The 56,584-nt window shown below is 70.0% G+C and carries 52 protein-coding genes (2 of these 52 only partly in view); 25 read left to right on the top strand and 27 right to left on the bottom strand.

All coding sequences use genetic code 11. The features are described 5' to 3' along the window. The 4 genes in view from HDC34_RS13265 to HDC34_RS13250 are tightly spaced (each overlapping or abutting the next) and all read right to left on the bottom strand, a layout consistent with a single transcriptional unit that may run on beyond the window. Window positions 1–846, bottom strand: partial view of a CaiB/BaiF CoA-transferase family protein gene (locus tag HDC34_RS13265; protein ID WP_179557347.1) — the 5' portion only. 369 nt of this gene lie to the left of the window's left edge; only the first 846 of its 1,215 coding nucleotides appear in the window; the start codon lies at window positions 844–846; its stop codon lies off the left edge, out of view. After that, window positions 843–2,360, bottom strand: a complete 1,518-nt coding sequence (locus HDC34_RS13260) for a tripartite tricarboxylate transporter permease (RefSeq protein WP_104311223.1) — start codon at window positions 2,358–2,360, stop codon at window positions 843–845. Before HDC34_RS13260 ends, HDC34_RS13265 begins: the two co-directional genes overlap by 4 nt. Then, window positions 2,360–3,010, bottom strand: coding sequence for a tripartite tricarboxylate transporter TctB family protein (locus HDC34_RS13255; RefSeq protein ID WP_179557346.1), 651 nt, complete (start codon window positions 3,008–3,010; stop codon window positions 2,360–2,362). The genes HDC34_RS13260 and HDC34_RS13255 overlap by 1 nt, the downstream gene beginning before the upstream one ends. Next, window positions 3,007–3,993 (bottom strand): tripartite tricarboxylate transporter substrate binding protein, encoded by a 987-nt coding sequence (locus tag HDC34_RS13250; protein ID WP_258068013.1) that lies wholly within the window; start codon window positions 3,991–3,993, stop codon window positions 3,007–3,009. Before HDC34_RS13250 ends, HDC34_RS13255 begins: the two co-directional genes overlap by 4 nt. Before the next feature lie 104 nt (window positions 3,994–4,097). Here HDC34_RS13250 and HDC34_RS13245 point away from each other — a divergent pair, with 104 nt between their 5' ends. From HDC34_RS13245 to HDC34_RS13230, 4 genes are all read left to right on the top strand, one after another. Then, entirely contained in the window at window positions 4,098–4,898 is an 801-nt protein-coding gene (locus HDC34_RS13245) for an IclR family transcriptional regulator (RefSeq protein ID WP_179557345.1), read from the top strand. Window positions 4,899–4,971: 73 nt separating this feature from the next. Beyond that, window positions 4,972–5,961, top strand: coding sequence for a hydroxyacid dehydrogenase (locus HDC34_RS13240; protein WP_179557344.1), 990 nt, complete (start codon window positions 4,972–4,974; stop codon window positions 5,959–5,961). Next, window positions 5,958–6,659: an RraA family protein gene (locus HDC34_RS13235; protein WP_179557343.1), complete on the top strand. Its 702-nt coding sequence runs from the start codon at window positions 5,958–5,960 to the stop codon at window positions 6,657–6,659. Before HDC34_RS13240 ends, HDC34_RS13235 begins: the two co-directional genes overlap by 4 nt. A 129-nt stretch (window positions 6,660–6,788) precedes the next feature. After that, window positions 6,789–7,784, top strand: coding sequence for a putative zinc-binding metallopeptidase (locus HDC34_RS13230; protein WP_179557342.1), 996 nt, complete (start codon window positions 6,789–6,791; stop codon window positions 7,782–7,784). Between the two features lie 12 nt (window positions 7,785–7,796). On the opposite strand, the gene HDC34_RS13225 is transcribed toward HDC34_RS13230, so the two are convergent. Beyond that, a complete protein-coding gene (locus tag HDC34_RS13225) occupies window positions 7,797–8,405 on the bottom strand; it encodes a class I SAM-dependent methyltransferase (RefSeq protein WP_179557341.1) in 609 nt (202 codons plus the stop codon). 61 nt (window positions 8,406–8,466) lie between these two features. Continuing rightward, a complete protein-coding gene (locus tag HDC34_RS13220; protein ID WP_104311206.1) occupies window positions 8,467–9,129 on the bottom strand; it encodes a carbonic anhydrase in 663 nt (220 codons plus the stop codon). A 202-nt stretch (window positions 9,130–9,331) separates the two neighbouring features. Between HDC34_RS13220 and HDC34_RS13215 the strand changes: the two genes are divergently transcribed. The 6 genes from HDC34_RS13215 (at window position 9,332) to HDC34_RS13190 (ending at window position 17,639) form a co-directional block, all read left to right on the top strand. Further along, the gene (locus HDC34_RS13215) at window positions 9,332–10,567 is read left to right on the top strand and encodes an ROK family transcriptional regulator (RefSeq protein ID WP_104311205.1); all 1,236 of its coding nucleotides are present in this window, start codon (window positions 9,332–9,334) and stop codon (window positions 10,565–10,567) included. A gap of 183 nt (window positions 10,568–10,750) precedes the next feature. Then, window positions 10,751–12,112, top strand: a complete 1,362-nt coding sequence (locus HDC34_RS13210; RefSeq protein ID WP_179557340.1) for an extracellular solute-binding protein — start codon at window positions 10,751–10,753, stop codon at window positions 12,110–12,112. Continuing rightward, the gene (locus HDC34_RS13205; protein WP_179557339.1) at window positions 12,112–13,053 is read left to right on the top strand and encodes a carbohydrate ABC transporter permease; all 942 of its coding nucleotides are present in this window, start codon (window positions 12,112–12,114) and stop codon (window positions 13,051–13,053) included. The genes HDC34_RS13210 and HDC34_RS13205 overlap by 1 nt, the downstream gene beginning before the upstream one ends. 113 nt (window positions 13,054–13,166) lie before the next feature. Then, entirely contained in the window at window positions 13,167–13,973 is an 807-nt protein-coding gene (locus tag HDC34_RS13200) for a carbohydrate ABC transporter permease (RefSeq protein ID WP_249312579.1), read from the top strand. A gap of 40 nt (window positions 13,974–14,013) precedes the next feature. Then, the gene (locus tag HDC34_RS13195) at window positions 14,014–17,058 is read left to right on the top strand and encodes a glycoside hydrolase family 38 C-terminal domain-containing protein (RefSeq protein WP_179557338.1); all 3,045 of its coding nucleotides are present in this window, start codon (window positions 14,014–14,016) and stop codon (window positions 17,056–17,058) included. 185 nt (window positions 17,059–17,243) lie between these two features. Continuing rightward, the gene (locus HDC34_RS13190; protein WP_218855250.1) at window positions 17,244–17,639 is read left to right on the top strand and encodes a VOC family protein; all 396 of its coding nucleotides are present in this window, start codon (window positions 17,244–17,246) and stop codon (window positions 17,637–17,639) included. A gap of 110 nt (window positions 17,640–17,749) precedes the next feature. On the opposite strand, the gene HDC34_RS13185 is transcribed toward HDC34_RS13190, so the two are convergent. Then, window positions 17,750–19,360 (bottom strand): L-lactate permease, encoded by a 1,611-nt coding sequence (locus tag HDC34_RS13185; protein ID WP_179557593.1) that lies wholly within the window; start codon window positions 19,358–19,360, stop codon window positions 17,750–17,752. 200 nt (window positions 19,361–19,560) lie between these two features. Between HDC34_RS13185 and HDC34_RS13180 the strand changes: the two genes are divergently transcribed. Both HDC34_RS13180 and HDC34_RS13175 read left to right on the top strand, forming a co-directional pair. Next, a complete protein-coding gene (locus HDC34_RS13180; protein WP_306455519.1) occupies window positions 19,561–20,358 on the top strand; it encodes a Fic family protein in 798 nt (265 codons plus the stop codon). A gap of 53 nt (window positions 20,359–20,411) precedes the next feature. Beyond that, entirely contained in the window at window positions 20,412–20,927 is a 516-nt protein-coding gene (locus HDC34_RS13175; protein WP_179557336.1) for an O-acetyl-ADP-ribose deacetylase, read from the top strand. Window positions 20,928–20,946: 19 nt separating this feature from the next. Here HDC34_RS13175 and HDC34_RS13170 read toward each other — a convergent pair whose 3' ends face one another. Next, a complete protein-coding gene (locus HDC34_RS13170; RefSeq protein ID WP_179557335.1) occupies window positions 20,947–22,098 on the bottom strand; it encodes a glycerate kinase in 1,152 nt (383 codons plus the stop codon). Window positions 22,099–22,193: 95 nt separating this feature from the next. Here HDC34_RS13170 and HDC34_RS13165 point away from each other — a divergent pair, with 95 nt between their 5' ends. Together HDC34_RS13165 and HDC34_RS13160 are read left to right on the top strand one after the other, a co-directional pair. Then, window positions 22,194–23,522 carry an NAD(P)/FAD-dependent oxidoreductase gene (locus HDC34_RS13165; protein WP_179557334.1) on the top strand — a complete coding sequence of 443 codons (1,329 nt, stop codon included), beginning with the start codon at window positions 22,194–22,196 and terminating at the stop codon, window positions 23,520–23,522. A gap of 190 nt (window positions 23,523–23,712) precedes the next feature. Further along, entirely contained in the window at window positions 23,713–28,305 is a 4,593-nt protein-coding gene (locus tag HDC34_RS13160) for a metallophosphoesterase (protein ID WP_179557333.1), read from the top strand. A gap of 125 nt (window positions 28,306–28,430) precedes the next feature. Here HDC34_RS13160 and HDC34_RS13155 read toward each other — a convergent pair whose 3' ends face one another. The 5 genes from HDC34_RS13155 to HDC34_RS13135 form a co-directional block, all read right to left on the bottom strand. Further along, window positions 28,431–28,823, bottom strand: coding sequence for a hypothetical protein (locus HDC34_RS13155; protein WP_179557332.1), 393 nt, complete (start codon window positions 28,821–28,823; stop codon window positions 28,431–28,433). A gap of 62 nt (window positions 28,824–28,885) precedes the next feature. Continuing rightward, window positions 28,886–29,413, bottom strand: coding sequence for a hypothetical protein (locus HDC34_RS13150; RefSeq protein ID WP_104311189.1), 528 nt, complete (start codon window positions 29,411–29,413; stop codon window positions 28,886–28,888). A gap of 216 nt (window positions 29,414–29,629) precedes the next feature. Then, on the bottom strand, window positions 29,630–29,812 hold the full coding sequence (locus HDC34_RS13145) for an antitoxin (protein WP_104251373.1): 183 nt from the start codon (window positions 29,810–29,812) through the stop codon (window positions 29,630–29,632). Between the two features lie 96 nt (window positions 29,813–29,908). Continuing rightward, a complete protein-coding gene (locus HDC34_RS13140) occupies window positions 29,909–30,679 on the bottom strand; it encodes an NADPH-dependent F420 reductase (RefSeq protein WP_179557331.1) in 771 nt (256 codons plus the stop codon). Beyond that, window positions 30,672–31,760, bottom strand: a complete 1,089-nt coding sequence (locus HDC34_RS13135) for an LLM class flavin-dependent oxidoreductase (protein WP_218855249.1) — start codon at window positions 31,758–31,760, stop codon at window positions 30,672–30,674. Before HDC34_RS13135 ends, HDC34_RS13140 begins: the two co-directional genes overlap by 8 nt. A gap of 95 nt (window positions 31,761–31,855) precedes the next feature. Here HDC34_RS13135 and HDC34_RS13130 point away from each other — a divergent pair, with 95 nt between their 5' ends. The 4 genes from HDC34_RS13130 to HDC34_RS13115 are packed head-to-tail and all read left to right on the top strand — an operon-like array spanning window position 31,856 to window position 34,066. Then, on the top strand, window positions 31,856–32,347 hold the full coding sequence (locus HDC34_RS13130) for a MarR family winged helix-turn-helix transcriptional regulator (RefSeq protein WP_179557330.1): 492 nt from the start codon (window positions 31,856–31,858) through the stop codon (window positions 32,345–32,347). After that, window positions 32,340–33,482, top strand: coding sequence for an NAD(P)-binding domain-containing protein (locus HDC34_RS13125; RefSeq protein WP_179557329.1), 1,143 nt, complete (start codon window positions 32,340–32,342; stop codon window positions 33,480–33,482). Before HDC34_RS13130 ends, HDC34_RS13125 begins: the two co-directional genes overlap by 8 nt. A gap of 37 nt (window positions 33,483–33,519) precedes the next feature. Beyond that, the gene (locus HDC34_RS13120; RefSeq protein WP_179557328.1) at window positions 33,520–33,720 is read left to right on the top strand and encodes a hypothetical protein; all 201 of its coding nucleotides are present in this window, start codon (window positions 33,520–33,522) and stop codon (window positions 33,718–33,720) included. A 43-nt stretch (window positions 33,721–33,763) separates the two neighbouring features. Continuing rightward, window positions 33,764–34,066 carry a cupin gene (locus HDC34_RS13115; protein ID WP_179557327.1) on the top strand — a complete coding sequence of 101 codons (303 nt, stop codon included), beginning with the start codon at window positions 33,764–33,766 and terminating at the stop codon, window positions 34,064–34,066. A gap of 66 nt (window positions 34,067–34,132) precedes the next feature. Here HDC34_RS13115 and HDC34_RS13110 read toward each other — a convergent pair whose 3' ends face one another. Beyond that, on the bottom strand, window positions 34,133–34,513 hold the full coding sequence (locus tag HDC34_RS13110; RefSeq protein ID WP_179557326.1) for an SdpI family protein: 381 nt from the start codon (window positions 34,511–34,513) through the stop codon (window positions 34,133–34,135). Window positions 34,514–34,648: 135 nt separating this feature from the next. On the opposite strand from HDC34_RS13110, the gene HDC34_RS13105 reads away from it, so the two are divergent. After that, a complete protein-coding gene (locus tag HDC34_RS13105; RefSeq protein WP_179557325.1) occupies window positions 34,649–35,011 on the top strand; it encodes a zinc ribbon domain-containing protein YjdM in 363 nt (120 codons plus the stop codon). Window positions 35,012–35,075: 64 nt separating this feature from the next. On the opposite strand, the gene HDC34_RS13100 is transcribed toward HDC34_RS13105, so the two are convergent. From HDC34_RS13100 to HDC34_RS13045, 12 genes are all read right to left on the bottom strand, one after another. Beyond that, window positions 35,076–35,861, bottom strand: a complete 786-nt coding sequence (locus tag HDC34_RS13100; protein ID WP_179557324.1) for an SDR family oxidoreductase — start codon at window positions 35,859–35,861, stop codon at window positions 35,076–35,078. Beyond that, window positions 35,858–36,451: a TetR/AcrR family transcriptional regulator gene (locus HDC34_RS13095; protein WP_179557323.1), complete on the bottom strand. Its 594-nt coding sequence runs from the start codon at window positions 36,449–36,451 to the stop codon at window positions 35,858–35,860. Before HDC34_RS13095 ends, HDC34_RS13100 begins: the two co-directional genes overlap by 4 nt. A 73-nt stretch (window positions 36,452–36,524) precedes the next feature. Beyond that, complete coding sequence (locus HDC34_RS13090; RefSeq protein ID WP_179557591.1) at window positions 36,525–37,574, bottom strand: PLP-dependent cysteine synthase family protein; 1,050 nt, start codon at window positions 37,572–37,574, stop codon at window positions 36,525–36,527. Window positions 37,575–37,676: 102 nt separating this feature from the next. Next, window positions 37,677–38,261, bottom strand: coding sequence for a hypothetical protein (locus HDC34_RS13085; protein WP_179557322.1), 585 nt, complete (start codon window positions 38,259–38,261; stop codon window positions 37,677–37,679). 82 nt (window positions 38,262–38,343) lie between these two features. After that, window positions 38,344–40,014, bottom strand: coding sequence for a thiamine pyrophosphate-binding protein (locus HDC34_RS13080; RefSeq protein WP_179557321.1), 1,671 nt, complete (start codon window positions 40,012–40,014; stop codon window positions 38,344–38,346). Next, entirely contained in the window at window positions 40,011–41,285 is a 1,275-nt protein-coding gene (locus tag HDC34_RS13075; protein WP_179557320.1) for an alpha-hydroxy acid oxidase, read from the bottom strand. The genes HDC34_RS13080 and HDC34_RS13075 overlap by 4 nt, the downstream gene beginning before the upstream one ends. A gap of 28 nt (window positions 41,286–41,313) precedes the next feature. After that, a complete protein-coding gene (gene hisD / locus HDC34_RS13070; RefSeq protein ID WP_179557319.1) occupies window positions 41,314–42,666 on the bottom strand; it encodes a histidinol dehydrogenase in 1,353 nt (450 codons plus the stop codon). Window positions 42,667–42,747: 81 nt separating this feature from the next. Next, window positions 42,748–43,479: an SDR family NAD(P)-dependent oxidoreductase gene (locus HDC34_RS13065; protein WP_179557318.1), complete on the bottom strand. Its 732-nt coding sequence runs from the start codon at window positions 43,477–43,479 to the stop codon at window positions 42,748–42,750. After that, entirely contained in the window at window positions 43,479–46,040 is a 2,562-nt protein-coding gene (locus tag HDC34_RS13060) for an FAD-dependent oxidoreductase (RefSeq protein WP_179557317.1), read from the bottom strand. Before HDC34_RS13060 ends, HDC34_RS13065 begins: the two co-directional genes overlap by 1 nt. Window positions 46,041–46,053: 13 nt before the next feature. After that, window positions 46,054–46,824 (bottom strand): ABC transporter ATP-binding protein, encoded by a 771-nt coding sequence (locus tag HDC34_RS13055; protein ID WP_179557316.1) that lies wholly within the window; start codon window positions 46,822–46,824, stop codon window positions 46,054–46,056. Further along, window positions 46,824–47,663 carry an ABC transporter permease gene (locus HDC34_RS13050; protein ID WP_179557315.1) on the bottom strand — a complete coding sequence of 280 codons (840 nt, stop codon included), beginning with the start codon at window positions 47,661–47,663 and terminating at the stop codon, window positions 46,824–46,826. The genes HDC34_RS13055 and HDC34_RS13050 overlap by 1 nt, the downstream gene beginning before the upstream one ends. A 20-nt stretch (window positions 47,664–47,683) precedes the next feature. Further along, a complete protein-coding gene (locus tag HDC34_RS13045) occupies window positions 47,684–48,685 on the bottom strand; it encodes an ABC transporter substrate-binding protein (protein ID WP_179557314.1) in 1,002 nt (333 codons plus the stop codon). A 208-nt stretch (window positions 48,686–48,893) separates the two neighbouring features. Between HDC34_RS13045 and HDC34_RS13040 the strand changes: the two genes are divergently transcribed. Then, a complete protein-coding gene (locus HDC34_RS13040) occupies window positions 48,894–50,522 on the top strand; it encodes an amidohydrolase (RefSeq protein ID WP_179557313.1) in 1,629 nt (542 codons plus the stop codon). Here the strand turns inward: HDC34_RS13040 and HDC34_RS13035 are convergent. Beyond that, window positions 50,507–51,448, bottom strand: coding sequence for a LysR family transcriptional regulator (locus tag HDC34_RS13035; protein ID WP_179557312.1), 942 nt, complete (start codon window positions 51,446–51,448; stop codon window positions 50,507–50,509). The genes HDC34_RS13040 and HDC34_RS13035 overlap by 16 nt on opposite strands. A 153-nt stretch (window positions 51,449–51,601) precedes the next feature. Here HDC34_RS13035 and HDC34_RS13030 point away from each other — a divergent pair, with 153 nt between their 5' ends. The 5 genes in view from HDC34_RS13030 to HDC34_RS13010 are tightly spaced (at most 1 nt apart) and all read left to right on the top strand, a layout consistent with a single transcriptional unit that may run on beyond the window. Then, a complete protein-coding gene (locus HDC34_RS13030) occupies window positions 51,602–52,966 on the top strand; it encodes an NAD(P)/FAD-dependent oxidoreductase (protein ID WP_179557311.1) in 1,365 nt (454 codons plus the stop codon). 1 nt (window position 52,967) lies between these two features. Then, on the top strand, window positions 52,968–53,414 hold the full coding sequence (locus HDC34_RS13025; protein ID WP_179557310.1) for a RidA family protein: 447 nt from the start codon (window positions 52,968–52,970) through the stop codon (window positions 53,412–53,414). After that, window positions 53,411–54,088 (top strand): DUF1028 domain-containing protein, encoded by a 678-nt coding sequence (locus tag HDC34_RS13020; RefSeq protein ID WP_179557309.1) that lies wholly within the window; start codon window positions 53,411–53,413, stop codon window positions 54,086–54,088. The genes HDC34_RS13025 and HDC34_RS13020 overlap by 4 nt, the downstream gene beginning before the upstream one ends. Continuing rightward, on the top strand, window positions 54,085–55,335 hold the full coding sequence (locus HDC34_RS13015; RefSeq protein ID WP_308807347.1) for an amidohydrolase: 1,251 nt from the start codon (window positions 54,085–54,087) through the stop codon (window positions 55,333–55,335). Before HDC34_RS13020 ends, HDC34_RS13015 begins: the two co-directional genes overlap by 4 nt. After that, on the top strand, window positions 55,332–56,584 hold the 5' portion of the coding sequence (locus tag HDC34_RS13010) for an aldehyde dehydrogenase family protein (RefSeq protein ID WP_179557308.1). It continues 235 nt past the right edge of the window; only the first 1,253 of its 1,488 coding nucleotides appear in the window; the start codon lies at window positions 55,332–55,334; its stop codon lies off the right edge, out of view. The genes HDC34_RS13015 and HDC34_RS13010 overlap by 4 nt, the downstream gene beginning before the upstream one ends.

The raw sequence follows: 56,584 nt of genomic DNA, 5'->3' as shown, positions 1-56,584 counted from the left end.
GTCGTGGAAGCGCGGGTCGTCGGCCAGCTCCGGGCGGCCGATCGCCTCGGTGAGCGCGACGAACTGCTCCTGCTTGTTGGCCGCGATGTTGAGCGCCCCGGTCGCCGTCTGGAAGGTCCCGGACGGCGCCGCCGTGCCGTTGTCGTTGCCGAGGGCGCGCGGCACCTGGTCGGCGACCAGGTGGTTCGACACGACCCAGCCCATCGCGGTGACGGCGGTCTCGAGCATCGACACGTCGATGCACGAGCCCGCACCGGTGCGCTCGCGTCCGTGGAGCGCGGAGGAGATCGCGAACGCGGCCGCGAGCCCGCCGAGCGTGTCGGCGATCGGGTAGCCGGCCCGGAGGGGGGAGGTCTCCGGCGTGCCGGTGACGCTCATCATCCCGGACCCACCTTGGATGATCTGGTCGTAGGCCGGCTTCGAGCGCAGCGGCCCCGTCTGGCCGAAGCCCGAGATGGCGCAGTACACGAGCCTGCTGTTGATGGCGCGCAGCGCCTCCCAGCCGAAGCCGAGCCGCTCGAGCACGCCTGGCCGGAAGTTCTCGCAGAGCACGTCGGCCTCGGCGACCAGGCGCTGCATGACCTCCCGGCCGCCGTCCGACTTCAGATCGAGCGTGATCGAGCGCTTCTGGGCGTTCTGCGCCAGGAAGGAGACCCCCATCAGGCTGCCGTTGAGCTCGGAGTCGGCCCCGAGCCTGCGGGCGAGGTCTCCGCCGTCCGGCACTTCGACCTTGATGACCTCCGCCCCCATGAGGGCGAGCTGGTAGCAGGCGTACGGCCCCGCCAGCACGTTGGTCATGTCGAGCACGCGGACTCCCGCGAGTGGGCCTGATGGGGTCTCGGTCATACCGTGACTTCCTTTCTCGCGGCGAGCTTCGTGCGGATGACCCGCACGATGACGAACGCCACGGTGAGTGCGAGGACGGAGTAGAGGGTGATGGTGATGGGGCTGTCGATGAGCACGCCTGGGTCGCCCTCGCTGACGGCCATCGCCCGGCGGAACTCGGTCTCGGCGAGCGGCCCGAGGATGATCGCGATGAGCATCGGGGCGACGGGCAGCCCGTAGCGCCGCATCGTGAATCCGATGAGCCCGATCACCACGACGAGCACGAGGTCGAGGATCTTGCCGCTCGTGGCGTAGACGCCGAGCATCGCGAAGAGCGTGATGCTCGCGTAGAGGTAGTGGCGCGGGATCTTCAGCAGCTTCGCCCAGAGCGGCGCGAACGGGAGGTTGAGGATGAGGAGCACGACCATGCCGATGAAGAAGCTCGCGAGCAGCGCCCAGACGAGTTCGCTCGAGCGCTCGAACAGGAGCGGCCCTGGCTGCAGACCGTACTGCCGGAAGGCGGCGAGGAGGATCGCAGCGGTGGCCGAGGTGGGCAGGCCGAGCGCGAGCAGAGCGCCCATGGCGGTTCCCGCGGTGGCGTTTCCCGCAGCTTCCGGGCCGGCGACACCCTGGATGGCGCCGAAGCCGAACATCGGCTTCTTGCGGCGCTTGTCGAGTCGACGCTCGGCGCCGTAGGAGAGGAACGTCGGCACCTCGGCGCCGCCGACGGGGATGATGCCGAAGGGAACGCCGATCGCGGTCCCCCGCAGCCAGGCCGGCATCGCCTGGCGGAGCTCGCTGAGCGAGAGCCAGAGGCGCCCCTTTGACTGGATGAGACCGGTGTCGTCGGAGTAGCCGCGGCGCCCTGCGACGGCGAAGACCTCGCCGAGCGCAAGCAGACCGACCGTGATGACGACGATGTCGATGCCGTCGAAGAGCTCGGGGATGCCGGCCGTGAAGCGCGATGTGCCCGAGATCGAGTCGATGCCGACGACGGAGATGGCCAGGCCGAGGACGAGCGCGGCGAGACCGCGGATGATGGACTGCGTCACGACCGCAGAGATCGCGATGAACGCGAAGATGGCGAGCGCCAGGTACTCGGCGGGGCCGAACAGGGTCGCGAGTTCAGCGAGACGGGGCGCGAAGAAGACGACGAGGATCGACGCGAGGATGCCGCCGATGAAGGCGCCGATGGCCGAGGTGGCGAGGGCCTGAGCCGCTCGTCCGCTCTTGGCCATGGCATGGCCTTCGATCGATCCGGCGATCGCCGTGCTGTTGCCCGGCGTGTTCATGAGGATGCCGGCGATCGAATCGCCGAAGAGCCCACCGAAGAGCACGCCAGCGAACATGATGAAGGCGCCGATGGGGTCGAGCGAGAACGTGACGGGGAGGAGCAGGGCGACGGCCATCGCTGAGCCGAGACCGGGGAGGACCCCGACGGCCGTGCCGAGCACGGCGCCGATGAGCACCCAGAGCATGTTGATGGGGGTCAGGACCGTGAGGAACCCTTCCCCGAGGTTTGCGAGCGTATCCATCAGAGGACTCCTACGAAGATGCCGGGAGGAAGGTTGAGGCCGAGCCCGATCGAGAACGCGATCTGCACGATGGACGACATCGCGAGCGCGAGGAAGATGTCGAACACGGGTCGGCGGCTGCCGAGGGCCCTGGAGATACCCCAGAAGAGGAAGGCGCCGGAGAGCAGCCAGCCGAGCGGGGTGAGCGCGGCGATGAAGACGATCGTCGTGCCGAGGGCGCCAAGCAGGGAGCGGATGTTGGTGCGCGGCCTGATGTGCTCGGCCGCGAGCTCCTTGTCCTGCACGACCGCGAGCTCGTCGCGGTCGAAGTCGGAGAGCTCATCGACCTCTTGGTCGACGACCCTCTTCTCGCCTCGGAGCTCAGCCAGGTCCGGCTCTGCCACTCGCGTCGGTTCCGGGTTGCGGATGACGTCGACGGCGAGGAAGGCCGCCACGATGAAGATCGCGACCGAGATGATCGCCGGGAACACCTGCGGGCCCGGCTGCGAGACGTTGCTCGGCACGGCCATCGTGACGGTGCCGATGACGAGGCCGATCCCCACGAGGGTAAGGATCCCCGGCACGATGAGTCCGGTGCGGCGGCGCCACCAGCCAGGGCTCGCGGTGGTGTCGTGCTGCGTCCACGCTGAGGTGGGGATGACGCCGGTCATAGTCCGAGCTCCTCGATGATCTGGTCGACTCTCGCCTGGTCTTCTTCGATGAAGGCGGCGAATTCGTCGCCGGTGAGCACTGCTGGCTCCCAGTTGTTGCGTTCGAGCGTGTCCTGCCATTCGGGAGTGGCGACCATGTCCTCGAAGATCCCGACGAGCTGGTCGCGTTCTGCGTCCGTGATGCCGGGAGGGGCGACGATGCCTCGCCAGTTGGGGAGGTGGACGTCGACGCCCTGGTCCATGAGGGAGGGGATGTCGATGCCGTCGACGGGCTCTTCCGCTGACACGGCGAGCGCGCGGAGGTTGCCCGCCTCGATCTGGTCGCTGAACTCGTTGTAGCCGCTGACCCCGACGGCGACGGTGTTCGAGAGCAGCGCGGTGAGCACCTCGCCACCGCCCGCGTACGAGACGTAGTTGAGCTCGGCCGGGTCGATGCCGACATCCTCCGCGACGAGGCCGGCGAGGAGATGGTCGGTGCCGCCGACACCGCCACCGCCGACGGCGAGCGCGTGCGGGTCCGTCTTCCAGTCGGCGATGAAGTCATCCAGGGTCTGGTACGGCGAGTCCGCCGGCACGATGAAGACCTCGTAGTCCTCGGCGAGCCGCACGATCGGTGTCGTGTCGGAGAGGTCGACGGCGGAGTCGTTGACGTTGATCGCGCCCATCATGACCGTCCCCGTCATCATGAGGTTGGTCGGGTCAGCGCCCAGGCCCACGAACTGCGACAGTCCGATGGTGCCTCCGGCGCCGGGCACGTTGACGACCTGGACGTTGTTGACGATCCCGTCTGCACGCAGCGCCTGCTGTGCCTCCCGTGCCACTCCGTCCCATCCACCGCCTGGCGCCGCTGGCGCCATGAACGTGAGCTTCGTGCTCGGGTCGGTCCCGGTCGTCGAGTCGCTGGCGTCGAACGCCGCGATCCCGACGAGCACGGCGGTCGCGGCGATGCCGAGTCCGCCCATGAGCTTCCGTCTTGCTGTCACGATCACTCCCTTGTGATTGACTTGTCCACACAGCGGACACTTCTGTCCACCAGATGGTACGCTAGTGTGACCGGGCAAGCAAACGATCCGAAGCCGGAGACCCCATGACAAGCGCCGACGACGCCCCCGCCCAGCGGTCAGAGCCGGGTGGCATCCGCGCCGTGAGCCGCGCCCTCGATGTCCTCGACTGCTTCGAGAACGAAGGCCAGTCGCTGGCCGTCTCCGACATCGTCCGCCGCTGCGAGCTCCCTCGCACGACCGTGCTCCGCCTCGTCGACACCCTCGTGGGCGAGCGGATGCTGCAGCTCCTGCCCGATGGCCGCGTGAGCGTCGGCCCCCGCATGATCCGCTGGGGAGCCTTCGCGAAGGCGGCCTGGTCCGCTCCGGCAGCCACGCTCGATCGACTCCGGGAGCTTGCCGAGCAGACCGGTGAGACCGTGAGCCTCTACGTCCGCCGCGACCTCAAGCGCGTCGCCATCGCGCAGGCACCCGGGCGGCACACCATCCGCCACGTCGTCCAGGTCGGCGACGAGCTGCCCATCTGGCTCGGCGCCGCATCCACGACCCTCCTCAGCGGAGAGCGGCCCGAAGCCCTCGACGCGGTGCTCGCCCAGCTCGACGCCGACGAGAGCATCGACATCGACACCGCCGCGCTGCGCCGTCGTGTGGATGAGATCCGCGAGCAGGGCTGGGGCCTCAGCCACGGCGAGCGGGAGTCCGGCAACAGCGGCCTGGCGATGCTCGTGCCCGAGAACCCGGACCGACCCCACCTGCAGCCCGTCGTCGTCGTGCTCGGCGGACCGACGGCCAGATTCGTCGACGCCCGCATCCCCGAGTTCGTCGACGCGCTCCGCGCCTGCGTGCGCGACGTGCCGCGAACCGGGCTGCCGCCCGCACTCGAATGACCTCGCGGTGCGGTTCGAGACCGCCGCGCCCGCAATCCAAGCAGGACCCTGAACCGACGAAGGAGACGGTGCGATGAGCGCAACGGTGTTCGTGACGGCCCCACGACTCGGTCACGCCGGGGTTCAAGCCCTGGAAGGGGCCGGAAGCAGGATCATCTACCTGCCTGACGGCGGGGGGCGCGCCGAGGTCGAGGAGATCATGGCCAGCGAGGCCGTCGACGCGGTCATCTCCCGCACCGTCGAGCTGTCGGCCGCAGCCATCGAGGCCTGTCCAACGCTCCGGGTCATCTCGAAGCACGGCGTCGGCGTCGGCAACATCGACGTCGACGCGGCGACCGCCCACGGCATCCCGGTGTTCACCACGCCGGGCGCCAACGCCCAGTCGGTCGCCGAGCTCACGATCGCGCTCATGTTCAACGCCGCACGTCGGGTGTCCTGGATGGACGCGGAGATCCGGCAGGGACGCTGGAGCAGGGCGCAGGACGGGCGGCAGCTCGCTGGCGCCACGCTCGCCCTCGTCGGTGCCGGCCAGATCGGTCAGCGGGTCGCGCGCACTGCGGCGGCGACGGGGATGCGCGTGCTGGCCTTCGACCCGGGATTCGGACTGGACTCCCCCATCCCGGAGCTGACCATGGTCGGCAGCCTCGAAGAGCTGCTCGCGCAGGCCGAGGTGCTGAGCATCCACGTGCCGCTCAGCGAACGGACACGCGGCCTCATCGGGGCCGAACAGCTCGCCCTGCTGCCGGCGGATGCCATCGTGCTGAACACGGCCCGCGGCGAGGTCATCGACGAACCCGCCCTCGTCGAGGCGCTTCGCAGCGGCCAGCTCTTCGCTGCGGGCCTCGACACCACCTGGTCGGAGCCCATGGAGCCCGGCAACCCGCTGCTGGACTGCCCGAACGTCGTCGTCACACCCCACGTCGGGGGCTCCACCCCAGCGGCCCTGGAGGCCATGGCACTGGCCGCCGCCCGGAACATCCTCGGCTTCCTCGAGGGCACGCCCCCGGACGCACGGTCCTGCGTGAACCCCACCACTCTCTCGATCGAACGGAGCAACGCATGACCGAGCAGGACCCCACCGCGGCACCCGCCTGGCCGACCGGCTACTTCATCGGCGAGCGTGCACCCGACCTCCCCGCATCCCTGATCGACGCGTTCCGTGAGATCCCCGTCGCCGTCGCCGGCGACTGCCTCGGGCGCTCCGTCGGCGCGCTCGGCCTCCACGCCTATCACGGCGACGCGCCGCTCTCGGGGCAGGCCGTCACCGTGAAGATCCGGCCTGGCGACAACCTCATGGTGCACAAGGCCATGATGGATGCCCACCCGGGCGACGTCATCGTGATCGAAGGCGGCGGTGACCTCAGCCAGGCGGTAATCGGAGGGCTCATCCGCACGAGCGCCATCACCAAGCGACTCGGCGGCTTCGTCATCGACGGGGCCCTGCGCGACGTCGCCGAATGGCGGGAAGGCGGCATGCCCGCCTACGCGCGCGGACACACGCACCGCGGACCCACGAAGGACGGCCCGGGCCAGATCAACGTGCCCGTGTCCATCGCGGGCCTCGTCGTGAACCCGGGCGACCTGGTGCTCGGGGACCTCGACGGCGTCCTCGCCGTTCCAGCGCAACGGGCGGAGTCGCTCCTGCAGGACGCACGCAGGCACCTCGACCGGGAAGCCCGCATCCGCAAGCACAACGAGGAGGGCACCTCCGACCCCGAACGGTTCAACGCGCTCCTGCGCCAGAAGGGCCTGCCCGTCTGATCGCCCTCGCCGCCGGACGGGGCGCAAGGCGCGGCTTGTCAAGCGCCGGGACCTCCCACCCGGCCCCGCGTACAGTGATCCGTCGGTCGTCGCGGCACCCCCGAGCCGCGGCCCAAGAGAGGCTTCCCCGTGCGACGGTTCCACTGCGATGTGTGCGAGAACGAGGTCTTCTTCGACTCCGTGTCCTGCGAGCGCTGCTCGTCGAAGCTGGGCTACGTGCTCGGCCTCGACGACGTGTTCGTCGAGGGCGGCGACGCCGCGGCGGACGCGGGCCTGCGGCGATGCAGCAACGCCGAGCTCGCCGGATGCACGTGGCTGACGGCGCAGCCTGGCGGGCTGTGCGAGAGCTGCCAGCTCACCCGCACCCGGCCGAGCGACGCCGACGCGAAGGGGCTGCGCCTCTTCCCCATCGCCGAGGAATCGAAGCGCCACCTCGTGCGCGACCTCACGCGCCTCGGCTTCGCGACCCGCCCGAAGGCGAGCGGGGAGCCCGCGACCGTCGGCCAGACGCCCGTCTTCGACCTGCTCTCGAGCGTGTCCGAGAGCGTCACGATCGGCCACGCCAACGGCGTCATCACGATCGACCTCGCCGAGGGCGACGACAGCTACCGCGAGCAGGTGCGGCAGCGCCTCGCCGAGCCGTACCGCACGATGCTCGGGCACTTCCGCCACGAGAGCGGGCACTACTACGAGTGGCAGCTGGTCGAGCAGACCGACCGCATCGACGAGGCACGGGAGCTGTTCGGCGACGAGCGCGCCGACTACCAGGCCGAGATCGACCGGCACTACGACCAAGGCCCTCCCGAGGGGTGGCAGCGCGACTACCTGAGCAGCTACGCGACCATGCACCCGTACGAGGACTTCGCCGAGACCTGGGCCCACTACCTGCACATCCAGGACACCCTCGAGACGGCCGTGGCCTTCGAGCTGCTGCCCGCGCCGGAACCCGGCGCGACGGCCCGCGACGTGGTCCTCGACAGCTGGATGCCGTTCGCGACGGCCATGAACGTCGTCAACCGCTCGCTCGGGCAGCGCGACCTCTACCCGTTCGTCCTGCCGGACACGGTCATCGAGAAGCTCGCGTTCATCCACTCGCTGCGCGAGCCCGCGAGCATCCCGGCCTGACCTGGGTCGCCGTCAAGCCCCCGCTGCGCGCCTGGCGACGATCGCGCCGTGCGGCCGGGCTCCCGCATCCGTTCGCGCGTGCGCTTGCTCGACGATGAACCCGGCGTCGTCGAGCAGCCGCGCGAGGTCGGCGATGGGCCAGGTGAAGGCCGTCGCGACCGTGTGTCCGAACGGCTCCACCATCGACCCCTCGAAGAAGCCGAGCAGCAGCCCGCCGCCCGGGCGGATGCAGCTCGCCAGCTCGGCGAGGGCGGCGGGCAGCCCGGACGGCTCGGTGTGGATGAGCGAGTACCAGACGAGCGCGCCGCCGAGGCTCGCCGACGGGACCCCGAGCGCCTCCGCCGTTCCCTGGCGATACACGCAGTCGGGGTGCCGGTGCGCCGCGATGTCGACGAACTCCTGAACGGGGTCGATGCCCTCGACGTCGACGCCGAGCTCGTGCAGCCAGGCCGTCCAGTGCCCGGGCCCGCAGCCGACATCGAGCACCGGGCCGTCGGTCGCCCTCGCCCAGGTCTCGATGAGCGCGCGATCTTGCGCCGCCGTCGCCGAGATGCTGCCGAGGAGGTCCGCGTACTCCCGCGCCCGGCGGCCGTACGCCTCGAACGTGTGCCGCGCCATCATTCGGTCGCCCCGGCGCGACCGCTGGAGGCGACTCGGGAGGCGACGTCCATGGCGACGGGCCCTAGCGGGTGATGGTCAGCTGGCCGATCGCCGTCACGGGCGCGACGCGGCCGTCCGAGAGCTCGTACTGGCAGCCGACGATGCTCAGCGCGCCGCTCGCGACGGCGTCACTGATGACGCGCGAGCTGCGCACAAGAGCGTTGATCGTCGAGTACAGGTGGCGGCGCCCCACAGCATCCGGGTCGATCTGCGCCTCGTCGACGTACGGCGTCGACTGGTCGCTCGTGAACCACTCCTCCTGCACCGAGGGCTGGATGCGAGCGAGCTCGTCCTTGATGGCGGGCGTCACGTCGCGCGGGTGCGCCGTCGTCTGGTTGATGGCGGCCTTGACCGCGCCGCAGGAGCCGTGGGCGAGCACCACGATGACCGCGACGCCGAGCTCCGCGACGGCGAACTCCATGGTCGCCGTCGTGTTCTCATTGGCGATCTGCCCCATGTTGCGGGCGACGAAGAGGTCGCCGAGGCCGCAGTCGAAGAGGATCTCCGCGGCGACTCGCGAGTCGGAGCAGCCGAGGAACGCGGCGTTCGGCGCCTGGCTCCCCGAGATCTCGGTGCGGCGGGCCGCGCTCTGCTGGGGGTGGAGGAGGTCGCCCTTGATGAAGCGCTCGTTGCCCTGGACGAGGTCATCCCAGGCCTGCTGGGGGGTGACTCTTGCTGCCGTCATCGTTGCTCCTTCGTGCTGAAACCTGTGACTGCCGGGGTGCATCCGTTGCCGGATGCTCATGCCACGTACGGGGGCGTGGCGCCGTCCAAGCGTACTCACCCTCGGGGGGCGAGATTCTCCTGATGAATCGCCAGGCGTCAACGATATTCCGGAATATGTGAGAACGTCAGTTCCCAAGATCAGGGCCGATGGGAGGTGGCGCGTGCGCCGTGGACACAATCTGGGAGCGGTCGGCGAGTTCAACCAGGCCGTCATCCTCGACCTCATCCGCCGCGCCCCGGACGGCCTGAGCCGGGTCGAGGTCGCGCAGGCCAGCGGCCTCTCCGCGCAGACGGCATCGAACATCACGCGCCGCCTCATCGACGGTGGCCTCGTGCGCGAGGGCGAACGCCTCATCACGGGGCCAGGGAAGCCGCGCACGCTGCTCCGCCTCAACGCGTCGAGCCGGTACACCGTGGGCGTGCACCTCGACCCGACCGTCATCACGTACGCTCTCCTCGATCTCGCGGGCTCGGTCGTCGCAGATCACCGCGCACGCACGCCGACGGCACCGGACCCCGCGGGCGTCATCGCTGACATGGCGCACGAGATCTCGGCGATCCTCGAACGCCAGTCGATCCCCCGCGAGCAGGTGCTCGGCGTCGGCATCGCGGCCCCGGGCCCCCTCGACGCCTCCCGCGGCAACGTCCTCGACCCGCCGATGCTCGACGGCTGGGACGTCGTGCCGCTGCGGGATGCGCTCAGCCAGGCGACCGGCTTCCCGGTTGTCCTCGAGAAGGACGTCACGGCGGCCGCGATCGCGGAGCTGTGGGTCGATTCAGGCCCACGGCGGGACAACTTCGCGTTCTTCTACTACGGCACGGGCATCGGCATCGGGCTCGTCATCAACCACGAGGTGCTGCGCGGCGCGAGCGACAACGCGGGCGACATGGGGCACATCATGGTGCAGGCGGATGGCCCCGTCTGCTCGTGCGGGAGGCGCGGCTGCGTCGGCGACCTGGTCGTCCCGCACCGCATCGTGCAGCGGGCACTCGCCGCCGGCCTCATCGCGTCGGACTCCCCCGTCGACCGCGCCGACTTCGACGACGTCGATCGACTCTTCACGGAGTTCACGGCGCTCGCCATGCGGCACGACCCCGTCTCGCGCGAGATCGTCACGGGGGTAGCCACCCAGATCTCGCGAGCCATCGTCTCCATCGTGAACCTCCTCGACGTCGACACGATCGTGTTCGGCGGCCCGTTCTGGCGCCGCATCGAGCCGGCCCTCCTCGGCGCCATCCGCCACCTCGTGAACACCGACCCCGCGCTCATCCCGAAGCACCCGATCCACATCGAGAACTCCGGGATCGGCGAGGATGTCGCCGCCATCGGGGCCGGCTGCCTCGTGCTCGACCAGAGCCTCGCGCCGCATACCTCCGCGCTGCTGATCTCGCGCTGAAGTCGCGCTGATCTGCCTCTGACCTCTCCCTGATCGGGCTGCGCCTCACGTTCCCTGACGCGCTTCGGGAGCTTGCGAGAATGTCTTGACACGAGTTAATCCAATCGGTTTACTTATGGCAGGCCGAAGGCTCGACACCGATGTCGGACCACACGGAGAACGGTCGTGGAGCAAAGGAGCACCATGAAAAATCGCACACTCGGGGCCGTGGCAGTCGCCGCCGCCGCTGTGCTTGCACTGTCTGCCTGCGCTGGAGGCGACTCGGGCGGAGGCGACTCGAACACCCTGAAGGTCGCCTACCAGAAGTTCGGACAGTTCACGCAGATGGACGACCACATGCAGAAGGTCAAGGCCGAGTACGAGGCGGCCAACGAAGGGATGACCGTCGAGCTCATCCCGATCGAGGCGCAGGAAGCCGACTACTTCGCGAAGCTCGCCCTCATGAACCGCTCCCCCGCGACGGCACCCGACGTCATGTACGAGGACACGTTCATGGTCAAGACCGACGTCGAGGCCGGCTACCTCGCGCCCCTCGACGACTACGTCGCCGACTGGGCCGACTGGGAGCAGTTCCCCGAGAACGCCCGCCAGGCTGGGCTCGGCGACGACGGCAAGGTCTACGGCATTCCCATGGGCACCGACACCCGCGCCCTCTGGTACAACCAGGACATCCTGAAGGCCGCGGGCGTGCAGGTGCCGTGGGAGCCGAAGACCTGGGACGACATCATCGCCGCGGCCGAGGCCGTGAAGGCCCACGACCCCAGCATCCGCCCCTTCAACATCTACTCCGGCAAGGCCATGTCCGAGGGTGCCTCGATGCAGGGCTTCCAGATGCTGCTCACCGGCACCGAGGACGAGCTGTTCAACACCGACGAGCAGAAGTGGGTGACCGGCTCGCAGGGCTTCATCGACTCCCTCACGTTCGTCGGCGACATCTACCAGGGCGGCCTCGGGCCGACCCCGCAGGAGGCGCTCGACAAGAACGTCGGCACGAACATCAACACCGACTGGATCCCCAGCGGCCAGCTCGCGATGAGCCTCGACGGCTCGTGGGTGAGCGGCACCTGGCTCGACTCGGGCTCCAAGCCGTGGCCGGAGTGGTCCGACGTCATGCAGGTCACCCCGATGCCGACGCAGGACGGGCAGGACCCTGGCGTCACGAGCATGTCGGGCGGATGGACGCTCGCCATGGGTGCGGGAACGAAGAACCCGGATGCGGCGTGGGACTTCATCAGCCTCGCCCTCAACCAGGAGAACGCGCTGAGCTACGACGTCGCGGCCAGCCAGGTGCCGGTGCGCACCGACGTCGCCGAGGCGCCCGAGTACACGGAGGCGAACCCGACGTTCGGGTTCTTCGCGGACCTCGTGCCCGACACGAACTTCCGCCCAGCCAACTCCGACTACTCGCAGGTCTCCGCAGCCATCACGGTGGCCATGGAGGCCGTCATGACCGGCCAGCAGACGCCTGAAGAGGCTGCCGCCGCCTACGACAAGGCCGTCATCGGCATCGTCGGCGAAGAGAACACGACGTCGGCGTCGAGCTGATGACCGCCACCCTCACACCGGCCTCGGGGGCGCCCCGCGCCCCCGAGGCCGGGAGGCCGCCGAAGCGACGGAAGGCGGTGACACGCCTCACGCGCGGCGTGCCGCTCCTGCCCGCCGTCGGCCTCCTCGCCGTCTTCCTCCTGGGCCCCGTCATCTCGTCGTTCTACGGCTCCTTCACCAACTCGTCACTGAGCGGTGTCGGCGCCTCGAGCGCGGAGTTCGTGGGCTTCCAGAACTACACCGACCTCTTCGCGAGCCCGGACTTCCCGAAGTCGGTGCTCATCACGCTCATCTTCCTCGTCGCCTCCGCGATCCTGGGCCAGAACGTGCTCGGGCTGGGGCTCGCCGTGCTCATGCAGTCGTCGAACAAGGTCGTCCGCAGCACGGTCAGCACGATCGTCGTGACCGCGTGGGTGCTGCCGGAGATCGTGGCGGCCTTCGCCGCGTACGCGTTCTTCAGCGACGCGGGCACACTCAACACGATGCTCGCGGCCATCGGCATCACCGGCCCCAACTGGCTGTACACGCTGCCGCTGCTGAGCGTGATCCTCGCCAACACGTGGCGCGGCACCGCGTTCTCGATGCTGGTCTACCGGGCCGCCCTCAACGACGTGCCGCCCGAGATCACCGAGGCGGCCGAGGTCGACGGCGCCAAGGGATGGCAGCGGTTCACCCTCATCACGCTGCCCATGATCCGCCGCAGCATCTCCACGAACCTCATGCTCACGACCCTGCAGACGCTCTCCGTCTTCGCGCTCATCTTCGTGATGACCAACGGCGGGCCAGGAACAGACAGCACGACGCTGCCGCTCCTCGCCTACCAGGAGGCGTTCCGCTTCGGCCAGCTCGGCTTCGGCACCGCCATCGCCACCATGCTCCTGCTCGTCGGCGCGCTCTTCTCGGTCGCCTACATTCGGGCGCTCAAACCGGAGGTGGACTGACCATGACAACCCACACATCCGTGGCCGCGGCTGACCCCGCGCCCACCACCAGATCCATCGCAACCGGCAGCCACCACGTCGAGACGAGCGCGGCCGCCCCACGGGGGCGCGCGATGCGCTGGTTCGCCAACATCGTGCTCAGCGTCATCGGCGTGATCTTCCTCCTCCCCCTCGTCTGGCTCGTGCTCGCGTCCTTCGACGAGGTCGCCACGCTGTCGGTGAAGTGGCCGGAAGCGCCGTCGCTCGCCAACTTCACGGCCGTCCTCACCCCCGAGATCTCGCTCGTCCCGCTCTGGAACAGCCTCGTGCTCTCCGGCGGATGCGCGATCGTGACGGTGCTCGCGGCGATCCTCGCCGCGTATCCGCTCTCCCGGTACAAGTCGCGCATCAACAAGCCGTTCCTCTACGGGGTGCTGTTCGGGACCTGCCTGCCGATCACCGCGATGATGGTGCCCGTCTACGCACTGTTCGTGGCGTTCAACCTCATCGACAACATGTTCGGCACCATCCTGTTCCTCGCCGCCACCTCGCTGCCCATGGCGATCTGGATGATGAAGAACTTCATGGACTCGGTACCCGTCTCCCTCGAGGAGGCGGCCTGGACGGACGGCGCCTCCGCCATGGCGACGCTGCGACTCATCGTCGTGCCGCTCATGCGGCCAGGCATCGCGGTCGTGTTCATCTTCGTCTTCATCCAGACGTGGGGGAACTTCTTCATCCCGTTCATCCTGCTGCTGAGCCCCGACAAGCTGCCCGCCGCGGTGAGCATCTTCTCCTTCTTCGGCCAGTACGGCGCAGTCGCCTACGGGCAGCTCGCCGCGTTCTCCCTCCTCTACTCCGTGCCGGTCCTGGCGCTGTACGTGCTCGTGTCCCGCCTCGGCGGCGGCTCGTTCGCGCTCGCCGGCGCCGTCAAGGGCTGACCCGACTTCCAACGTCTCCTTCAACGCAGAAAGGCGCCCCATGCCTGACCCCACACAGTTCGTCGACCTCCGCATCCGGCGGTTCGTGTCCGAACGCCTCACCCCCGCCATCTACCGCGAGCGCGAACCGCTCACGGTCACCTCGTGGGATGTGCCGGGCGAGCCCGTTTCGTTCGCCGAGGCGATCACCCAGCAGTTCGCGCCCTTCCGGGTCGGCTCCGAGTGGAGCCGACCGTGGGGAACCACGTGGTTCCACATCACCGGCACCGTGCCCTCAGACTGGGAGATGACGGATGCGCGCGTCGAGGTGCTCGTCGACCTCGGTTTCGTGAGCGGGCACCCCGGCTTCCAGGCCGAGGGCCTCGTCTGGACCCCCGAGGGGCACATCCTCAAGGCCATCGAGCCGCGCAACACCGCGGTGCCGCTGAAGATCGGGCCAGGCGACAGCATCGACCTCTATATAGAGGCCGCTTCGAACCCGGATGTGCAGGGCGAGTCGGTCTACGCGCCGACCCCCATGGGCGACCTCGCCACCTCGGGTGATGCGCCCATCTACCGGACGCGGGTCCTCGACATCGGCCTGCGCGACGTCCCCGTGTGGGAGCTCGCGCAGGACGTGTGGACGCTGGACGGCCTCTGGCGCGAGCTCGGCGAGGAGCAGCCGAGGCGCGCGGAGATCCTCCGCGGACTCGAGCGGCTCATCGACACGCTCGACCCGGACGACATCTCCGGCACGGCGACGGCCGGGCGCGAGGTGCTCGCCCCGCTGCTCGCCTCCCCCGCCTACGCGAGCGCCCACCACCTGGTTGCCGTCGGGCACGCGCACATCGACTCGGCCTGGCTGTGGCCCGTCCGGGAGACGATCCGCAAGTGCGCCCGCACCTTCTCGAACGTGCTGTCGCTCATGGACGAGAACGACGACTTCCTCTTCGCCTGCTCGTCCGCGCAGCAGTTCGCGTGGATGAAGGAGCACTACCCGGACCTCTTCGAGCGCATCAAGGTGCGGGTCCTCGAGGGTCGCTTCGTGCCCGTCGGCGGCATGTGGGTGGAGTCGGACACGAACCTGCCCGGCGGTGAGGCCATGGCCCGCCAGTTCGTCGCGGGCAAGGGCTTCTTCATCCGCGAGTTCGGGATCGAACCGCCAGAGGTGTGGCTGCCCGACTCCTTCGGCTACTCGGCGGCGCTCCCCCAGATCGTCAAGGCAGCAGGGTCGAAGTACTTCCTGACGCAGAAGCCGTCGTGGAACGAGACGAACGTCATGCCGCACCACACGTTCAACTGGGAGGGCATCGACGGCTCGCAGGTGTTCACGCACTTCCCGCCCGTCGCCACCTACAACTCCGTCCTCTCGCAGGAGGAGCTGCACAAGGCGCAGCGCGACTACAAGGAGAAGGGCGAGGCCAACTCGTCGCTCGTGCCGTTCGGCTACGGCAACGGCGGCGGCGGCCCGACGCGCGAGATGGTCGCGGCGGCCGAGCGCACCCGCAACCTCGAGGGCTCCCCGACCGTCGAGATGACCAGCCCGCAGGCGTTCTTCGAGCAGGCCGAGGCCGAGCTCGCGCAGCCGCCGGTGTGGTCAGGCGAGATCTACCTCGAGTTCCACCGCGGCACGTACACGTCGCAGGCGCGCACGAAGCGCGGCAACCGCCGCAGCGAGCACCTGCTGCGCGAGGCCGAGCTGTGGGCGACCGCCGCGGCGATCCGCACGGGAGCCGCGTACCCCTACGCGGAACTCGAGTCGGCCTGGCAGACGGTGCTGCTGCAGCAGTTCCACGACATCCTTCCCGGCTCCTCCATCGCCTGGGTGCACCAGGTCGCGGAGGAGCACTACGAGCGGGTCGCGGGTGAACTCGAGACGCTCATCGCCTCGGCGCTCGGCTCGCTGACCGGTGCCGGCGAGACGGCGCTGCTCGCGAACGCCGGACCGTACGCCGTGGACGGCGTGCCCGCGCTCGGTGGTGGCGCATCCGGTGCGAGCTCAACTGCCGACACCTCTCCAGTGACGCTCACGCGGTCCGGCGACGACCTGGTGCTCGACAACTCGCTCGTGCGGGTCACGATCGACGCCGACGGGCTCGTCTCGTCGCTCTTCGACGTCGCCGCCGACCGCGAGCTGGTCCCGGCCGGCGAGCGCGCTGCCGAGCTGTGGGTCTACCGCGATACGCCCGCGCAGTGGGATGCGTGGGACATCGACGTGCACTACCAGCGCCACGGCCGGCCGATCCGATCGGTCGACTCGATTGAGGTCGTCTCGGAGAGCGCCGACCGGGTCGTCGTCAAGGTGTCGCGTTCGGACGGAGCGAGCACGTTCGTGCAGGAGCTGTCGCTGAGCGCGGGGCGCCCGACGCTCGACCTGACGACGGACGTCGACTGGCACGAGCGGCAGAAGCTGCTGAAGCTGGCGTTCCCGCTGGACGTGCACGCGGAGCGGTCGTCGTCGGAGATCCAGTTCGGGCACGTGAACCGGCCAATCCATCGCAACACGTCGTGGGATGTGGCGCGGTTCGAGACGAGCGCGCACCGTTGGGTGCACGTCGGCGAGACCGGCTACGGCGTCGCCGTCGCGAACGACTCGACGTACGGGCACGACGTGACGCGCACGACCCGCGACGGCGGCGGCACGACAACCCTCGTGCGGGAGTCGCTGCTGCGGGCGCCCACGTTCCCGGACCCGCACGCCGATCAGGGACGGCATGTGCTGCGCACCTCGGTGCGCGTGGGCGCGGATGTGCTGGATGCGGCCGCTGAGGGCTACCGGCTGAACGTCGGCCCGCGCCCGGTGACGGGTTCGGCGCCGATCGAGCCGCTGCTCACGGTCGACAACCCCGCGGTTGTCGTCGAGGCCGTGAAGCTGGCGGAGGACAGGAGCGGCGACGTGGTCGTCCGCTTCTATGAGGCTCGCGGTGCGAAGGCTCGGGCAGTCGTGACGCCCGGGTTCGCGTTCGAGTCGGTCGCTGAGACCGACCTGCTCGAGCGTGACGTCGACCAGACGGCGATCGTGGATGCTGAGGGCGCGCTCGCGCTGTCCGTGCGCCCGTTCCAGCTGGTCACGCTGCGCTTCCGTGGGGTGTCAGCGCTGCGCTGACATCTGGGGAGACCGGGCGGCGCAGACTGCGCTGCCCGCCCGGTCCGATGCTGTGGCGAACCGCGCCTCCCGCTCCTGGGGTGCCGGTTCGCCACAGCTGTTTCCAGGCCGCACCCCGGGATCTCACGGGGGCGGCGTGAGACGGTGAGCGGAGCGCGCACCCCCGAGGCGCGCAGGAATGAGCGATGATGCCCACCTTCACGAACATCCACCACGTTGCCGTCACTGTGCGCGACCTCGACACGAGCGTCGCCTTCTACGAGAAGGTCTTCGGCTTCGAGCCGGCGACGGAGATCGACGACACGACGTTGCACCGCAAGCTCTTCGCGCTTCCCGGCGGCACGGCCCTCGGGCTGACGCAGCACGACGGCGGCGACGGCAGCGACGGGTTCACGCCCTTCTCGCCTGGGCTCGACCACCTCGGGCTGACCGTTGAGAGCCGCGAGGAGCTCGAGGCCTGGGACGCGCACCTGACGGAGAACGGCGTCGAGCACAGCGGCATCGTCGAGGCCCCGTACGGCTACGCGCTCAGCTTCAAGGACCCGGACCAGATCGCACTGGAGTTCTTCGTCTCGAAGTGAGGCCCGCGTTCCTCCGCGAAGTTGTGGCAGAACGCTGGTCGCCGCGCTCGGAACCGCACCACGCCACAACGCTGCGCCCCTGGAGCGAGCCGGGCCGGCGGCTGCGCGGGCTACACCGGCAGCAGCACCGACAGCGTGAAGCTCCACACGCAGATGAAGGCGAGCATCCCTAGGCTGTAGCCGATGGACGTGCGCAGTATCTCGCCCTCCCGCCCTGAGAGCCCGACGGCACCGGCCGCGATCGCGATGGACTGCGGTGAGATGACCTTCGCGGTCGTGCCGCCCGCCGTGTTCGCGGCGACGAGCAGCTCGGGCGAGACGCCGATGCGTCCCGCCGTCGCGACCTGCAGGGGGCCGAAGAGGGTGTTGTTGTTGACGACGGACCCCGTGAGGAACACGCCGAGCCACCCGATGATGGGTGCGAGAAGCGGGAAGACGGGGCCGACGGCGGCGAGGGCGCTGCCGATGCTGGCCGACCCGCCGGAGTAGTTGGCGATGTTCGCGAGCACGAGGATGAGCGCGATCAGGACGAGCGCCTGCCAGAGCTCGCGGAGGGTTGCGACGAACTCGTGCCAGAGGTCGGCTGCCCTGAGGCTCGGCGTCGTGAGGAACGACACGATGACGGCGAGCAGGATGGCGGTGCCGGTGGCGCTGATGGGCGCGAAGTCCCAGGTGCTGGCGACGGGGTCGCCGCTCGGGAGGGCGATCTGGCCGGTGAGTCCCGGGATGGGGAGCTTGATGACCGCGGCGGCGAGGGGACCGTCGGCGGCGAAGAGCTGCTTGAAGGCGGGGATGCTCCACACCAGGATGAGGGCGGTGAGGATGTAGAAGGGGCTCCAGGCGACGGCGATCTCGCGCACACTGTGTCGCTCGACGGCGGGTGCCGCCTCTCCGCTCTCGCGGAAGATGCGCTTCGGCTGCCACACGCGGCCGAAGGCGAAGAGGGCGAGCATGGCGGCGAGGCCGGAGCCGAGGTCGGCCAGCTCGGGGCCGAGGAACCAGAGGACGCTTGCCTGCACCCCGCTGAAGACGACGCTGACCAGAAGGGTCGCCGGCCAGGTCTCGCGGAGTCCGCGCCATCCGTCGAGGATGATGACGAGCAGGAACGGGACGAGGAACGTGAGGGGCTGCAGGAGCAGCATCATCGTGCGGGACATCTCGAGCACTTCGACGCCAGCGACCTGCGCGCCCACGATGACCGGGATGCCGATGGCCCCGTAGGCGCCGGCGGCGACGTTCGCGACGAGCGACAGCATGGCGGCTTTCACGGGCTTGAAGCCGAGCTGCACGAGCAGGGCGGCACAGATCGCGATGGGCACGCCGAAGCCTGCCGCGCCTTCGAGGAACGCGCCGAAGGCGAAGCTGATGAGCAGCACCTGGATGCGCTGGTCGGGTGAGATGCCGGAGATGGATGCGCGGATCACGTCGAAGCGTCCGCTGGCGACGGCGAGGCGGTAGAGCCACACGGCCATGACGATGATGTAGGCGATGGGCCAGATGGCGGTGAGGATGCCGAGGAGTCCGGACCCTGCGACGGCGGTGCCCGGCATCCCGAACGCGATCAGGGCGACGATGATCTCGGCGACGACGGCGATGCTGGCCGCGAGGATGCCCTTCATCTTGAGCGCCGTGAGGCAGATGAGGAAGATGGCGATGGGGATCACGGCGACGAGCGCCGACAGCCCCGGGTTCCCGAACGGGTCGATGTCCTGCATCCACAGTGCTTCAGTGACCACGGGAGGCTCCGTTCGCTGCGGGGCGGAGCGCATCGGGGAGAGCGCGCTCAGCTCTGCTCGTCACAGTAACGGGCGCGGGTGCCGGCATGCGAGCGTTTCCCTCCAACAGTGGCTTAGTAACACTTCCCGCGAGAAGTGTTACTAAGCTCGGAGGATGATGACATCGGCAGGAAGCCGCAGTCGCGCTGACGGAGCGTCTGTCCGTCTCGGCCATCCTGTCCATGCACCGTGAGCTGCTCGCGCGCCAGCCAGGCATGGAAGAGCATGCCGGTCAGCTCCGCACGGAACTCGTGTGGATCGGGAAGGGCAATGCGGGTCCACGCGAAGCCGACTTCGTCGCCCCCCAACCCGACCTCATCGCCTCGGCACTCACCGATCTGCTTGCGTTCGCGGATCGCGTGGACCTGCCGGCCATCCTGCAGATCGCTGTCGCGCACGCACAGTTCAAGACGATCCATCCGTTCATCGATGGGAACGGACGAACGGGCCGCGCCCTCGTGCAGATCATGCTGCGCGCCAGCGGCATCGCCTCGCACACCACCGTGCCGCTTTCCGCCGGGCTGCTGACCGATCTTGATCGATATTTCGATGCCCTCGGTGCATTCAGGGCCGGGGACGCCGAGCCGATCGTGCGCACCTTCGCGGGGGCCGCGAGGTTCGCGGCAGCAGCAGGTGGGGATCTCGTGGATGCGTTGCGGTCGGCGCTCGACGAATCCCGCGAGCTCCTCGCGGGCGTGCGCCCCCAGGCGACCGGGCTGCGGCTGCTGCCGTTGCTCATCGGTCAGCCGATCGTCAATTCGGCCTTCGTGCAGCGTGCCCTCGCCGTCGATGTCGTGACCGCGAATCGCGCGCTGTCTCTGCTGACGGAACGCGGCGTCCTCACGGAGCAGACCGGCAGGCGCCGAGGGAAGGTGTGGCAGCACTCGGGGATCCTCGAAGCCCTGGAGGACTTCGCTACGGGTATCCGACGCGCCCGTCGTTGATCTCCGCGCTGCATTCACCGGTTCTGTTGACGCGGCTGCGGGAGACTGCTCGCATGACGCGCATCGTGCCGGTTCTCGGTGACATCACTCTGCAGGAGGTCGACGCGGTGGTGAACGCCGCCAACAACGGCATGCGCGGAGGTGGCGGCGTCGACGGAGCCATCCACCGCGCGGGCGGGCCCGCCGTGCTGCGCGACTGCATCGCCCGCTTCCCCGACGGCCTCGCCACGGGGGACGCCGGATACACGACGGCCGGTGACCTGCCGGCCCGGTGGGTCATCCACACGGTTGGGCCTGACTACGGTTCGGGCCAGCGCGACCGGTCGCTGCTCACCTCGTGCTACCGGCGCTCGCTCGAGGTCGCCGACGAGCTGGGCGCGACGACGATCGCGTTTCCGCTCATCAGCGCTGGCATCTACGCGTGGCCGCTCGACGACGCGATCGCCGCGGCCGTCGACACCATCGCCGAATCGGGAACCCGCGTCGATGAGGTGCGCCTCGTGGCACGCGACCCGCAGATCTTCGCGAATGTCGAGCGCGCGCTCAGCGCTCGAGGCCTCGGCGCCTGAGTCCCGCCAGCCCGCCGACCTAGAACTCGAGCGCCTGCGCCATCCGCTCCCCTGCGACCTCGACCCAGTGCAGGGTCTCCTCCATGGCGCGTTGCCCCGAGCCGGCGAGCTCCGACAGCGACAGGATGCTGACCCCGGCGAGCGCCAGGGTCTCGCGCTGGTCCGCGTCGAGCCCGACCCGCCCTGCGATCACCCCGAAGCGCGCGCCCTCCTCTTCCGCGAGCGCGCGCACGAGCGACGGCACTTTGCCCGCCTCGGACTGCGCGTCGAAGCTGCCCTCCCCTGTGATGACGAGGTCCGCCCCGCGGACCAGGGCCGGCAGGCCGATCGCGCCAGCGACGGCGATGGCCCCTGCCGAGATCTCGCCGCCGATCGCGAGCACCCCGAATCCCGTGCCACCTGCGGCTCCGGACCCCGGCCGGGCGGTGAGCGCAGCGACGTCCCCGCTCGTCTCCGGCGCACCGCCGAGCACCTCGGCGAATCGAGCGAGCCCCGCCTCGAGCGTCGGCACATCATCGACGGATGCGCCCTTCTGCGGTCCGAAGACGGACGCGGCCCCGAGCTCGCCGAACAGCGGATTCACGACGTCCGTCAGGGCGACGACGCCGTCGACGGGGAGCGGCGCGAGGCCGGACACGTCCAGCGTCTCGAGCGCGTGCAGCCCGCCGTTTCCTGGCGGGATGCTCGCCCCGCCGCCGTCGAGGAGTCGAACCCCGAGCCCCGTGAGCAGGCCGGCCCCGCCGTCCGTCGACGCGCTGCTGCCCAGCCCGACCAGCACGCGCCTCGCGCCGTGCTCGGTCGCGTACCGGATGGCCTGCCCGAGCCCGACGGTCGACGCGCGGAAGCAGGAGTCCCGGTCGACCCGCTCCAGGAGGGCGATACCGCTCGTCTCGGCGAGCTCGACCACCCACGTGCCGTCGGGCAGCTCGACGAGCGCCGCATCCACCGGGTCGCCGAGCGGCCCCTCGACTGCCACGACGACAACTCGCGCCCCAGGCACCGAACCTGCGATCGCAGCCGTCGTGCCCTCGCCCCCATCAGCCATCGGCACCTCGACGCACTCGTCATCCGGCCTCGCGCGCTGCCAACCACGCCTGATCGCCGCGGCGACCTCCGCCGCCGAAGCGGTGCCCTTGAACGAGTCCGGTGCGATGACGATTCGACGCTGCATGCCGCCAATCTACCGAGGAGCTTCGACGCAGTGCCCGCGCGAGGGAAGTCCGTCTTCCCAGCCACCACCCGAGCGCGGTTCGTAGCCTCGATGGCATGAGCGCTTACGACTACCTGATCATCGGCGGCGGAATGGTGGCGGATGCGGCGGCCCGCGGCATCCGGGAACGAGACGAGGCGGGGACCATCGGCATCCTCAGCGCCGACGTCGACGAACCCTACGCGCGGCCCGCGCTGTCGAAGAAGCTCTGGGTCGACCCCGACTTCACCTGGGACCAGACGCCGCTCGGCACGAGCGAGGCGACAGGCGCGGAGATCACGCTCGGGACCCTCGTGACCGGCATCGATCGTGCAGCGAAGACGGTGACGACGGGCGGCGGTGAGACCATCACCTACGGGAGGCTGCTGATCGCGACCGGTTCGAAGCCCGTCGAGGTGGCCGCACCCGAGAGCGACCGCATCTTCTTCTTCCGCTCGGCGAGCGACTACCGACGCCTCCGCGCGCTGGCGGCCCATGGCTCGCACGCCATCGTCGTCGGCGGTGGCTACATCGGCACCGAGATCGCCGCCGCCCTCGCCCAGAACGACGTCGAGGTCGACCTGGTGTTCCCTGACGACGTGCTCGGCGCGTCGACCTTCCCGCCCGCCCTCGCGTCGCGGTTCCAGGAGCTCTACGTCGAGCACGGCGTCGGCCTCGTCCCGGGGCGGCGCGTCGAGACGGTGCGCGACGAGGTGCGTGCCGACTTCGAGGTGGCCGCGGATGCGCACACGCTCGAGGATGCGTCCGCGCAGGCCGCCGACGGGGTCGCGGCGGAAGCCGCCGCCTCCGAGGTGCGAGCATCGCCGACCGCCACCACGGGTGTCACGGTCGTCTTCGACAACGGCGCTGAGACGGAGGCCGACTTCGTGGTGTTCGGGCTGGGTGTGACCCCCGTCGTCGACCTCGCGGAGGAGGCAGGCCTCGTCGTGGACGAGGGCGGCGTGGTCGTCGACGAGCAGCTGCGCACCAGCGACCCGTTCATCTGGGCGGCCGGCGACATCGCCGTCTACCCCGACCCTGTGCTCGGGCAGACGCGCGTCGAGCACGTCGACAACGCCACCGAGATGGGCACCGCCGTAGGCCGCTCGATGGCAGGCGCCACTGACCCCTACTCGCACACCCCGTACTTCTACTCGATGGTCTTCGGCACGCGGTGGGAGGCGGTCGGCACGCTCGATCCCGACCTCGACGTGCTCGAGGCGGAACTGCCCGAATCGGGCGAGTCCGACGCGAGCCGCGTCTTCTACTACCGCGACGACTCGGGTGCCCCGGTTGGCGTGCTGCTCTGGGACGTCGGTGAGGATGAGGCACTGCGCGACGCCGCGCGCGCGGTCATCGACGAGGGCGTGACGTCGACGGAAGCACTGCGCACGCGCATCCGCTGACCACCTGACGCACGGAGGCGGGGCGGGGTCACCAGTCGGCGACCCCGCCCCGCCTCGCGCGGTAGCAGACGTCGGTAACGTGGTCGGCAACCTCCCCGTCACCTGCCATCGACCTCATGTCACCGGCCGGTTGCTCGCGAGTCATACGGTTCCCCGGGTCCCCCACATGCTCCCGGAGGTGCATTCCCCCATGCCACGCCACCACGTCAGGGCCCCGCTCGCGGCGCTGACCACCGCCTGCGTCGCGGCCGCCGTCCTCACGATGGCCCCCGCCGCGTCCGCCGCCGTCTCAGGCCGGCTGCCAGCGGCACCCGTCTCGTCGCCCGCAGACGCGGGCCAGTCCGCCATCATCGTCACCGAGATCGTCGCGAACAACGTCGGCGATGACAACTTCGAGTACTTGGAAGTGCACAACACGTCGGCGGCCCCCGTCGACCTCGCGGCCGAGGGCTACTCGTTCGCGTACTCGTACGTCGACTCGGACGACCGGTCGCGAGACGTCCCCCTCAGCGTCGAGGAGCCGCTTGTCCTCGAGGCCGGCGAGACCGCCGTGCTCTGGCTCAGCTACACGAGCGCGAACGGCGCCGTCGACTCGTCGGCCCGCACCGTCGACGAGTTCCGCGACCACCACGGGGTGGATGCGGGCGTCCAGGTCGCGCGCGTGACCGGCCAGGCCGGCATGGCGAACGGTGGCGACCGCGGCATCCGCGTGCTCCGCGGCGAGGCGCTGACCTCGTGGTCGCACGCACCCAAGGACTCCATGGGCGAGGACCTCGCCGTGCACTTCCGGGTGCCTGAGGAAGCCTCGAAGCTGAGCCTCGACGTCTTCGGGCAGCAGGCCGGGCGCTCCCCCGGCGTGGTCGTGCCGGAGGCACTCCAGCCCGGCGCGCCCGAGGACGGCGAGGAGGAACCCGCCGAGCCGGAACCCACCGAGCCGACGCCCACGGAGCCGACTCCCACGCTCCCACCGGAACCGGGCTTCGACCCGCAGCCGGACGCGAGCGTCGTGACGTCGCCGCTGCAGATCACCGAGCTGCTCCCCGACTCGAGCAACGTCGGCACGGGCGACGGCTACGAGTTCATCGAGGTGTACAACGCGTCGAGCGAGGCGATCGGCTTCGGCGACTACGCGCTCACCTACCTCTACCCGGACAGCGGCACGTCCGCGCTCTGGCCCGCGACCCCGGCGGAGGTCAGCATCCCCGCCGGCGAGACGCTCGTGCTGTGGGTGAAGAACGGCCAGAACGACGACCTCGGCGATGCCGAGTTCAACGCCACGTTCGGCACCGAGCTGACGCTCGGTGAGAACCTCGTCGAGGTCTTCTCCGGCGGCATGGCGAACAGCGGAGCCCGCGGCATGGAGATCGCCACCAACACGGGGCACACCGTCAACCAGGCGTTCTACAACGTGACCCCCGGCACCGATGACACGCAGGCGGATCAGGGCATCCGCTATACGACGTCAGCCGCGGACCTCGCGAAGCAGGACCTGCTCGGCCTCGCCCCGGCGACCCCGGGCTCGGTGCAGGCCGACCAGGTGCCGGCCGGGCTCACGATCGTGCCGGTGGATGCGACGCCGCCCACCATCGAGGACCGCACCGCCGCCGAGATCGACCCGGCCGCCGACTTCGAGCTGCGATTCGCGGCGAGCGACGAGACGCAGCTGCGCACCGTGGCCGTCGAGCTGCGCAACGACGTCGACGCGACCCCGGTCAAGCTCAATCTCACGGACGCGGGCGACGGCATGTTCACGACCTCGGTGAACGTCGCCGACCTGACGGGCAAGAGCTGGTACGAGTACACGGTCACGGTCTCGGACGGCACCAACCGTGTCGTCACGGAGCCGCGGCGGGTGCAGGTGGCCGGCGCGAGCTCGGCCCCCGTGCGGTTAAACGTCGACGAAGGCCAGTACGTGGGCGGCACCACGACGATCGCCGCCGCGGGTGACCAGTACCCGAGCCCGATCGAGCTGTCGATCGGCGGGCAGCGGCAGCAGACGTCGCCGTCGCTCGAGGGGGCTCCCGTCTTCGCCTTCGAGGCGACCGGGGTCGACTACTACTTCAAGAACGGCGTGCGAGTGGGCGACGACGTGCTCACGATCTTCGACCAGGGCATCTACGAGGGGTCGGAGACCATCGTCACGCCCGTGCCGCTCGAGTACACGAAGCTCGGCGACGAGCTCGTGGTGAGCATCTGGGCCGGCTCGAAGAAGGCGCCGGAAATCGACGAGGCCGAGAACAACGACGACTTCACGGTCTGGGACCTGCGCCTCGTGCTGCCCGACGGCCGCACGCTGCGCCCCATCGGCTACGACGACCCAGCTCTGCGCCTGGCCATGGGCGACAGCGCCGGGAAGTACGACTTCTACGACGCGCGCTTCGCCCTGCCGGACGACGCGTTCGCCGCGGCCTCGACGCAGTGGGACACGACGAGCGCGGCGGATGGCCCGGTCGAGATCTCGGCGACCGACGGCACCGACAGCGTGACCAGGCAGGTGCTGGTCGACAACACCGCCCCCACGGTCTCCTCCGAGCTCCGCGACGGCGGCGAGTACCAGGGCGAGTTCGTCATCGACGCCCAGGTGAGCGACGCCGGGTCCGGGGTCCGCGAGGTCACCGCGACCCTCGACGGCGCGCCGATCGAGCTGCCGCACACCACCTCCTCGGTGACGCTGCCCGCGGGCGGCCACGAGCTCGAGGTGACGGCGACGGATGCGCTCGGCAACGCCGAGACGTGGCGCACCAAGTTCACGACCCCCGAGGAGCACCCCTCCTCGTCGTCGATCTGGCCAGCCGAGGGAGCCGAGGTCGAGGCGGGCGGCGTGGAGCTGCAGGCCAAGGTCGAGGACCCGACCGGTGACGCGCTCGACGTGACGTTCCTCGAGGGTCGCCAGGCGGACCTCGCTGATGGCGGCGTCACGACGGCAGCTGGAACCGTGAACGACGCGGCCAGCGTCGACCGCGACCCGACGAGCGTCCCGACCGGGCAGTCCCTCGAGCAGCTCGCGAGCGTCGATGGCCGGACCGCGGAGGTGACCTCGAACGCCGAGTTCCCGTATCAGCTCTTCGACGTCGCGCTGCGGGACGGCGAGCAGGATGCGCAGGTGCGCGTCAGCTGGGACGGCACCGCGAACGCCGACGGCACCGTCATCCTCTCCGCCCTGCGAGCGGACGGGAGCGGCTGGGACGAGGTGACCCGGCACACCGCATCCGCCGACGACGAGAAGTTCTCCCTCGAAGGCACCGTGGCTGCGGCCTCGTACGCCCGCGACGGGAGCGTGCAGGTGCTCGTGCAGCACTCGGAGGGCTTCGCCGGAGAGAACCTCAGCGACCGCACAACGCCCGTGACCCCCAACAACGAGGCGGACACGCCCCGCTCGGAGTACGACTTCACGCTCGCCTGGGAGTCGGACACGCAGTACTACAACGAGAACACGATGGAGGGCGAGCCGTACAAGCACCAGCAGGCGATGCACTCCTACCTGCTGGAGCAGCGCGAGGAGCTGAACCTGCAGTACCTGTTCCACACGGGCGACATCATCGACGACTACGACCAGCGCTACCAGTGGGAGAACGCCGACCCCGAGTACCAGCGCCTCGACGACGCCGGTCTGCCGTACGGCGTGCTGGCCGGGAACCACGACGTGGGCAACGACCTCGAGGACTACTCGTACTACGGCGAGTACTTCGGCGAGGAGCGCTTCGCGGGCAACCCCTGGTACGGCGGCTCCTACGAGGACAACCGCGGCCACTTCGACCTGGTGTCGGCTGGCGGCATCGACTTCCTCATGCTCTACACGGGATGGCTGCCGAACGACGACAGCATCGCGTGGATGAACGAGGTGCTCGCCGAGCACCCCGACCGGGTCGCGGTGATCGCGCAGCACGAGTTCATGCTGACAACCGGCGGTCTCGGTGAGATCCCCCAGCGCGTCATGGATGAGGTCGTCGCGCCGAACCCGAACGTCAAGATGGTCATCTCGGGGCACTACCACGACGCGTTCACGCGGGTCGACGAGTTCGACGACAACGGCGACGGAACCCCGGACCGCAAGGTGCACTCGATGCTCTTCGACTACCAGGGCCTGCCGGAGGGCGGCCTCGGCTTCCTGCGCCTCATGCACTTCGACAACGAGGGCGAGCGCATGATCGTGCGCACCTACTCGCCGTCGCTGGATGTGCACAACTCGGACGACCCGAGCCTCGCGGATGCGCCGCAGGAGTTCGAGCTTGCCTACGCGGACCTGGGGATCGAACCCGGCGAGCGGACGCTCGGCACGGATTCCTTCGCCGCGGAGATCCTCACGGGCGACGAGATCGCGTCGTTCCAGGACGTGGCGAGCGGCACCACCCTCACGGCAAGCTGGGCGGATGCGCCCCTCGGCGAGCTCGGCTGGTACGTGCGCACCGCGGACCCGTTCGGTGCGGTGAGCCTGTCGCGGGTGTCCGAGCTGACGGTCATCGAAGCGACGGGGCCCGGAGAGACGCCGGGGCCGAGCGAGCCCGGCGTGCCCGGTGAGCCCGGCGAGACGCCCGCTCCGGGAGGCCCCTCCGAGACGGAGGGACCATCGGATCCTGAGCAGAGCGACTCCCCTGACGGCTCTGGTGAGGCTGACGGCACGGGTGAGGCGCACGGCCCGGATGCATCCGAAGCCGCTGGCGACGAGCTCGCTGCGACGGGCGCCGACGGATCGACGCTGGCCTGGGTCCTCGGGGCGCTCGCGCTCCTCGCAGGAGGCGCCGCACTCACGCTCATCCGGCGAGGTCGCGCAGGCAACGTCTAGCAAGCAACGTCTCGCTGACAGCGACGAGCTGGCGCGGAGACAACAACAGACTGCGGGCGGTGAAACCTCTGTTCCACCGCCCGCAGTCTGTCGTTCGGGGCGTGCGACGTGCCGCTGCGCGCCCGTCAGCCGTTCAGGGGTCGGCTTGCCCGGCCCTCGGTGAGTGAGCGTGCCAGCTGCGCGAGCTGCAGGGCCGAGCCGAGCGGCAGCGCGTAGAGCAGGAGGCCAGCTTCGGCGCCCGTGAGCGCGAGCGCGACCGCGATCCCGATGCTGGCAACGAGGGCGACGCCGAGGTAGGTCGCGGATGCGCGGCGGCTGGCGGCGGCCGGACCGGATCGCGCCACCCACGCTGTCGCGGCGAGCAGGATCAGCGCGAGCACGACCGGACCCGCGAGGAGCGCATCCGCCCACCCTGCCGTGCTGTGCACGGCGGATGCGGCGGCGGTGCCGCCGAAGAAGACCGCCGACGCCGTGACGGCCAGTCGGCTGCCGTCTCGCTGTTCAGTGCTGCTGCTCATGAGTGGGACTCCTGTTCGTGGTTGTCGCCTGCGGACGTGGACGTGTTCTCAGCTCACCTGCCTCAGCTGTCGCCGCCGAGGGCCAGGATGATGGCGGAGTTCGCGCCGAGGCCGAGCGCCTTGAGGCCGGAGATGACGAGCGGCTTGTTGGCGTTGATGAGGGTCACGACGACGGGCTTGGCTGCGGCGCCGAAGGGGATGCAGCCGATCACGGTCTGCGCGATGAAGTCGACGGGGTCGCCGGACTTGTACGTCGAGTAGGCGCCGTATCCGGCGGAGCCGATGCAGGCCGCGACGACCGCGAACGGGATGAGCGGCAGCGCGGCGCGGCCTTCGACGGCCTCTGCTTCGGCGCTCGCCTCTGCCATGAGCTGCTGGACGCGAGCGTCCTGCTCCTCGGCACTCAGGGAGGCGGTGTATTCGACTTCTGCGGCGAATGCCTCCTGCGAGTATCCCCCGCTGTCTGCGGTGGCGGACGCTGCGGTGACGACAGGTGCTTGGGCGGCGTTCGCGGCGGTGCTGCCTGCGACGCCGAGGGCTCCAGCGACGACGATGGATGTGGCCAGGGTGACAGTGTTCTTCAGCTTCATGTTTCCTCCGTGAGTGTGCTCATCGAGTGCATGTTGCGTGAGTGCCGGTTGTGGCCCGACGTCTTCGACCCTACGAGGCTGGGTCTGGGGTCAGTCAAATGGATTCACGGGACACCCAGGATCATGGATGCTTCGTCCAGGAAGCAGCCCGGACGCAGGAAAGGCCCGCCGGTGGCGGGCCTTTCCTGCGCTGTCGCGCGAGCTAGTCGCTCGTCGTCACTCGTTGCCGACTGCCGCGTCAGCGCCGTCACGCATCTTCTGGATGTGCTCGTCGTGCTGGTTGCCGATCGCGGTCTCCGCGTGGTCGCCGGCCGCGTCGAAGGCGTGGTCGGTGAGCTGCTCGCCCTGCTCGCTGTTCGCTGCCTGGGCTGCCTTGTCGCCGATGTTCTCGAACACCATGGTGGTCTCCTTCGCTTCGTCGGATCAACGCGATTGCGTTGCATCGAGTTGAGCATCCGCACGTGGATGCGGGGTGTGCGGGAGCTTGATGTCCGGTCAGACTCGCACGGTGTCCGCTGGTACCGTCCGGTCGTTCTCGGCCCGCTGCGCGGCGAGCTCGAGGCCGCGTTCGGTCCTCGGGAAGCGCGCGGCGGCGGCACGAACCTCGTCGGCGGGGAAGTTCGCGCCGAAGAGCTCGCTGCCCGGTTGCAGCAGGAAGCTCTCGTGCAGGGTGCCGACGCGCACAGGGTCGAAGCCGGCCGCATCCACGAGCGCTGCCGCTGCCGCGAGGTCGGCATCGTCATCACCCGCGATGCCGATCCCCCGCCTGCCGGGGGCACCGGTCGGCCTCGGCCCCTCGTCGAGGTCGTGGTAGCCCATGTGGTTGAACGCCTTCACGACGTGCGAGTCGGAGAGGAGCCGCTGCACGAGCTCGCTCGTCGCCACGGTCGGGTCGTTGAGGTCGTCGCGCACGCCGTCGATCTCCCACCAGTAGTTCATCGCGTCGATGACGAGCTTGCCCCGCAGCTCGTCGAGCGGGAGCGTCTCGCGCGCGCCGAGCGGGAGCGCCTTGCCGAGGGGCAGGGCCAGGATGACGACGTCGGCCGCGGCCGCCACCTCAGCGCTCGTGCCCGTGGTCGCGCCCGGCACGAGGACGTCGATGATGAGGTCGATCTTGCTCGGCGCCCCGGAACCCGAGATGAGTACCCGGTAGCCGCTGCCGATGAGGAGGCGGGCCAGCACGGTGCCGACCTTGCCTGCGCCGAGGATACCGATCGTCGGCAGGGCCTCACTGGGGCGGTTCGGGTCGAGCTGGGCCTTAGACATTGATGGACTCCTTCGCGAGCAGTCGGCGCACTCGGGGTGCGACTTCGGTGCCGAGCAGGCTGATGGTCTGGGCGCGTGCCTCCGTCGGCAGGCCGATGACGTCGTACTTGAGGTCGAAGCGGCTGATGCGGAGAACCTCCACCATGCGCGCGATCTTCGCGGCGACCGTGTCGGGCGAGCCGACGAAGAGGGCGCCGGATTCGAGCTCCATGAGGTAGCGCTCCTTGGTTGGCGGGTAGAAGCCGCGCTCCTTCCCCATCATCTCGACCATGGGCTTCCACGACTCCCACCAGGTCTCGGCGGCTTCCTCATCCGTCTCGGCGACGAGGCCGAGGGCGTGCTGGCCGACCCGGTTCGCGGGCATCCCGAACTTCTCGAGCGCCCGGAAGTAGAGGTCGACGTGGCCGGCGAAGCGCTCGGGCTGCCCGCCGATGATGGCGAGCATGAGCGGCAGGCCGTAGCGGGCGGCACGCACGACCGAGTCCGGGCTGCCGCCGACGCCCACCCAGGTGGGGATGCCGCCGGGGCGCATGGTGGGGTGCAGCGTCTGGTTCACGAGCGGCGCGCGCACGCTGCCCGACCAGGTGACCGAGTCGCTGCGCTGCAGCTGCATGAAGAGGTCGAGCTTCTCCTCGAAGAGCTGCTCGTAGTCGGCGATGTCGTAGCCGAAGAGCGGGAACGACTGGGTCTGGGATGCGCGGCCCACGACCATCTGCGCGCGCCCGTTCGAGAGCGCGTCGAGGGTGGAGAACTCGTTGTAGAGGCGAACGGGGTCGTTGGTGCTGAGCACGGTGACGGCAGAGCCGAGGCGGATGCGCTCGGTCGCGGTCGCGATGCCGGCCAGGATCACGGGGGTCGCGGAGTCGACGAAGCCCTCGCGGTAGTGCTCGCCGATGCTGAAGACGTCGAGGCCGACCTGCTCGGCGAGGCGGGCCTCGTCGACGAGGAGGCGGACCGTCTCGGCATCCGACAGGGGCGTGCCGTTGACGTTCGGCACGTCGCCGAACGAGTTGAGGCCGATCTCGAACGGGAACCGGCCTGCATCCACTGCGCTCATCTGCGTTCCCTGCTGCGTGCTCATGGCTCCTCCAAGTAGTTGACGCGTCAATCATGCGCCGAAGTAGTTGATATGTCAACTACGTGGCATGATGGAGGCATTCCAAACCTGGAGGCCTCATGAACGCATCGCCGAGAACGCAGATCAGCGCCGAGGACTTGCGCGTCTGGCGCGGGTTCATCGAGACGACGGGCGTGCTCAACTCCCGCCTCGCGAGCCGCATGCAGAGCGAGTCCGCACTGTCGACGGGCGACTACGGTGTGCTGCTCGCCTTGCGCGAGGCGCCGGGACGCTCACTGCGCTCCTCCGAGCTCGCGGCGTCGGTCGGCTGGGAGCGCAGCCGCCTCTCGCATCAGCTCGGCCGCATGGAGAAGCGCGGGCTGCTGCGCCGCGACCCGTGCCCCGAGGACACGCGCGGGTCGGTGGTCAGCCTCACCGAGGAAGGGGCGACCGCCTTCCGCCGCGGCTCGGTCCCGCACCTCAAGGCCGTGCAGGAGCTGTTCCTCGACGCCCTCTCCCCCGAACAGCTCGCTCAGGTGGAGGCCCTGACGGACACGCTTCGCGGGCATCTGGGACTCGACGAGCCGGAGGGCGGGTCCGATCTTGGCTGACAACGCCCGCTCCGCGACGGTCGTGGTGATCGGCGCCGGGCAGGCCGGCCTCTCGGCGGGGTTCCACCTGCAGCGGCGGGGCTTCGTGAGTGCCCTGGACGAGCCTGGAGCGGAGCGCACCTTCGTGATGCTCGACGCGAACCCCGAGCCGGGTGGCGCGTGGCAGCACCGCTGGGAGTCGCTGACGATGGCGACCGTGAACGGCATCTTCGACCTGCCGACGTTCGCGCGCACGCCCGGCAGCGACGATGAGCCGAGCCGGGATGCGGTGCCGCGGTACTTCGCTGCGTTCGAGCGGGCGCATCCGCTGCCCATCGTGCGGCCGGTTCGGGTGCTCGACGTCTCGCGCGTCGATGCAGACCCCCGCGGTGAGCTGCTCGTGCGCACGGATGCGGCCGGCGTGTGGCGGGCGGGCGCGATCATCAACGCGACCGGCACCTGGAACCACCCGCTGCTGCCGAGCATCCCGGGAAAGGAGACCTTTCTCGGGCGGCAGCTGCACACGCGTGACTACGTGTCGGCGGAGGAGTTCGCGGGTCAGCGGGTGGCGGTCGTGGGCGGCGGCATCTCAGCTGTGCAGCAGTTGGAGGAGATCTCGCGCACGGCCCAGACGTTCTGGTACACGCGGCGCGAGCCGGTGTTCCTGGAGGGTGGCTTCAACCCGGAGGTCGAGGGGCGGACCACGATCGCGAAGGTCATCGCCGACGTCGAGGCGGGCGAGCCGGCCAGCAGTGTCGTCTCGTATACGGGCCTCGGCTGGTCGTCGTACGCGATCGCCGCGCGCGACCGCGGGGCGCTCGTGCGGCGGCCCATGTTCACCGCGATCGAGCCGGACGGGGTGCGCGAGGCCGACGGCACCCTCACCCCGGTGGACGCGATCCTCTGGGCGACCGGCTTCCGCGCCGACCTCGCGCACCTCGACCCGCTGGGGCTGCGCAACGAGCGCGGCGGCATCACGATGCGGGGCACGCAGGTCGCCGACGAGCCGCGCATCCACCTCATCGGGTTCGGGCCGTCGCAGTCGACGGTCGGCGCGAACCGGGCCGGACGGGATGCGGTGCGGGCGATCGAGAAGCTGGAGCCGGGGCAGAGCGAGCGCACCGCGGGACCACGGGAGCCCGCGGTCAGGCGATGATCTGCGGCCGCCCAGCCTGGGTGCGTACGGTCACGACATGACGACCCCACAGAACGTATCCCCCGCATCCGGCGACTCGAGCGACGCCTCGGCCGGCGACGAGAACCTGCGCGACATCATCGAAGAGGTCGAGGGCGAGCACGGGCGCGACGGCGCGGCCGCGATGGCGGACAAGCTCCGCGACCGCACCGAGGAGACGCAGCAAGAGGAAGAGGACCCTGCCGAGGAGCAGAACTAGACGGATGGGCACGTCAGGCCGTTGTGACCGCTAGCGTCGTGTCATGACTCGCCCAGCTGCCACCCCAACCGTCCAGGTCGACGACGACCGATTCCGCGTGACCGAGTGGCGCTTCGCGCCCGGTGCCGAGACGGGTTGGCATACGCACACGATGCCGTACGTCGTCGTGCCGCAGACGACGGGGACCCTGACCGTCGAGACCGAGACTGCTGACCCGTTCGCGATGGAGTGCACGGCGGGCGTCAGCTACAGCCGCGAGGCCGGCGCGCACCACAACATCGTGAACGACCGCGACGAGCAGTTCACGTTCGTGGAGGTCGAGGCGAAGGCGGCACCAGGGGTGTGAGTCCCGCGCCGCTGCGGCGCCTTCCGTCGGCTGCGACTGCGACGGCGACTGCGACTGCGACTGCGACTACTTGGCCGATCCCCTCGGCTTCTCGCCGACGGCCTTCGCCGCTCGGATGCCAACGCGGGCGCCGTAGAGGACGAACCCGAGCAGGGCCGCGCATCCCGCCAAGACAACCCCGATCATGACCGGGTTAGGCATCGGGATCATCACCACCAGGCCGGTCACGAGCGCCAGGATGCCGGCGGTCATCGTGGCGCGCTTCGACCGCACGTGCGCCGCGAGCCAGGCGACGTCGCTCGACATCGTGCTCGGCGTGCGGATGCCGGCGATGTCGTTCCGCTTCAGCTGGCCCGAGGCGGCGGCCTGGGCCATCCACATGGTGAGGAGCCCGGATCCGGCCATGACGATTGCCAGAACGATTCGAACGGCAAAGGGGGTATCCATCTGCACCATCGTACGGAGCAGGCCGTCGCCGCGTTCCCTCTCGGGTTTCCGACGCCATCGTTCGATGCGGCGACGCCTCGTGCCCTAGCGTTGTCGACGTTCCTGTTCGGCGAGATTCCCCGGAGGTCAGCCTCGATGCCTGATCAGCTTCCCCCGTGTCCCGAGTGCGCGAGCGAGCTCGCCTACGAGATGGGTGCGCTGCTGGTGTGCCCGATGTGCGGCCACGAATGGGCGCCCGGTGAGGGCGCTGACGACGACTCCGATGCAACCCCGACGATAAAGGACTCGGTCGGGAACGTGCTGGCCGACGGCGACTCCGTCACGATCGCGAAGGACCTCAAGGTCAAGGGCGCAGGCGGCGGAACGGTCAAGGTGGGCACGAAGGTCAACGGCATCCGCCTGATCACGGACGGCGTCGGCGACCACGACATCGACGCGAAGGTGCCAGGGTTCGGGCAGATGCAGCTGAAGTCGAGCGTGGTCAAGAAAGTGGGCTGACGACGAAACCGGCCGGCAGCTGGATTCTCGCTGCCGGCCGGCTTCGTTGATGAGCCTGAGCTCGCTACACCAGCTCGGGCCGGCGGATGCTCTCCGCTCCCCCGTCGATGAAGATGATCTGCCCGGTGACGTAGCCGTTGTCCTTGCTCGTGAGCCAGGCGAGCAGGTTCGAGACCTGGATGGGGTCGGCGGCCGGGCCACCGTATGGTGCCGGGGCACCCGCATCCATGGCCGCACGGCCTTCCTCGGTCCCGAGTGCGGCCGCGGTCATCGGGGTGAGGATGACGCCGGGCGCGACGGCGTTGAGCGCGATACCGGCCTTCGCCCACTCGGCGCTTGGGGCGTTCCTGCGAACCCAGCGGGCAATCGAGAGCTTCGAGGTCGTGTAGAGCACGGAGGAGCCCGTCGCGTTGGCGGTGGCACCGAGCGACTCGGCGTAGGCGAGCGCACCGGCCTCGTCGCCGGACTCGATGAGCGCGAGCAGCTGCTGGTCGACCTCTTCGAGGGCGGCGAGGGATGCGACGACGGCTGCGCGGGGCGCGTCCGACTTCGCGAGCAGCGGGCGGAGGCCCTCGAGCGTGGCGACGGCGCCGAAGTGGTTGACGGCGACGGTGACCGGTGCCGGGATGACGAGGCCCGCGATGGCGAGCACGCCATCGACCACGCCGCCACTGAGCTCCTCGGCGCGGGTGACAAGCTCGGCCCGACCCTCGGCGGTGGTGAGGTCGGCGTTGATGTCGGCGTTCTTGAGGTCGACGCCGATGACGGTGTGCCCGTCGGCGCGGAGCTTCTCGGCGGTGACCTTGCCGATGCCGGAGGCGGAGCCGGTGACTACGTAGGTGCGGGTCATGAGGGGGTGTCCTTATCGTCGTTGATGAGCCAGGCGGGGAGGAGCGCGAGCAGCTGTTGCTGCACGCGTTCGGTGGGTTCTGGGGCGTCGCTGAGCAGCCAGGCCGTGATGACGGCGAGGCTGCCGCCCGCGACGTACTCGGCGGCGACCTTCGGGTCGAGGCCTACGGGAACGGTGAGCCGCATCGTGCCGAGGGCCTGCTCGGCGAAGGCCGCGCGGACGGCCCGGGCCGCTTCCGTGGTCGTGCGGGTGCCGAGCACGCCCGCGTAGAGCGTGCGGCGCTTCGCGAACTCGGCGACGAGCTGCGAGGTCGTCGCCCGGGCGGTCTCGATGGGGGTCGCGGACGCGCGCAAGCTCAGGTCGAGTTCCTCGATCTGCGTGAAGACCTCGGTGAGGATGCGGACGGCGAGCGCGTCGAGGTCGCGGAACTGCGCGTAGAAGGTCGAGCGGCTGACGCCGGCTTCGGCGACGATCGCTGGCACCGTGACCTCATCACCGCGAGCCGACAGTCGTTCGACGGCGGCGACGATCGCGGCCTGCGTCCGGGCGGGACGAGGGTCAGGCGAGCGGGGCGTGGCGGTCGTTGGCACACGACGAGCCTAACAAGTTTCGGACTGTTGTCCAGAAAGTGTCGACGACTTGTGATGCAGGTTCGAGTTGTCCTCAGTCGTTCCACTCGCCCGTGTCGAGAAACGCATGCATCCGGTCGAGGTGCGGTTCGAGGTCCCAACCCTGCGCCGCAACCCAGGCGTCGTTGTAGTAGGTGTTCGCGTAGCGGGCTCCCCCGTCGCAGATGAGGGTGACGACACTGCCCTTCTCACCGGCGGCGAGCATCCGCGCGATGATCTGGAAGGCGCCCACGAGGTTCGTCCCGGTGGACCCGCCCGCCCAATGCTGGGTGCGTTCGCGGAGGACGCGGATCGCGGCGACCGAGGCGGCGTCCGGCACCTGGATCATGTCGTCGATGACGGTCTCGATGAAGGACGGTTCGACACGTGGCCGCCCGATGCCTTCGATCTTCGAGCCCCGACCGGTTGCGTGGGTGCGGTCTCCGGTCTTCCAGGCCTCGTAGAACGCCGAGCCTTCCGGGTCCACGACGGCGAGACGGGTGTCGTGCCCGCAGTACCTGGCGTAGCGGCCGAAGGTGGCGGAGGTGCCGCCGGTGCCGGCGCTGACGACGATCCAGCTGGGGATCGGGAAGCGCTCGAGCGTCATCTGCGAGTAGACGCTCTTCGCGATGTTGTTGTTGCCTCGCCAGTCGGTGGCGCGTTCGGCGTTGGTGAACTGGTCGAGGTAGTGCCCGTCGAGCTCGGCGGCGAGCCGTTCCGCCTCGGAGTACACGTGGAGGGGCTCGTCGACCATGTGGCAGCGGCCGCCGTAGAACTCGATGAGCTCGATCTTCTCGGGGCTCGTGGTGCGGGGCACGACGGTGACGAACGGCAGCCCGAGCATCCGCGCGAAGTACGACTCGGACACGGCGGTCGACCCGCTCGAGGCTTCGACGAGCGTCGCGCTCGGGCCGACCTGCCCATTCACGATGGCGTAGAGGATGAGCGAGCGAGCGAGGCGGTGCTTGAGGGACCCCGTCGGGTGCACCGACTCGTCCTTCAAGTACAGGTCGATGCCCCACTCCGGCGGAAGCGGGAAGACGTGGAGGTGCGTGTCGGCGCTGCGGTTGGCGTCGGCCTCGAGCACGCGGATCGCCTCGCGCATCCACTGGCGTCGGTCTGGGGTCTCGGTTGCGTGTGCCACCGATCCAGTATGCGACGCGAGCGGCCGGATGCTTCCCCGCGGCCTGCGGGGTCGGCGCGTCGGTCAGTCTCGGCGTTCGACGACCATCCCGGTCGGGACCTCGGGTACGTCGCCGGGCCACGGCCCGAGTCGCACCGCGTTCTCGGGCACACCCTTCTCGGTGGCGTAGTCGGCGACGGGAACGGACACGCTGGTGAAGCCGTTGTCGGCAACCCCGGGAGTCGAGGAGGTGCTCGGCACCCACCCGGTCTCGATGCCGACGGCGGTCATGTCGATGCCGTCGTCCGCGGGTCCGGTGTAGCGGATCTCGACGGCGATGTTCGGCATGTGGCCGTCGCGCACCGACCACGCCGATTCGGTGAGGAAGACGAGGAGCGCGCCAGGGTCGGCGAGCTGGTACCCCTCCTGCAGGGTCACGTTCACCCCGAACCCGGTGTTGCCCTTGATGTTGGGATCCGACCCGCCGATGTCGGAGAAGGTGAGCCCCTCGATGGAGTCGAGGGTGTCCTCGAGCTCGGCGAGCGTCTGCCCGCCGGTCTCGGCGTCGCGAGGGATCTCCGGGTAGGCGGGCCCGCATCCACCGAGCACGGTGCAGGCGAGCAGCGCGGTCGCGAGTGCCGCCAGGAGTCGGGGATGCGCGGAGAACATACCGACAGGCTACGGGCTGGCGGCAAGGCCGATCGGCAGTGCGTCCGTGCCTGGCGGGGGCTCGGTCGAGTGCCGTCGAGAGTCAGGCGGACACCTCCACGACCCCGTTGTAGCGATTGCTCAGCCGCAGCCAGTCAGCGACGACGTTCGGGGAGATCGCCACGTCGGCGACGAAGATCCCCTCGGCCCCACGGTCGAGCCACTCCTGCACCCGGTCCAGGTCGGAGAGCGACGTGATCTTCGCCCCGCGCGCGCCCATGGCCACTGCGAGCGCTGCGAAGTCCACCTCGGCGAAGGTCATGGCATCGGTGTCGAGGCCGCGCACCCCGTACTGGTGCACCTCCATGCCGAAGGCCGCATCGTTCATGACGACGACGAGCGCCGACGGAACCTCGCGGAGCAGCGTGTCGAGCTCGCTCAACTCCATCAGGAATCCCCCGTCCCCCGTCACGAGCACCGGGAGTCGGTCGGGGCGGGCGGCTGCGACGCCGAGCAGCGACCCAACGCCCAGGCCGATGCAGTGCAGCGCGAGCCCTGGCAGCAGCATGGCGTGCGGGTCCGGGGCGCTGAGGTGACGGGGCGCCCAGCCCATGAAGTGCCCGTTGTCCTGGGTGATGCTCCGCTCGAGCGGCAGGAGGGCCTCGAGCTCGGTGATCACGGCCTGGGGATCGAGCCGTCCGTCCGGGGCGAGCTCCTCGAAGGGCCGCGAGTCCGCGTCCTGCATGGTCACAGACCCGCGCCACCCGTCGCGGTCGGCGTCGGTGAGTTCCGCGAGCAGCGCCTCCGCGAAGGCGCGCGCATCCGCCCGGTGGAACTCGTCGACGCGCGGATGCGTGCTGCCGGGGCGCGTGTCGACCTGGATTATAGTCTCGGCGTGCGTCAGCAGGGTCTCGTAGCGCATCTGCCACAGGTTCATGCTGGCGCCGACGACGAGCACGACGTCGGCCTCGCCGATGAGCTCGGCGACGTCTGGCCTCGAGAATCCGCCGGCGATGCCGAGGTCCCATGGTGACCCGGTCAGGCTGTGCGCCATGAGGGAGGTCGCGAAGAGCGCCCCGACCCGGTCGCCGACCTGTCGCAGCGCGTCGCCGGCTTCAGCCAGCACCGCCCCGTGACCAGCGAGGATGAGCGGTCGCTGTGCGCGAGCGAGGAGTCCGGCGACGTGGGCGGCGTCCGCACGCTCGACGTCGGGGGCCTCCGCGAGCTCGTGCGCTCGAAGCACCGCCTCCTGTTCGAGCCCGGCGACCGGCGACGGAGGCTCGACTGACGTGTCCACCAGGTCGTACGGGATCGTGACGATCACCGGCACCCTGTCCCTGGCAGCGATGGCGTAGGCGAGCTCGGTCTGCGCCGTCGCGTTCGCCCGTCCGACGGTCAGCGTCTGCACGTACATCGCGGCTGCGACCCCGATCTGGTCGATGTCGATGGCGCGTGAGCCAGTCGTCGGCTCCCCACCGACGACCACGACGACGGGCACTCGGGCGAGACGCGCTTCCGCGAGCGAGGTCAGCAGGTTGGTGAAGCCTGCACCGTAGGTCGCCGAGGCCGCGGCGACGCCTCCGCCGGCCAGGGCGTAGCTGTGCGCGGCGATGACCGTCGCCGTCTCATGGCGCACGCTCACGACGCGGTGGCCGCGGCTCGTTAGGCTCGCGACGAAGTGCGCGTTGCCGTTGCCCACCAAGCTGAACACCACGGGACTGTGGGCCGCGACGACGTCCGCCACAGCATCGGCGACCGTGCTCGTTCTGGTCATAGGGTTTCCTCGACTGATGTGTATGGCGTGTCCGAGAACAGGTCTGTTCTCGCCTCGTGCGTGCTCAGGAGCTCAGGGCCCCGGCGGCGGAGCTCAGCGACGTCGCGCACGCCGAGCAGCTGCATGGTTCGGCGCAGCCCGTCGGTGAAGAGGCGCGCAGTGGTGTCCAGCCCCGCGTGCCCGCCCGCGACGAGGCCCCACAGGTATGGGCGCCCGACGAATGCGGCGTCCGCGCCGAGGGCTATGGCGGTCGCGATGTCCGCGCCGTGCCTGAAGCCCGAGTCCACGACGATTCCGAGGTCGTCGCCGACCGCCTGGCGCACAGGGGCGACGAGGTTGATCGGCGCGATCGAGCGGTCGAGCTGCCGGCCTCCGTGGTTGGAGAGGTGCAGCGCATCGACGCCGAGGTCAGCGGCGCGCAGCGCATCCGCCGGGCCGATCGGGCCCTTGAGGACAAGTTTCCCGTCCCAGCGCGACCGGATGTCCTCGAGATCGGACCACTGCACCGACGGGTCGAACTGCTTGGTGATGTTCTCGATCGTGTACCCGCCGTCTGGTCCGTCAGCGGCGGAGACGTTCGCGAACTCCATTGAGGGGCTGCGGAGCATGCCCGTCCAGTACTTCGGCTTCGTGCCGATGTCGAGGACGCTCGCGAGGGTCAGCTTCGGTGGGATTGTGAAGCCGTTCCGGGCGTCGCGGAGACGCAGGCCCGACACGGCCGTGTCGACGGCCACTTCGAGCACTCGGTAGCCGCTGTCGCTGGCCCGAGCGATGAGCTGCTGGGTGAGGCGGCGGTCCCGCCAGATGTAGAGCTGGAACCAGAGGTCGGTGCGACCCGCGTCGTGCGCGGCGAGGTCCTCGAGGGAGGTCGTCGCCATCGTCGAGAGGGCGTACGGGATGCCCGCGCGCCCGGCCGCCGCGGCGACGGCCTTCTCCCCGAGGGGCGAGATCATCCGCGTGTAGCCGGTGGGCGCGAAGCCGAACGGGGCGGCCGCCGGGTGCCCGAGGATGCTCGTCGCCGTCGAGGTCTGCGCGACGTCCGTCAGCACCTGCGGCGTGAACGACCAGCGGTGGATGGCGTCCGTGTTCTGCGCGAGGCTCAGCTCATGATCGGCGCCGCCGTTGACGTAGTCGAGCACGGAGCGGGGCAGTCGTCGCCTGGCGAGCCGTTCGAGGTCTTCGATGCTGTGGCAGGCGGCGAGCTGACGAGCGGCCAGGTCGCCGGAGGGCAGGCGCAGGTCGATGAGCGAGAGCGCGTCGCGGATCTTCACCGGACGCCGCCTGTCGGTTCCGACACCATCAGGCGCGCTGCGTCTCGAGCCGAGCGATGCGACGGGTCACGGCCGCCTCGTGGGCGGGGAAGCCCTCGTGCTGCGTGAAGCTCACCACGGTGTCCGCGACGCGTCGCAGCGCGGTCGTGTCTGCCTGGGCGATGGCGGTCTTCTTCTGGAACGCCTCGACCGTGATGCCGCTGGAGACCTTGGCGTAGCCGCTCGTCGGAAGCGCGGCGGGGCAGCCGATGACGAAGTTCGCCATGGAGATCGTCGTGTCCTGTCCGAGGAGGACCTCCCCCGCGTCCTCGATGAGTTCGAGGACCTCGCGCGGGTGCGCCGTCGCGATCTGCATGTGCTCCGGAGCGAAGGCGTTGGCGACGTCCGCGGATTCCTCGAGCGAGCGGGTGAGCACGGCCCCTCCGTTCACGCCGAGCGCCGTGCGGGCGTACTCTGCGCGCTGGTCTGGCAGGTCGGCGAGCTGCGTCAGGAGCTCGAGCTGCACCGCCTCGATGAGGTCGGCGCTGTCGGTCACGAGCACGCTCGTGGAGTCGGGCCCGTGCTCCGCCTCGGTCAGCAGGTCGGCCGCGATCAGGTACGGGTCGGCCGCCGCATCCGCGAGGATGAGCGACTCGCTCGGGCCCAGGAGCATGACGCCGACCGTCCCGAAGCGCTGCACCTCGATCTGCGCGCACGCGACCGGGGCGCTTCCGGGACCGCAGACCTTGCGGACCTTCGGGATCGTCTCGGTGCCGAACGCGAGCGCGGCGATGCCCGCCGGACCGTTCGCCCGGAAGACGTTGCGGATCCCGAGCTCGTCCGCGACGACGAGGACGGCCGGGTCGACCTGCCCGTCGGAGCCCGGGATGGGCGGGACGACGACGGCGAGCTCCTTGACGCCGGCGACGACGGCTGGCGTGCCGAGCTGCGCCATGACGGAGGGGTACGAGCCCTTGCCGCTCGGCACGAACAGGCCGGCGCTCGCGATGGCGCTCACCTTCTCGCCGACGAGCAGTCCTGGTTCCGACTCGAACTCCCAGCTGCCGGCGCCGACGAGGTTCTCGTTGAAGGCGCGAAGATGCGCGATGAGGTCCCGGATCGCGGTCACGAGCTCGGGGGCGATCTGTCTGCGCGCCTCGGCGAACTCCGCGTCGCTGACGCGGATCTGGTCGGCCGTGATGTCGACGCCGTCGAAGGTCTTGAGTGCTCGCAGCAGTGCCTCGTCGCCGTGGTCACGGACGTCCTCGATGATGCTCAGCACGCCGTCGCGAAGTGCCGGATCGAAGATGCGGGCGGCTCCGCGATCGAGGAGGTCCGCTTTCTGGTCGGCGGAGAGCTGACTCCATGGGCCGCGGTCGCGCAGGGGTCGTTCGATGGTCATGTCGTGCTCCTGGTTCTGTTCGACGTCGATGCGCTCGGCACGAGGTCGGTGGTGGGAGGGTGTCGTCTCGGGGTGGGGCGGTCAGACGTTCGAGGCGCCGGCTATGGGGATCAGCGCTCCGCTGAGGAACTGGGCCTGCGGGGTGAGGAGGAAGGCGACGGTCGCCCCGATCTCCTCGGGTCGACCGAAGCGGCCCATGGGGATGTGCGAGAGCAGCTGCTGTCGGGTCTCCGGGTCGTCGAGCCACCCCTGGGTCATGTTCGACGGGAAGTAGCCGGGGCAGATGCCGGTGACGGCGATGCCCTCGGCGGCCCATTCCACGGCCAGCGACTGGGCGATGGAGGCTGCCGCCGCCTTGGAGGCGTTGTAGTCGGCGAACCCGCTCTCGGGGCGGAGGGCGTTGACGGAGGAGTTGACGACGAGGGCACCCGGGCGGTCGAGGTGGCGGTGCGCCAGCTGCGCGGTCCGCAGGATGCCGCCGACGTTCACGTCGAAGAGGCGGGTGATCTCGCCGATGTCGAGGTCGACGGCCGGCTTGCCCTGGCCGTCGATGCCGGCGTTGGCGAAGACCCCGCTGAGGCCGCCGAACGTGTCTGCCGCATCCCGGAACGCGCCTTCCAGCTGCTGGGGGCTCGTCACGTCGCACACCGTCGCGCCTTCGGCGACGCCGGCTTGCAGGGCGGCGGCGGCCGTCTCCTCACGTGTGCCGGTGATCCAGACTCGCGCACCGGATGCGGTCAGGTGCGCGGCGACGTGGCGTCCGATGCCCGAGGTGCCGCCGGTGATGAGCACCCGGCCGTCGTCCGCCGCCATCACGCGCCGCCGCAGTCGACGAGGACCTTCATGGCCTCGCGGCGAGCCGGTGAGGCGAGGAAGGCGGGGAGCTCGAGCAGCGGGATGGTATGCGTGACGGAGCGCCGGTAGACGTCGGGTGACTGCTCGAGGATGCGGAGCGCCTCGTCGAGGTGTCGGGTGTCGAAGCCGACGCTGCCGGTGATCGTGAGGCTCCGTTCGACGACGTCGGCCGGGACGAGCTGGGACGGCGAGTGGCCGAGCGCGACGAGCAGGACGCTGCCGCCGCGGGCCGCGGCGGCCACGGCGGCAGCCAGGGACCCGTCGTATCCCGCGGCGTCGATGACGAGGTCGTAGTCGTCGCGCTCGATGCGGGCGATGGCGTGTGCGCCGAGCTGGCGGGCGAGGTCGGACCGCGCGGGCACGGGATCGATGACGTCGACGGCAGCCTCGGGCCACCGACGGCGCACCTCGGCGTCGGCGAGGAAGCCGATCGGTCCGTGGCCGATGATCAGCACCGTTTCCGGTCTCTCGACGCGCGCCTGGTCGAAGGCGCACAGGGTGACCGCGAGGGGTTCGGCGAGCACGGCGGTCTGCGGGTCGAGGGCGTCGGGCACGGCGTGCAGCGTCGCCGTCGAGACGACGACTCGCTCCGCGAATCCGCCCGGCCGTTCCTCCCCGAGCCAGGTGAGGTTCGGGTCGAGTCGATCGGCCGGCACGGTCCTGCCGTCGTCGGTTCGCGGCGTGCGGCTGTCGATGAGCACACGCGTGCCGACGGGCCAGCCCGGGTCGCTGCTCTGCAGGATGCGGCCGACGACCTCGTGTCCGAGGGTGGCCGGCCAGTAGCTCACCCAGTCGCCGCTGCGCAGGACATGCAGGTCGGAGCCGCAGATCCCCGCGCGTTCGACGGCCACGACGACCTCACCAGGTGCGGGTGCGACGGCGGGCCGGTGACCGACGGTGAGCCGGAGGTCCTCGTCGAGCAGCAGCGCCCGGAAGGTCGCCGCGTCATCGCTGGCGGACGCGATGGCGGACGGGGCCGCGCAGTCCTGCACCCGGTCCTCGAGGAGGAACGCCGCGGCGCGCTCGGCGATGGTCATGATCATGCCGACCGGGTTGAGTGCTGTGATGGTCGGGAACACGGAGGCGTCGACGACGCGCAGCCCTTCGACGCCGCGCACGCGCAGCCGGCTGTCGAGCACGGCCAACGGGTCGCCGTCCGCACCCATGCGGGCGGTGCAGGAGACGTGGTAGACGGTCTGATGCGTCTCCCTCAGCACGGCCGAGAGCGCTTCGTCGCTCTGCACCTCCGGGCCGGGGAACACCTCGCGCACGAGGTGCGCGGCGAGCGGCTCGGCGGCGGCGACGCGACGGGCGAGGCGCACGCCCTCGACGAGCATCCGCTCATCCCGCCCCTCCGGGTCGGTGAAGGAGCCGTAGTCGATGGATGGCCGCGCGTCGGGTTCCGGGGACGTGATCCACACCCGGCCGCGACTGCGCGGCTTGGCGACGTTGGGGGCGAGCGACACGTTGTTCGTCGGGATCCGCGCGCCGACTCGCTCCGCGTGCACGGTCCAGGAGTGCAGGGGAATGTGGGTCGAGATGTCCGGGGTGCTGGTCGAGGGGTCGACGCTGACGACGTAGCCCGCGTCCCACCCGGTCGCGCACACCGCGGAGCGCTCCCCGGCCGCTTCCCACACGACGAGCCCCTCCGCGTGATCCTGGAGGTTCTCCCCCACGCCTGGCGCGTCGACGAGCACGGGAACCCCGGCGGCCTCGAGGACGGCTGCCGGCCCGATGCCCGAGCGCATGAGCAGGGCGGGGGTGTCGATCGCGCCGCAGCTGACGACCACCTCGTGTCGCGCCCGGACCGTCGTGAAGGTCCCGTCGGGGTTCCGGAGCACAGCGCCCACGGCGCGGTCGTCTTCGATGAGCAGCCGCTCGACGATGGTCTCGAGGCGGATCGTCAGGCCTGGCCGTTCCGGCTGCGAGTGCAGGTAGGAGAACGAGGCTGATGAGCGCTGGTTCGTGGAGGGCTCGTAGCCGATCTCGAAGAATCCGGCCCCGTCGATGAACTCCACGTCGTTCCAGCGCTCGCGCCTGGGGACCTCGAGGGCGGCAGCCGCAGCGTCCACGGCGTCGCGGATGTACGGGTTCTGGTCTTGGGCGGCGACCGGGGTGATCGTCGCCGCGATGCGGTCGAACCAGGGGCTGACCTCCTCGTACCCCCACCCCTCGAGGCCGAGGGACGCCCATTCGTCGAGGTCTCCGCGGAGCGGACGCCAGCTGATCATCGTGTTCGCCGTCGAGCAGCCGCCGAGGATGCGCAGGCGCGCCTGGCGGATGAACGAGTTGCCGCGTGCCTGCGGCTCGCTCCGGTAGTCGAGGTCGTACTCCCCCTCGAGCATCTCGTCCCAGCGGCGGATGCTCGCCGCTCTCGGCTCGTCGGCGTCGCTGGGGCCGGCTTCGACGAGCAAAACCGAGACTCCCGGCTGCTCGCTGAGCCTCGCCGCGACGATGCATCCGGCGGTGCCGCCGCCGAGCACCAGGTAGTCGAACTGGGCTTCCGATTCTTCGCTCACGCGCTTCTCCGTCTCAGCCGCGGTGGATGAGGTCGAGGATCTCCGTGTAGTAGCCGTGGAACTCCGGGCTTCCCAGCACGTCGACCTCGCGCGGCCGGGGCAGGTCGATCTCGAACTCGGCGGCGACCTTCCCTGGCCGAGGGGTCATCGCGATAACGCGGTCCGAGAGGAAGACCGCCTCCTCGATGTCGTGGGTGATGAGCATGACGGTCATGCGGTGGCGCTCCCACACCTCGGTGAGGAGCTCCTGCATGGTCCGGCGGGTGAGCGCGTCGAGGGCGCCGAACGGCTCGTCCATCAGGAGCACGTCCGGACCGTAGGCGAGCGAGCGGGCGAGCGCGACGCGCTGCTGCATCCCGCCGGACAGCTGTGCAGGGTACTTCGACTCGAAGCCGGTGAGGCCGACCTGGTCGAGCACATCCCGAGCCCGGTCGATGCGCTGCCGCTTCGTCAGCTCCGCCTCGCCGTCGAGCGCGAACACGACGTTGTCGATGGCGCTGAGCCACGGGAGGAGCGTCGCCTGCTGGAACACGACGCCGCGGTCGCGGCCAGGGCCGAGGATCTCGTGCCCGCTGAGCGAGGCGGTGCCGGCGGTCGGAGCCTCGAGGCCTGCGATGACGGAGAGCAGCGTGCTCTTGCCGCAACCGGATGCCCCGACCACGGAGACGAACTCTCGGTCGCCGAGCACGAGGTCGACGTCAGCGAGCGCCGTCACCTCGCCGAAGCGCTTCGTGACCTCCGAGACGACGACCTTGGGTGCGCGGAGTGCGGTTTCGACGGCCATCAGACACGTCCTTTCAGGTAGCGGAAGAACTGGCGGCCGAGCGCGCGCATGACCTGGTCGAAGACGAGTCCGAGCACTCCGAGCACGATGACGTAGCCGATGATGAGGTCGGTCTCGAGGAAGCGCTGCGCCTGGGTGATGCGGTAGCCCATGCCCTCGGTGGCCGCGACGAGCTCGGCGACGACGAGCCAGGTCCAGGCCCAGCCGAGGCTGATGCGCAGCGCGTCCCAGATCCGCGGGAGGGCGGAGGGGAAGACGATGCGGACGAGGATCTTCGTGCGGCTCAGGCCGAGCGTCGCGCCGAGGTTCTGGTATGACATCGGGACGCGCCGCACGGCGTCGGCGACCATGAGCACCTGCTGGAAGAAGGTGCCGAGGAAGATGATGAGCACCTTCTGCGAGTCGTCGGTGCCGACCCACAGGATCGTGAGCGGCACGAAGGCCACGACGGGCATGTAGCGGATGAAGTCCATGATCGGCTCGATCGCGGCCTCGACCCTCGGGATCGACCCGCACAGCACGCCGATGGGGATCGCGATGACGCTGGCGAGCAGGTACCCGACCATCACGCGGTACGTGCTCACGGCGATGTCGGTCCAGAGCTGGCCGTTCACCGCCTGGTCGATGAGCTTCTCGCCCACGGAGATCGGCGATGGGAGGAAGAGCGGGCGGACGAGGCCGCTCGTGGAGACCGCGGTCCACACGGCGAGGAGGAGGACGAAGGTCACGACGGACGTGACGAGGTACTGGCGCCGGGTCAGCGGCGCTCTGACCGGTTTCCGGCGCGCCCCGGTCGCGGGCCGCGTGCTCGCGACCGGGGTGGTGCTCTGAACTGCCATGGGACTCAGGTCTCCTGTGGTTACTCTGCGCCGACGAACGTCAGGTCGACGATGGACGGGAGGTCGGTGCCGCCTTCGAGGATGCCGATCTCGGCGGCGATCTTGTCGACGCTGGGGAGCACGGTGTTCAGGTAGTTGCCGCCGAGCTCGGTCTGGTTCTGCTCGAGCGAGAAGAACTGCACGCCGTCGAAGGCGGAGTTGAGTGCTTCCACGTCGCTGCCGAGATTCTCGGCGATGATCGCCCTGGCAGCGTCGGTGTCGGACTCGTAGAAGTCGATGGCGGGGCCCCAGGCGTCGACGACGCTCTGGACGGTCTCGCGGTTCTCCTCGAGGTACGTGTTGTCGACGACGAGGACGTCGCTGATGAGTCCGGCGTTCTCGGCCGCCGTGTAGATCTCGGTGATCTCGGGGCTCGAGGTGCGGGCTTCGGAGATGTAGGGCTCGTATGTGACCGCCACTGGGACGCTGCCGCCGATGAGGGCGGTTGCCGCTTCGGATGGGTCCATGGGGACGTGCTCGATGTCGTCGAGGCTGAGGCCGTTCTCCTGCAGCGCGTAGCCGAGGAGGAGGTTGCTCACGGAGCCCTCCTCGAAGGCGATCTGCTTGCCCTTGAGGTCGGCGATGTCGGTCACGCTGCCGTCGGAGAGGATCGCGTCGGCGGTGAGGGAGGCGTCGAGCAGCAGGACGATGCTGACGTCGAGGCCCTGCTCGATGAACTGGAGCGCGGTCTGGCTCGCGACGTTGGCGATCTGCACGCGGTCGGAGGCGAACGCCGCGGTCATGTCCGCGTCGTTGGTGAAGTTGGTGATCTCGACGTCGACGCCGGCATCCTCGAAGTAGCCGTTCTCCTGGGCGATGTACCAGGGCCCGTAGCCGAGCCAGGGCTGGATGCCCATGCCGATCGTCGAGGCCTCCCCGTCGGCGGAGGCTGCGGAGTCGGCGGAGCATGCGGTCGTGGCCAGCAGCGCGGCACTCAGAGCGAGGGCTCCCGCAGTGCGGAGTGCGTTCTTGGTGGTGGTCATGGTGGTCCTTCCGGGACTCGGTTCGCTTGGGGCGGGTTGGGTCAAGAATCGGGAGGCCGCGGAGCACAAGCAAATAGCGAGACACGAATCTTCGCATCTAAAAATACGATGCAATTGCTTAGCAATATCCACGAAATCTATACGAAACACAGCCCGCCCAGGGTGGCCGGTATGGCAGGCCGCCGCGGCCTCCCAAGACGGGAGCACCATGCACGCCACCCTCTTCACGAACGGCCAGCTCTACCTCGGCCGCGGAGTGTTCGCGCACGCTTCGCTGCTGGTCGACGGCGATCGGATCCTGCGAGTCATTGCCGAGGGCGACGAGCTCCCTGCCGCCGAGGAGCTCGTGGATCTCGAGGGCGGCACATTGCTGCCCGGATTCCACGACGCCCACGTCCACCCGCTGCTCGCCGGCATCCAGGCCCTCGGCATCGACCTCAAGCCCGTGCACGACCGAGGCGAGTACCTGGCGCTCATCGCCGCGCACGCCGAAGCGAACCCGAACGCAGACGTGCTGACGGGAGGCGGTTGGTTCGGCGACGTCTTCGCTGACGGGTTCCCCACGGCCGCCGATCTGGACGGCATCGACGATCGGCCCGTGATACTGCACAGCCACGATGCGCACGGCCTGTGGGTCAACACGGCCGCGCTCAGGGCCGCCGGCATCGACGAGACCACCCCCGACCCGGACGGCGGGCGCATCGTGCGCGACGAGAGCGGGCGTCCGACCGGGATGCTCCTGGAATCGGCCGTCGCCCTGGTCGAGCACCTCATCCCGGTGCCGGACAGCACCTGCCTCGAGAGCGCCCTCGAGACGGCGCAACGCGAGCTGCACTCGGTCGGCGTCACGACCTGGCAGGACGCGGCCGTCGGCGAGAGCGACCTCGGCCCCGACCCACTGCCCGCCTACCTCAGCCTGGCCGGCGACGGCCGCCTCACGGCGCGTGTCGTGCTCGCCCAGTGGTGGGACCGCGCACGCGGGCTCGAGCAGCTGGCCGACCTCGAGCAGGTCCGCGCGAGCGCCGCGGCGGCCGGCCTGGATGCCGGCACCGTGAAGGTCATGATCGACGGCATGGTCGAGAACCACACGGCGTCGATGCTGGAGCCGTTCGCCGGCCACCCCGGTGACGTCGGCATCGCGTTCCTCAGCCCGGAGACGCTCATCGAGCTCACCACGGCGCTCGACGCCGCAGGCTTCCAGGTGCACTTCCACGCAGTCGGCGACGCCGCCGCCAGGCACGCGCTCGACGCCGTGGAGGCCGCGATCAGGCACCATGGGCTGCGCGGCAACCGGCACCACGTGGCGCACCTGGACCTGATCGACGTGTCCGACGTCTCCCGCTTCGCGGAGCTGGAGGTGGCCGCGAACGTCACCGCCCTCTGGGCTCGGCGCGACGAGGAGATCGTGCACCGCAAGCTGCCGCTGCTCGGCGCGGAACGCGAGCAACGGCACTTTCCATTCGGCGACCTGCACCGTGCTGGTGCGCGGATCGTGGGTGGCAGCGACTGGCCGGTGACGACGCCCAACCCGCTCTGGTCGATCAGCACCGCCGTCACCCGCCGGGGGCTGGCCGAGGATCCGCACGCGATCGGGGCCGGCGTGCTCGACGATCCGCTGCTGCCGGAGCAGTCGCTCCCGCTCGGCGTGGCCCTCGACGCCTACCTCGCCGACGCGGCCTGGGTGAACCGCCTCGAGACCGAGACCGGTCGCCTCGAGGCCGGCTGCCTCGCAGACCTGGTCTGGGTCGATGCGGATCTCCGCGAGGTCGGCACCTACGGCTCGGCACGCGTTCGTCGCACGTACGTCGGCGGGGAGCTCGTCTACCAGGCCCCTTGAGTGGCTCCCGCCCCGTACTCGGCGACGGAGCGCCGGCACTGCGCGGCGAAGAGCTCCGCCTTCTTGGTGAGCTGCTTCGCGCCGCCTGACCAGGCCAGCACGAGCTCGAGCGGGGGGAGGTTGTCGACGATGTGGAGGTGCCGGAGCTCCCCGCCCGAGTACGTGGATGCGACGCGCGGCTGCTGATTGAGCAGCGTGAAGCCGTGGCCGCTTCCGACCATGGCGCGCACCGCCTCGAAGCTCGCGAAGCGGTAACGCACGTGTGGGCGGAGGCCGGCGCGTGTGAACCATTGGAGGAAGTAGTCGCGGCTCACGGGCATGTCGAGGAGCACCATGGGCAGCTCGGCGAGTTCGGCGAGGCTCACGCTCTCGCGGTCGGCGAGCGGATGGTGCACGCTGACGGCCGCGTACAGCGGCACCTCCGCGAGCACCTCGCGCTCGATGTCGGGAGTCAGGCCCAGGTCGTAGGTGAGGGCGATCTCGATGGCCTGACTGGCCAGCGCATCCGGGACCTTCTCTGCCGTCATCTCAGTGACGTCCACGAGGAGTTCGGGGTGCGCCTCGCCGAGGCCGCTGATGACCGATGGGAGGTAGAACGGGGCGAGGGTGCGGAAGCAGCCCACGGTGAGTCTGCCCGCCGTGTTCTCCGGGCGGAGCGCGCCGAGGGCGTCGTCGACCGAGGCGAGGATGCCGCGAGCGCGGACCAGGAAGTCGGCGCCGGTCGCGGTGAGCTGCAGCCCCTTCGCGCGGCGGCGGATGAGCAGCTGCGCGCCGACCGCGGTCTCGAGGTTGGCGATCGCGGTCGAGACTGCGGATTGCGCGACGAAGAGCTCGTCGGCCGCCCAGGTCATGCTCCCCTGTTCAGCCGCGGCCACGAAGTAGCGGAGCTGGGTGAGGGAGACGTCGGTGCGTCCTGTGGCGCGCATGCGGTTCTCGTTTCGAATGTGTTACGGAGATATTGCGGAGCTCTTGCATCTACATTTTAGATGCTTTGGGCCTGCTGTGGCTATTTGCTTTGCCTCGCGCCGGTTCCGAGACTCGATCTCGACAGAGCCGGACAAGCGAAAGCAGCAGGCAATATGCCAACTTCCCCGCACGACCCCCACACGGATCAGGATCGTCTCCCCCGCGAGCACGTCGACGTGCTCGTCGTCGGCGCAGGACAGGCCGGCGTCGCGATGAGCGAGCACCTCGCCGGGAAGGGCATCAGCCACCTGGTCCTGGAGCGCGATCGAATCGCGGAGCGATGGCGCACCGGCCGGTGGGACTCGCTCGTCGCGAACGGGCCGGCCTGGCATGACCGGTTCCCGAGCCTGGAGTTCCCGAACCTCGCCCCTGACGGGTTCGCCACGAAGGATCAGGTGGCCGACTACTTCGAGGAGTACGTGCAGCGCTTCTGCGGCCCGGTGCGCACGGGCGTCGAGGTGACGGCGGTGCGGCGTCGTCCCGGTTCCCCGGAGTTCGACGTCGACACGTCGGCGGGGCGCATCTCGGCCGGCGCGGTCGTGGCGGCGACCGGGGCCTTCCAGGTGCCGGTGGTTCCGGCGGTCGTCCCGGAGAGCGACGCGATCACCCAGCTGCACTCGGCCGACTACCGAAACCCAGCGCAGCTGCCTGCCGGCGCGGTGCTCGTCGTCGGTGCCGGCTCCTCCGGCGTGCAGATCGCCGCGGAGCTCCGGCGAGCCGGGCGCGAGGTCTTCCTCTCGGTGGGCCCGCACGAGCGGCCCCCGCGCAGCTACCGCGGCCGCGACTTCGTCTGGTGGCTCGGAGTGCTGAACAAGTGGGATGCGTCGACGCCGCCGCTGGGGGCGAAGCACGTGACGATCGCCGTGAGCGGCGCCGACGGAGGGCACACGGTCGATTTCCGCGACCTCGCCGCGGCTGGCATCACGCTCGTGGGGCGCACCGAGTCGGCCGACGGAACGCTGCTGCGGTTCGCGCCTGACCTCGGCGACAACATCGCCAGAGGCGACGCGAACCTGCGTGCGCTGCTCGCAGAGGCGGACGCCTACGTGGAGCGGACGGGCATCGACCTCCCTCCGGAACCGGAGGCACACCTTCTGGGCCCGGATCCCGACTCCGTCACCCACCCGCTGCTGGAGCTCGACCTCGAGGAGGCTGGCGTCACGAGCATCGTCTGGGCCACCGGCTACTCGGCCGACTACTCGTGGCTGCCGGAGGGGGCCGTGGATGAGCGCGGCAAGCCCGTGCACCTGCGCGGCGTCTCGGCGGCCCCCGGCATCTACTTCCTCGGCCTGCCGTGGCAGTCGAGGCGCGGCTCGAGCTTCATCTGGGGCGTCTGGCACGATGCGGGTCACCTCACCGACCACATCGCCATCCAGCGCAGCTACCTCGCCTACTCCCCTGGCGCCGACACCGAACCCGAACCCGTTCCGACCAGACAGGCTCACGCGAGCCACGTCCTCGAGACCCTGGAGCACTGACATGACGACGCACACGCGCATCCGCCCGTTCAACACGAAGGAGACGTACCCCGAACAGGAGCTCGACAACGACCTCTGCCAAGCGGTGGTCGCCGGCGGGGTCGTGTACCTGCGCGGCCAGATCGGCCAGGACCTGGACTCGCGCGAGAGCGTGGGCATCGGCGACGTCGAGGCGCAGGCGGAGAAGGCGATGGCGAACATCGACCTCCTGCTGCGCGAGAGCGGCTCGCAGCTCGCGGACATCGTGAAGGTCGTCGTCTACCTCACCGACATCCGCTACCGCGAGCCGGTCTACCGGGTCATGGGTCGCTGGCTGAAGGGCGTCCACCCGGTGTCGACGGGGCTCGTCGTCGACGCGCTCGCGCGGCCCGAGTGGCTCGTCGAGATCGATGCGACTGCCGTCATCAGTGAGCCGGCAGCGGACGCCGGAATCGAGGGCCCACGATGACGCTCTCGCTCACGGCCAGGTCGTCCGATGGTGCGCTCGGCATCATCATCTCCTCCTCGAGCCCGGCCGTCGCCTCCCGCTGCGTGCACCTGCGGGCTGGGGTCGGCGCATCCGCCTCGCAGAACGTGACCAACCCGGCGCTCGGCGGTGCCGTGCTCGACGCCCTCGAGTCGGGGGCGACAGTGGATGCGGCGCTCGAGGCCGCCCTCGCCGGCGACGAGTTCCCCGACTTCCGCCAGCTGACGGCGGTGGATGCGCTCGGCAGTGTTGCGGTGCGCTCCGGCGCGCGGGCCCTCGGCGTGCACGGCGAGCACGTCGGCGACTCGTGCGTGGCGGCCGGCAACCTGCTCGCGGGCGACGGCGTGCTGGCCGCGATGGTGGCCGGCTTCGAGTCGGCGGACGGGCTGTTCGAGGAACGGCTGATGGCCGGCCTGCGCGCGGCTGCAGACGCCGGTGGCGAGGCGGGCGAGCTGCGCTCGGCGGGCCTCGCGGTCGTCGAGGGGGCTTCCTGGCGCGTCACCGACCTGCGCGTCGACGACCACGATGACCCGGTGGGCGAGCTCGAGCGGCTCGTGCGGCTGTGGCTGCCGCAGAAGGATGCCTACCTGAGCCGGGCCCTCCGGCCAGACGAGGCCCCCTCGTACGGGGTGCCAGGCGACGAGGCGGACGAGTGAGCGCCGCGGGCCGCGCGCCGGGGGCCGTCGATTCAGGTGGCGCCCTCAAGGACGAGGTGCGCGCGCGGGTCGAGGCGGCGAGCGCGCGCATCCTGGGCGTCAGCCACGCGCTGCACGCCGCGCCTGAGGTGGCGTGGCGGGAGCATCGCTCCGCCGAGCTCATCGTGGCGGCGCTCGAGGAGGCGGGCCTCACGGTCGAGACCGGGAGCGCCGGGCTGCCGACGGCGTTCGTCGCGACGGTGGGCGCGGGTCCGCGAACGGCCGCGGTCATCGCCGAGTACGACGCCCTGGCCGGGCTCGGACACGCGTGCGGGCACAACATCATCTCGGCGGCAGCCGTGGGCGCGGCGATCGCGCTCGCCCCCGTAGCCGACGATCTCGGCCTCACCGTGAAGGTCATCGGCACGCCGGCCGAGGAGGGCGGCGGGGGCAAGATCGTCATGCTCGAGCGCGGCGTCTTCGAGGGCGTCGACCTCGCGATGATGGTGCATCCGGGACCGGATGACGCGGCCTGGGCCCGCCCGCGCGCCGTCGCCCACTTCGATGTCGAGTACACGGGGGTCGAGTCGCATGCGTCCGCCTACCCGCAGCTCGGCGTGAACGCGGCCGACGCGTTCACCGTCGCGCAGACGGCGATCGGCCTGCTCCGCCAGCAGCTCCCGGACGGGGTTCGCGTGCACGGCATCGTGCGCGAGGCCGGCACGGCGCCGAACGCGATCCCGGCGATGGCACTCGGCAGCTGGTACGTGCGCGCCGATGATCTCGAGCAGCTCGACGCGCTGTTCCCGCGCGTCGCCGCCTGCTTCGAGGCTGGCGCCCTCGCGACGGGATGCACGATGCGACTCGAGGAGACGAGCGGGCGCTACGCCGAGTTTCGGAACGACGCACCGCTGCTCGGCGCCTTCGCCGAGAACGCGGCAGCGCTCGGCCGGGACATGGACCTGGCCGAGAAGAAGCCGGCGGGCATGAACACGGCGTCGACCGACATGGGCAACGTCTCTCGCCTCGTCCGGTCCATCCACCCGTATCTGGGCATCGACTCGGCGCCGGCCGTCAACCACCAGGCGGCGTTCGCCGCCGCGTCCGCGACTCCGGCCGCAGACCGCGCCGCGCTCGACGGGGCGATCCTGATGGCGCAGACCATCATCGACGACGCGCTCGCACACCTTCCCGCACGAGCGATCGACGGTGCGAGCACCAGCACCAGCACCACGTCAGTGCCCAACTCCGAGGAGCAGTCCGCATGAACGACCTGACCGCCTGGCGGGCGATCGCCGAATCCGTCACCCCGCGCACGCGCCTCTTCATCGGCGGCGAGTTCACCGACGCCGCCTCGGGCGACACGTTCGAGACGTTCAACCCTGCGGACGGCACGGTGCTCGCGACGGTCGCGCGCGGCGCATCCGTCGATGTCGACCGGGCCGTCGCCGCCGCGAGGGCGTCGTTCGAGCGAGGCGTGTGGTCGAGAGCTGCACCCGGTGAGCGCAAGCGCGTGCTGCTCGCGGTCGCGGATGCGATTCGGGCGGCAGCCGACGAGCTCGCCGTGCTCGATTCGCTGGATGGGGGCAAGCTCATCAGCGCGACCTCGACGATCGACGTGCCCGGCACGGCCGCGATCCTGCAGTGGTACGCCGAGGCGATCGACAAGCGCTACGGGGAGGTCGCCCCTGTTGCGGCGCCTGACCTGGCGATCATCACGCGTGAGCCGGTGGGGGTCGTCGGCGCCGTCGTGCCGTGGAACTACCCGCTCGAGACGGCCATGTGGAAGATCGCGCCTGCGCTCGCCGCTGGCAACAGCGTGGTGCTGAAGCCTGCTGAGGAGAGCCCCCTGTCGGCGCTGCGGCTCGCGGAGATCGCGGTCGCTGCGGGGCTGCCGGAGGGCGTGCTGAACGTCGTGTCGGGCCTCGGCGTCGAGGCGGGGCAGGCGCTCGGCCTCCACCCGGACGTCGACGTCATCGCCTTCACGGGATCGACCGCCGTCGGGAAGCGGTTCCTCGAGTACTCGGCTCGCTCGAACATGAAGGCCGTCTGGCTCGAGTGCGGCGGGAAGAGCGCGAACCTCGTGTTCCCGGACGTCGACGACCTCGAGATGGTGGCCGATGCGGCTGCCGCGGGTATCTTCACATGCTCTGGACAGGTGTGCTCCGCGAACTCCCGGCTGCTGGTGCACTCCTCGATCGCGGAGCGCCTCTCGGAGCTGGTCGCGGAGCGCGCCGCCGGCCTCGTCGTCGGCGATCCGCTGGATCCGGCCACGCAGCTGGGTCCGCTCGTGAGCGCGAGGCAGCTCGAGCGCGTGCACGACTACATGGTGTCCGGGAGCGCCGAGGCGCGGCTCGTGACGGGTGGTATGCGTGCTGCGGATGCGAGCGGCGGCTACTTCGCGTCGCCCACCGTGTTCGCGGGCGTGCGACCGGATGCGCGCATCGCGACGGAGGAGATCTTCGGCCCCGTCCTCGCCATCACCGCGTTCGAGACGGAGGCCGAGGCCGTAGCGCT

This window comes from Pseudoclavibacter sp. JAI123 (assembly GCF_013409665.1).
Classification (GTDB): Bacteria; Actinomycetota; Actinomycetes; order Actinomycetales; family Microbacteriaceae; genus Pseudoclavibacter.
This window is presented reverse-complemented; position numbering and strand designations above follow the sequence as displayed.

What these genes read in the sequence shown, in the direction of transcription:
- HDC34_RS13105 (WP_179557325.1), top strand. Translation starts at nt 34,649, where the DNA reads ATGCCTGATCAGCTTCCCCCGTGTCCCGAGTGCGCGAGCGAGCTCGCC.
- HDC34_RS13035 (WP_179557312.1), bottom strand. Translation starts at nt 51,448, where the DNA reads ATGCGCGCCACAGGACGCACCGACGTCTCCCTCACCCAGCTCCGCTAC.
- hisD (WP_179557319.1), bottom strand. Translation starts at nt 42,666, where the DNA reads ATGACCATCGAACGACCCCTGCGCGACCGCGGCCCATGGAGTCAGCTC.
- HDC34_RS13080 (WP_179557321.1), bottom strand. Translation starts at nt 40,014, where the DNA reads ATGACCAGAACGAGCACGGTCGCCGATGCTGTGGCGGACGTCGTCGCG.
- HDC34_RS13255 (WP_179557346.1), bottom strand. Translation starts at nt 3,010, where the DNA reads ATGACCGGCGTCATCCCCACCTCAGCGTGGACGCAGCACGACACCACC.
- HDC34_RS13210 (WP_179557340.1), top strand. Translation starts at nt 10,751, where the DNA reads ATGAAAAATCGCACACTCGGGGCCGTGGCAGTCGCCGCCGCCGCTGTG.
- HDC34_RS13205 (WP_179557339.1), top strand. Translation starts at nt 12,112, where the DNA reads ATGACCGCCACCCTCACACCGGCCTCGGGGGCGCCCCGCGCCCCCGAG.
- HDC34_RS13245 (WP_179557345.1), top strand. Translation starts at nt 4,098, where the DNA reads ATGACAAGCGCCGACGACGCCCCCGCCCAGCGGTCAGAGCCGGGTGGC.
- HDC34_RS13140 (WP_179557331.1), bottom strand. Translation starts at nt 30,679, where the DNA reads ATGTCTAAGGCCCAGCTCGACCCGAACCGCCCCAGTGAGGCCCTGCCG.
- HDC34_RS13225 (WP_179557341.1), bottom strand. Translation starts at nt 8,405, where the DNA reads ATGATGGCGCGGCACACGTTCGAGGCGTACGGCCGCCGGGCGCGGGAG.
- HDC34_RS13130 (WP_179557330.1), top strand. Translation starts at nt 31,856, where the DNA reads ATGAACGCATCGCCGAGAACGCAGATCAGCGCCGAGGACTTGCGCGTC.
- HDC34_RS13150 (WP_104311189.1), bottom strand. Translation starts at nt 29,413, where the DNA reads ATGAAGCTGAAGAACACTGTCACCCTGGCCACATCCATCGTCGTCGCT.
- HDC34_RS13190 (WP_218855250.1), top strand. Translation starts at nt 17,244, where the DNA reads ATGATGCCCACCTTCACGAACATCCACCACGTTGCCGTCACTGTGCGC.
- HDC34_RS13040 (WP_179557313.1), top strand. Translation starts at nt 48,894, where the DNA reads ATGCACGCCACCCTCTTCACGAACGGCCAGCTCTACCTCGGCCGCGGA.
- HDC34_RS13115 (WP_179557327.1), top strand. Translation starts at nt 33,764, where the DNA reads ATGACTCGCCCAGCTGCCACCCCAACCGTCCAGGTCGACGACGACCGA.
- HDC34_RS13050 (WP_179557315.1), bottom strand. Translation starts at nt 47,663, where the DNA reads ATGGCAGTTCAGAGCACCACCCCGGTCGCGAGCACGCGGCCCGCGACC.
- HDC34_RS13260 (WP_104311223.1), bottom strand. Translation starts at nt 2,360, where the DNA reads ATGGATACGCTCGCAAACCTCGGGGAAGGGTTCCTCACGGTCCTGACC.
- HDC34_RS13045 (WP_179557314.1), bottom strand. Translation starts at nt 48,685, where the DNA reads ATGACCACCACCAAGAACGCACTCCGCACTGCGGGAGCCCTCGCTCTG.
- HDC34_RS13175 (WP_179557336.1), top strand. Translation starts at nt 20,412, where the DNA reads ATGACGCGCATCGTGCCGGTTCTCGGTGACATCACTCTGCAGGAGGTC.
- HDC34_RS13220 (WP_104311206.1), bottom strand. Translation starts at nt 9,129, where the DNA reads ATGACGGCAGCAAGAGTCACCCCCCAGCAGGCCTGGGATGACCTCGTC.
- HDC34_RS13065 (WP_179557318.1), bottom strand. Translation starts at nt 43,479, where the DNA reads ATGGCGGCGGACGACGGCCGGGTGCTCATCACCGGCGGCACCTCGGGC.
- HDC34_RS13110 (WP_179557326.1), bottom strand. Translation starts at nt 34,513, where the DNA reads ATGGATACCCCCTTTGCCGTTCGAATCGTTCTGGCAATCGTCATGGCC.
- HDC34_RS13055 (WP_179557316.1), bottom strand. Translation starts at nt 46,824, where the DNA reads ATGGCCGTCGAAACCGCACTCCGCGCACCCAAGGTCGTCGTCTCGGAG.
- HDC34_RS13170 (WP_179557335.1), bottom strand. Translation starts at nt 22,098, where the DNA reads ATGCAGCGTCGAATCGTCATCGCACCGGACTCGTTCAAGGGCACCGCT.
- HDC34_RS13200 (WP_249312579.1), top strand. Translation starts at nt 13,167, where the DNA reads ATGCGCTGGTTCGCCAACATCGTGCTCAGCGTCATCGGCGTGATCTTC.
- HDC34_RS13020 (WP_179557309.1), top strand. Translation starts at nt 53,411, where the DNA reads ATGACGCTCTCGCTCACGGCCAGGTCGTCCGATGGTGCGCTCGGCATC.
- HDC34_RS13090 (WP_179557591.1), bottom strand. Translation starts at nt 37,574, where the DNA reads ATGCGCGAGGCGATCCGCGTGCTCGAGGCCGACGCCAACCGCAGCGCC.
- HDC34_RS13145 (WP_104251373.1), bottom strand. Translation starts at nt 29,812, where the DNA reads ATGGTGTTCGAGAACATCGGCGACAAGGCAGCCCAGGCAGCGAACAGC.
- HDC34_RS13030 (WP_179557311.1), top strand. Translation starts at nt 51,602, where the DNA reads ATGCCAACTTCCCCGCACGACCCCCACACGGATCAGGATCGTCTCCCC.
- HDC34_RS13025 (WP_179557310.1), top strand. Translation starts at nt 52,968, where the DNA reads ATGACGACGCACACGCGCATCCGCCCGTTCAACACGAAGGAGACGTAC.
- HDC34_RS13160 (WP_179557333.1), top strand. Translation starts at nt 23,713, where the DNA reads ATGCCACGCCACCACGTCAGGGCCCCGCTCGCGGCGCTGACCACCGCC.
- HDC34_RS13100 (WP_179557324.1), bottom strand. Translation starts at nt 35,861, where the DNA reads ATGACCCGCACCTACGTAGTCACCGGCTCCGCCTCCGGCATCGGCAAG.
- HDC34_RS13135 (WP_218855249.1), bottom strand. Translation starts at nt 31,760, where the DNA reads ATGAGCACGCAGCAGGGAACGCAGATGAGCGCAGTGGATGCAGGCCGG.
- HDC34_RS13195 (WP_179557338.1), top strand. Translation starts at nt 14,014, where the DNA reads ATGCCTGACCCCACACAGTTCGTCGACCTCCGCATCCGGCGGTTCGTG.
- HDC34_RS13155 (WP_179557332.1), bottom strand. Translation starts at nt 28,823, where the DNA reads ATGAGCAGCAGCACTGAACAGCGAGACGGCAGCCGACTGGCCGTCACG.
- HDC34_RS13085 (WP_179557322.1), bottom strand. Translation starts at nt 38,261, where the DNA reads ATGTTCTCCGCGCATCCCCGACTCCTGGCGGCACTCGCGACCGCGCTG.
- HDC34_RS13235 (WP_179557343.1), top strand. Translation starts at nt 5,958, where the DNA reads ATGACCGAGCAGGACCCCACCGCGGCACCCGCCTGGCCGACCGGCTAC.
- HDC34_RS13165 (WP_179557334.1), top strand. Translation starts at nt 22,194, where the DNA reads ATGAGCGCTTACGACTACCTGATCATCGGCGGCGGAATGGTGGCGGAT.
- HDC34_RS13240 (WP_179557344.1), top strand. Translation starts at nt 4,972, where the DNA reads ATGAGCGCAACGGTGTTCGTGACGGCCCCACGACTCGGTCACGCCGGG.
- HDC34_RS13120 (WP_179557328.1), top strand. Translation starts at nt 33,520, where the DNA reads ATGACGACCCCACAGAACGTATCCCCCGCATCCGGCGACTCGAGCGAC.